This window comes from Acinetobacter sp. TY2 (assembly GCF_046269225.1).
Classification (GTDB): Bacteria; Pseudomonadota; Gammaproteobacteria; order Pseudomonadales; family Moraxellaceae; genus Acinetobacter.
The window spans coordinates 1-57,041 of the sequence record NZ_JBJZOR010000007.1 but is presented as its reverse complement, the minus strand read 5'-3'; the positions used below and the strand labels follow the sequence as shown (position 1 = coordinate 57,041).

Below are 57,041 nucleotides of genomic sequence, written 5' to 3'. Positions count from 1 at the left end.
GGCCCATGATATCTTCAATACGAGCACACATATCTGCACGCATATCATGTGAAGAATCTACAGGGGGTACTGGGAAGTAACCACCTTTAACACGTGGACGGTGACCTGAGTTTCCGCCTTCATAGTCTTTGTTTGTTGACCAAGCAGCTTCTTCAGCGATCAATGTATGGCGCGCGCCAGACATATCAATTTCCCATTTCACTTCGTCAAAAACGAAGAATTCTGGTTCTGGACCAAAGAATGCAGTATCACCAATACCTGTAGATTTTAAGTATTCTTCTGCACGGCGAGCAATAGAGCGTGGATCACGGTCATAGCCTTGGCCTGTAGATGGCTCAATCACATCACAAGTCACAACCACAGTTGCTTCAGCAAAGAACGGGTCAAGAAATGCAGTATTCGCATCTGGACGCAAAATCATGTCAGACGCTTCGATGCCTTTCCAACCAGTGATTGAAGAACCATCAAACATTTTACCATCTTCGAATGTATCTTCATCAATGGTATCTGCTGGGTAAGTCACATGTTGCTCTTTACCCTTAGTATCAGTAAAGCGAAAATCGACCCATTTTGCGCCACTTTCTTTGATGAGTTCTAGAACCTTGTTCGCCATGCTCATTTTGCTCCAATGAATTTTTGTTGCACTTCAGAAGTGCGTGTTAGTAGTTGGTTAGTATTAAGCAATTCCCGTACCAACTTTTGAGAGACATTCCAAAATATTGAATTCTTTATCAGAATATAAGCAATACAGGTTTATCTTCAGCGTTATTATACTGAGTGCAGTTATAATTGCACCATATCAAAACACACATATCATTCTAAATTAGGTAACGAGATTCTTATTGCACTATTTTTGTGCACATTATAAATAGTGCTTTAATCTGGTGCTGTATAAATATAATTTATCACTTTTTACATACATTTTTTTTGTAAAAAAATCCATTTTACAAAAAAATGGATTTCTCATTTTAATTTAATTATGCATATTCAATTTCAGCCCGAGCAATCAGCGCTTCAACGACCAATAACACATCGTCTTTTTCACGTGCATCAATGGCAAATACAGGCATGTTATAGCCATTTAAGTCCATCCAATCACGGTATTTTTTTAGTAATTGTTGTGAGTCTTCATCAACATGTGTAATTCCAACAATAATGTTGTTTACATATTCTTTAAATGAATTGTGATAGAATTTTAAATCATCAAGTGCCGTTTTTTTAGAATGGTCGATTAGAACAACAGCACCTATTGCCCCTTTACAGATCACAGACCATACAAAATCAAAACGATCTTGTCCTGGTGTACCATATAAACCAACGGTAATGCCATCATCAAGCTTAATTTCACCGTAATCGATTCCCACCGTAGTCAAAGCTTTGCTATGCGACTGCTCATCCGTGTTATACGCTTCTGTAGATAAGACATTAATTTCTGAAAGTGACCTAATGGCTTCTGTTTTACCTGCCCCCATTGTTCCACCAAATACAATTTTATACTTCTGTAAAATCACACTGAACCCCTATTTTATTTATATGAACGACCCTGTTTTTATCTCTTTTACAGAGTGTCACTCAAACCGTTTTATAATCTAATACACTAAAAAAATGATTTTTTGTTTAACTCGTACATTTAAATACGATTTAATCAATTATTTTTTAGGTTTATACTTTTATAAACCCAATTTACGACGTAGCTTACCAAAGAAACCTTTCAGCACACCTTCTGCAGGCTTTTCTTCTTCTATAATCAACGTTGCATCTTTTGCATCAATCTCAGTCAACAAATGATTCAATAATGCAATTGAAACAAAACGTTCAATCGTTTTTACTGAGACACCTGATTTCTTTGCAACTTGCTGAATACTTGCCCCACGCTCAAAACACGCTGCAATCGTAAAAACATCTTTACGGTCATCTTTTGAATCTGGATGTGGCCAATATTTTAATTTATAAAATTTTTTATCTGAGGTATTTTTAATCAACTCTGGTGAATACCATAAAATATTCCACAACCATCTTCGTAGATCTATACCCTGAATATTACTCACGCTCTGCGCCATTTGCATTGTTGCATAAGTAAAATTCAATGTCGTATCTGTTCCTGCAAAGCGTCGCCCTGTATCGAGCCAAACTTGTTCACTACGTGCATTCATCAAGCCAATATTACCGTGACCATCAAAAATTTGTAGATTTCCATTCCGCTCATTAAAAAATTCTGCCGTTACCTTATTGATATCTGTTGTTTTCGTAATTTGGGCAACTTGTTTTTCAACTTTTTGACTTAGTGGCACTTTCAAATAACGATCTTTAAACCACTTCCGTGTTGCATCACTTACAGAGAATGGTAAAAATAGTTTATCCCCATCAATTTGTCCTGCAACTTCAGACTTATTGATCAGGCGTAGATAAGGGACTTGTTGTGAACCAACCAAATGTTGAATTGTCGGTGAACCAAAAAACATATCATTTACAAGAAGAATATCTAGATGTGGATCGGCAATATTCGCCCAAGTAATATTAACGGTATCGTCATACATCAAGCGAATTTTTTGTTTTATGTTATCCAACACATTGAGACTCAAGCCAAAAATAGCTATTTTAATTTCTTCTTTCATTCAGCCCCTCGCCAGCCCATAAATTGTGTCCACTTTAACATTTTTTGTTTTTTATGCAAAATAATTCACATAACCATTTATGCTTTTCAATATACAAATCTAATCGTACAAACATCATACTCAGATATTGTTTAAATAAAAACCTATCAATTTAACAATTTAAACAAATATATGTATTTATTTATCTTTTTAAAAAAATTTTAGTAAATAAAACCAATTTGATTATTGTTATTTAATTAATCTAATACAACATTTAAACAAAACTAAATATTATGTTTTTTAATATCGACTCCTAATTTTTTTAAATACATAAGAATCTGTAATCAATACATCAAAAGTATGTAAAAAATAAATGATCTCACCGATCTAAAAAGCTAAAATCTACATTATCTTTCAAATTAGACCACTCCTCATTTAAATCAAACAATAGAATCATCTGTTCAAATGATATTGCTTTCTCATAGATTCAGTATTGATTATCTAGGCCACACGACAAACGCAATCGAGCTATCCTGAAAGTGATAAAATCTGCTAAAGTAAGTGACTGACATTTTTATCACCTTATAGATGAATGTCAGGTACTTTATGCAATGTGTGTAACAAGACGGGTATGAAACACTCGACTTTTATAGATACATTAAAATTCAAAGGGATACGTTCAATATGCTTCTCATGATCGAAAGATAATATTTGAAAAATCTAGCAAAACCTAACAAAATTCACAAGTATATAAAATTATAAAAATAAGTAAGTTAGCAAACCTAAGTAAATTAAAACAAACTGTGCAAAATCCTCAAAATTGAGTACTATCTTGAGTACCACTTAATTTTTTAAATCGGTACTCAATATCAATGCTAAGTGATTCAAAAATAAGAACTCTTAAGCCTACTGAAAAAATCACACGTTTTATTGATGCAGCAGGTCTATATATTGAAGTCCGACCAAATGGGAAAAAGTTTTGGCGGTATCGCTTTCAATGGTTAAAAAAAACACTAATGATGGGTTTGGGTGAGTACCCTATCGTCTCTTTAGCTGATGCACGAAAAAAGAGAGATGAAGCAAAAGTACTGCTAGATCAGAATCTAAATCCACTTGAAGAAAAGCGAAAGGAAAAACTCACGCTAGAACTCAACTTAAGTTCAAGTAACTTATTCAAAAATGTCGCTCAAGAATACAAACAAGAGAAGCTTGCGAACCGATCTGAACGACATCAGAATAGATTTCAAACTTCTTTAGAGAAAGACATCCTAAAAATTATCGGCAATAAAGATGTAAAAGACGTTACTTCCGCAGATGTACTTCAAATCATGAAGAACACTATCAAGCGTGTGAAAAAACAGAAGAACTTTGGAACCGGTGAAGTCACAGCCATCGATAATCGGAAGTTTATTGGTGCTGTTATGAGATATGCAATTGCTACACTTCGAGCTGATTACGACCCAACTTACGCTGTAAAAGATGCAATTGAACGCCCTGATGTTGAGCATGCCCGACCGCTTGAAAAAAATGAAGCAAGAATGCTCAGAAATAAATTAGAAAGCTACGGTGGTTCAAGTACAGTTAAAAATGCCGGTCTAGCAATGCTCTACTCAATGCTACGAACAATTGAAATTAGACGTATGCAATGGTCATTTGTTGACTTTGAAGACAAAATAATCACATTCCCTGTATCTTCAAAAAAGACCGGGCAAACTCGTACAACTAAGAAAAACCGTATTCACATTGTGCCAATGTCTACTCAGCTCTATGTGTTACTTCAGGAACAATTTCAATTTACAGCTAATCGTGAATATGTATTTCCTTCTGTATATAAAGGAGGAATGCTATCTGCGACGACTCTTAATAGGATGCTTGACTATATTGGGTTGGGGGATGTGACTGCCCATGATTTTAGAGCGACTGCTTCAACACTGCTTTATGAAAAGGGATATGAAGAAGATTGGATTGAAAAGCAATTAGCGCATGCTGATGACAATAAAACGCGTGCGTCCTACAACCACGCTAGATGGCTCGATGACCGAAGAAAGATGCTTCAAGATTGGGCTGATATTGTTGATAGTTGGAAGGATTAAATATGAAAACATGGCTCTACTTCTACATCGAACAGACTCTCAAATATGGTGAAATGTTTATGAAACAAACTAGATGATCATTATCATATTTATTTTGTATTTTAATATCATGCACTAAGTTTAAGAAACTAAAGGAACATGATGTTCCTTTAGTTTCCTGATTTAAAATCAACCATTAACCCTTTCCCATGCATCAAGCACGGCATACCTTGCTTGTTCCCAATTCAGGCGTGAAGTACCTTTCACTTTTTCCCATTTTAATTTCAAGTCATTTTCTGCATCTTCAAATCGTGTTCCATTTGGATATTCTGCACGACCTGTATAACCTAAATGGTAAGCTGGTCGGTAATCCCGATCATAAGTAAGATCATCGTAAGCATTTAATGTATCAAGATAATAAGGGGTACTGTGTGCTACGCTACGCCAATATGCTTCTTCCTCAGTAGGATTTACTGCTTCTGCAACTCCTTTACCAGCCAATCCACCAACAACCGCACCTATAGCGCCACCTACTAAAGTACCAATAGGACCAGCAACAGTACCTACAGCCGCACCCGTAGCTGCACCACCAACAGCACCTAAACCTGTACCAACAGGATGTGCACCAGGTTCACCTGTAATTGGATCAGCATTTAATTCATCACGTTGATCTTTTGGTAGCTCTTTCACTACATGGCGATCGATTTCATTATGATTAGTCATATTGTTATTCCCTCTTGATTCAAATTAATAAATGTTTGAGTACTACATATACATAATGCATATAGTTAAAACATACATGACCTATATCTATCTTATTGTATTTAAAATATAAAATTACAAAGAGCAAACATGTTTTTATACAAACTCACAAAAAGTATGTCGAGAAAGCTCGGAGATATCACAATTATTAACCTACATGTGACCGTATTCTAGATTTGATGAAAATAGCCTTTACACTACTTAAAAGATATAAAAGCTAGGTATTAAGTTTAAAAAATGCACTAAGTTGAAATATCGCCATGTGCTAAAATTATGGTTAAATATCAAGTATTTCGCATACGGTCTATTATGTTAATTTTAGCGATTCTTAAATCTTTCATCTTCTGATATTATTGATAATAATTCTTAATTACATCATTAAAAATGAAAACTTTATCAAAAGATCAAAACAATCCATTAATTAAATCTTGGTTTGGATTTTTTTTAGGATTAATAGCTGTTGGACTTAGCATTAATGAACTAGCTGAATCTTTTACATTATCTAGAGTTCTAAGCACTTTAGGTTTTTTATGTTTTTGGTATCCTTGGACTCAAATTAATTGGAACCTTTCAATCAAAGATTTGATTAAAATTAATAGTCAATCTATAAATAAGTCATCTATTTATTTGGGATTATTTGCCTTAGGATTGTTCTTAACCTCTGCATTTTTACGTTTACTATAAAGATTATTAGTATTTCATTTAACATAATGATCGTTATATGAAATTATCAAAAAAATTAGTAAAAATGGGAGCCTTAAGCTCCCATTTCTGACTTCGTATAAGGTGTATTATGCTAATTTTAGGATAACTTAAAGCTTATCTATAGATTTACAAATATTAGTAAGTATAACTCCAAGATTTCGTATCATTTTTCGCTAAACTAAGCCTTTTTCATGCATTTCAGCAAGATTATTTTGTGCATCTATATCTCCTAAAACTACTGCCTTACTAAACCATTCAAATGCTATTTCATAACTTTGGGCTATACCTTGACCATTCTGATATAGTACTCCAAGGTTATTTTGTGCACTTGCATACTCTTGGGTAGCTGCTTTGCTAAACCATTCAAATGCCTTTTCATAACTTTGGGCTACACCAAGACCTTTGTAATACATTGATCCGAGGTTATTTTGTGCTTCCGCAAGACCTTGGGTAGCCGCCTTGCTAAACCACTCGAAGGCTTTCATTTCATTCTGAACTATTCCCTGACCAATAATATACATCACGCCAAGATTATTTTGAGCACCCACAGATTCTTGAAGAGCTGCTTTGCTATACCATTTAAATGCCTTTTTATAGCTTTGAGCTATACCTTCACCATTCTGATACATGCATCCAAGGTGAGATTGTGCATCCATATGCCCTTGAGCAGCAGCCTTGCTATACCATTTAAATGCTTTTGCATAACTTTGTGTTACGCCTTGTCCTAGGAAATACAGCCTTCCAAGGTGATGTTGTGCATTCGCATTTCCCCTGGCAGCAGACTTGCTATATAGCTCAGCTCCCTTTTCATAACTTTGTCCGATACCAAGACCTTCGATATACATGCCTCCAAGGTTACCTTGGGCATTAGCATGGCCCTGAGCAGCAGATTTACGAAACCATTCAAATGCTTTTTCATAGCTTTGGGCTACACCAAGACCATCATGATACATACATCCAAGGGTATATTGTGCCTCCACATTCCCTTGGACAGCAGATTTACCAAACCATTCAAATGCTTTTTCATAGCTTTGGGCTACACCAAGACCTTCATGATACGTACATCCGAGGTTATATTGTGCATCCACATGCCCTTGGACAGCAGATTTACGAAACCATTCAAATGCTTTTTCATAGCTTTGAGTTACACCTTGACCCTTTTCATAGAGTGCTCCAAGGTTATTTTGTGCATCTATATCCCCTTTATTAACTAACATTAAGGTGTATTTAAATATTACATATTTTGCTAATTTTTCGCTGACAATCAATAATATAAAAACTAATATAGATAAAACAATTGATTTAAATGAACGGTTTTTTATATTCATAATTTAAATTTTTAAATAAAATCATTAATTTAAATTTAATTTAAATCAATTCAACTTAAATTGATATAAGTCTTATCCAATTTTTCATAAAATTGTCACTTAAATTAAACTCCATTTAAGATAATGGTGCTTATGCGAAATAGCCCTCTAGAGGGCCTTCTCGAACAACTTTCGCTCAACAGCACGACGATTCACAAGCCCCGGCATTACCTTGCCACCACCTTTATTCCAAACAGCAAACTGAGTAGCTGCAGCTTTATAATCGCCAATATTCAATTTTTTAAGCAATGTGGATTCTTTAAAAGCACCTGTACCAATGTTATAAGTCAGCGATACCAATGCATCAAACTGATTCTGATTAATAGGCACAGTTACAGCACTATTCACAGCAGATTCAAATTTCTTTAAATCATGTGCCATATAGGTTTTGGCTTGTGCTTCAGTGCAAGCATCCCCTTTTTTAACCTTGATACCATTTGGATAAATCGTGGTACCGAAACCGATGGTCCAGACTCCCACACCGTCATCATAAGCTTTGAGTTTTAAGCCCTCAAAACTACAAATTAAAGCAACACCTTCCGTACTTACTTGCATCACATTATCAATCGCAATACCGAGCATATCAGCCACCGTACCTGAAGCAGTGGCAATAAGTTGATCTGCAGCATCAACTTGCTTTTGCGTCAGTCGCCCACCACTAATTTTTCGTAAATAATCAAATATTGCTTTCATTTGAATATCGCTCCAAAGGCTTCTTTAATTTCAGTAATGATTTGCATAAAAGATTTTCCTTTGAGTAGTTGAACCGACTGGTAAGCAATACCAATGCACAGCATCCCAAAGATGGCAAAAATCAACATCACAAAACCCTGTGACATATGTGAGTAATGGCTTAGGTCATAATACTCAATGAATGCCGATCCACCATAAAGGCTAATGGCCACACTAAAAGTAAACTTCATAATCACGCCCATCGTGATTTTAATGCGTCCCTGAGTATCAATATCTCCCGATAAAGTGAGGGCAAATATAGCCCCAATCACCGCAGCCATAATTTTAAAAAGCCATGGCAAGCCTTTGATAGAAATTGGATCGTTCATATATTTTCCTTATGCAATATGCAATAAAAAACCGCCTTTCGGCGGTTTATAAAATTGATGAAGTAGTTATTCCTTATTGGAGGAATGTAGCCAAGGCGTTACTGTTAACGCAGTCAATATACCTTCAGGACTTAGAAATCGTGTAACTGATTGCCCCCAAGGTTCTAAACGATTATTTACAAGTAATTGATACCCTCTAGAAAGCAATTCAGCCGAAGCTTCAACAATATTTTCAACCTCAAACTCAATCCAACTCTGAGGAATACTAAACTCAGCAGGCCATTCATTTACACCAAAACAAGACTCAGCAGCTTGAGCTAAGGGCCAAAGTGCAAAATGCTTCACACCATCCAACTCACCATCCTCAGTGCTCATGTAAGATTCATTCCCTTGCATGGCTTTGATTGGAAGTTGTAATGTATCTAGATACAGAGACTTGCTTTCTTGATCTATTTTCGTAATTGGTCCAAATCCAGCAACAAAAAGAACTGTAATAAGGGGCATTTTAATGTCTCGTTTTTTTGAAGTAATATCCATTTATACTTCAAAATATTAATTTTTCACACATCAAATAATTTAAACATTTTTTAATAATTCATCTTGATACTCCCCTTAAGGTTTTTCAATACATCAGGAATGATCTATCATTCCTATTGATTAACAATAAAAAAAGCACCTTTCGGTGCTTATGCTGTTCTTTTCCAAATAGCGAATATCATGGATGGCTGTACATTGTTATGTGCCTGCCCTCCGCCAGCTTTATCTGTGTTGCCATCCGATGTAAAACGAGAACCATTACCTCCCGAATACGATTGATTTGATGCCTTTACAACGCCCTTATGATCATGTTCGGGAATCTCATCAAGCGTTAAGGTATGGTCATAAGCCCCGAAATTACTTCCCACAGTTTTTGTCCAATTCGGATCATTCGCAACATCTGAGTACCCTACTAGTGCTTTACCTTTTGAGGTTAATTGCCATGTTCCATATCCAAGCGTTGTTGCGGGATTCGTTGAATCAGTCGAGATATATACTCCACCGACTTTGATTTTGACATTCTCCAAGGCTTCGTTAAATTTAAGAATCACATCCGCCAATTGAGTTTCAAACTCTTCAGTTAATGCTGTTTTAAGCGTATCTACTGCCGTTTTAATTGCAGCATCACGATCTGTTTTAACCTCCATCGTGATTTGTTCTTGTAGATCCAAAACCGTGTCATTCAGTTCATTAATTTGATCAGTATGCTCATCTCGTGCCGTCTCAAGATCACTTACACGTTGAGCGAGATCAGATGCACCACCTGAGCTTCCATCGAGTAGTGCTTGAGCCACTGATTCAGCATCAGCAATCCCGTCAGCCTCTTCAATCAAGTTGCCATCTGCATCAAAAACCTGAATAAAATAATCACCTGAGATATAGATCGAAGCGCTACCCATATCATCAAGAGTTACAGGCCACGTATTAAAATTCTGCATCCCTTTATCAGAGTATGTATCTTTCTCATACGTTGTCCCGCCTGCTTCATACGCAAAAACCTGACCACCAATCAAAGGTTGTCCATTTTTATCGAAAGCCCGATAACGTATAGGCGTAAGTGGATATGCGGACATATAATCCCCTTAAAATAAAAAACCACCTTAGGGTGGTTATTGGTTTGATGTAGCTGTAGCGGAAGAAGTCACAGCAAGTTTTTGTGCCATCTTTAATAAATTTGCAAGCTTTTGGGAGTTTGGCGGTAAGTCTTTTGATGCAAGTAAAATTTGTCTGCCCGCCTTTGTTGTAAAAAGTACTTTAACTAAAGATGCTTGAAGGGCAATTTTAGCTGCAACAGGCAGGCTCGCCATACTTACCGCACCAAAAACTAATCTGTTACCTGTTGGTGGGTTCTCAGCATACTGACCCGCTCGCTCCACATGTCTCATGAGCTTCACAAAACCGTCCATCTCAGTCCGATCAGCACCCTTAAAGATATTTTGATAAGGCTCATAAAGTCTCTCAAACTCGCGCGCATACTTTGCCGGACTAAAAACGTCCGTACTTGTATTTGTTGCCTTGCCCAGTGCTTGACTTGCCATTTCAAAACGTAAAGCAGCTTGCCCTTTAGGATCTAAATTCTGATAAAAATTGGCAGCTTTATCTCCTTTACCTACCTTAACAAAATTATTAAAAATCTCATCAGGGGTATTGCTATTCATTGAGTTGGCTAAAGCTTTATCCCGACTCTTTTGCAAGTCTCGATAAAAAGCATCTGCTCTTTTATACTCATTAATCAGGCTAGGCTTTCCTGAATTAAGTGCAAAATCAGCAGTATCATCATCAATGGCTGTACGGATCTTGGTTAAGCCACTTGTGCTTTTACCTTGTCTTCCCCACTCATCCACTAACTCACCCAAGCGCGACCGAGCAGCTCGTAATTCTCCAAAATGCGTGTTAATCGCAGGGTTGGTTAAATTGTCCTTAATACCTGAGATTTCTTTTAATAGATCCTTGTTTGGAACAACTTTGGAGTCGCTAGCAATAACCTCATCAATGGCTTGAATCGTTTTTGTCGGTGAAACCGTTGTGTTTCCTGCTTGCTGACTTACTCGGTCATACATGCTTGATGCTACTTTTTGTCCACGCCAATTTTTTATTTCAGCAGCAGCTTGTAAAATTTTTCCTGAATCTTCACCTGCTTCGTTCACTACTCCCATGATACGAATTGCATTTTTATCCCCATTACTGGCAGCTTTTTGAATCTTATTTATGCTTTTATAATCAACTTCTGACATTTTCCCATGAAGTTTTTCAACCACCTTATTTGCAGCTACTTTAGCTTGTTGCTGTTGAGCCTCGCGAAAAGACGCTGTGCCAAAGAAAGGAACTTGTTCATTCAAAACTTCAGCTTTCTGAATGATTGGGTTTTTCCCGACATCACCAACAGACATGTTTACGCTATATTTTTTCCCTTCATCGATAATCTCTTTTGCACCAGGGCGCATATTGTTTTTTGTAGCATTCAGGCCTTTTACCGCAACATCACCTATCTTTTTACCAACGACACCACCAACAGCTCCACCTACACCACCAAAGGTTGTATGCGTAAGTCGAGCATCCGAATCTTTGGCAAAGCTCGCTCCACCAATTCCAGATCCAACCAATGCATTTTGCCCTGCAACTTTTGCACCTGCCTGACTTAAAATTTTAGCGCCCTGGTAACCACGGCTCAGTGCAGCCAAAGGTGCAGTTGCTGCAACCTGTCCACCTAAACGCCATCCATCAAAATCTTGCCCGTTTGCTTCACGACGTACATTATGGAAATCTTCAATATCTTTACGTTGTTTGGTAAAACGGTCGTAAGAATCGGTATCTAAATTTGTACCAAGCGCCTTATTTACGCCTTTATTAATGCCATCTGCAGCATAAGTAAATCCTTGAACAACACCCGCGCCCAGGTCAGAAGCACCAAGAAGTGCAGATTCCCAAACCTTCGTTTTACCTGCTTTTTTCGCTTCAGTAAGGGCTGTCCCCCCTTTTGTTTGATCAGCTTCTTGAGGGTTGGGAATATTTAAACCGATACCCTGTGCAATTTGCCGATTATTAAGTCCTTGGTCATTCCCTTTTTTAATTCCCATGGCAAATTTAGGGTGATCCTGTATTTTCAAAAATATTTTAATATCAGGAGTCCCTTTGCTTTTTTCATCTTTAATAAACGAACGTAATGCTTCACTAGACATTTTAACCCCCTAAAAGGTGTTGAGGTACTTGCTCAGGTTGAAAGGTTTGCTGTTGCAACATCTCTTTTGGAACAGCTTCGGGCTGAAATGATTGATGCTGTCCAAGCAGCTCGTTGGGCACCCGCTCAGGTTGAAATACCTGCGGTGCATCTTGATGACCAACATTTTGTCCCAATTGCTTATTCACAAAATCCCATGAGCGTTTACCTTGAGCGTAAGTGGAAGTTGGAAGAGAAGCCCACTCTTTGCCTAATTTTCCAATGGCAGATTTATAGTTGCCATTCGCGACATCGTTCAGTGCACCTCGCTGTGCAATCAAAGCAATCGCGCCGAGGTCCTGATTTTTTGCAGAGAAATCTTTAAAACCATATTGCTGTGCCAACTTGATCCATGTCGGATTTATAAATTGGTAACGCCCTGCAGCCGTGGTGTAGTTCGTCTCACCATCCGTTTGCTTAAATGCCTTTCGCATGTTTGGATGTGCATTTAGACTATTGATGCGCTGATTACCAAACAATGTGTTGTACCCATGCTTTACCCCTTCAGTGGCTGCAATCAGGTTCAACATTTTTTGTACATTTGGATTTTGACTATATTGCTCAAGCTGTTGTCTGTTCATGCTTTTCTCCAGGCATTAAAAAACCCACTCAGTTGAGTAGGTTTAGTTTTATAAAATCATCATCTATTCAGAATTCAATACTGCATGTTTCTTTCCACAATCTGAGCTAATACACTCTCCCTTGTGATTGACTTGGATCACACCACACCCCTCACAAATGGCGGTTGTAATAAAATTTGACTTACATTCATTGATAAAGCCATTTCTCATACCATATACTTTGGCGCATTGAGCGCAGTCAGACATTTTATTTGAAACTATTCCGCATCAAGATTCTTGCTCATCTCATTAATTTCTTCTTGAGTATGTTTTTTCAGAATATAATCTTTAGGAAGTACTTTTTCCATTTCCTCTTTTGTCAATCGCTCTCCGGCTTGATACTTAGGATATCTAAAGCCATTACCCTTTGAAATACAGGCCACTTTCCATAAACTTTCACCCACAGTATCTGGAATAACTATGTCATACTTTACTTCTTTACTATCTAATTGACTTGATGAGATAACGTTCCCTTTCTTATCATAATTCACATAAGCTAAAAGCTTCATTTTATTGTCGAGGCATGAAAATTGAAATAATTTTTTTGATCTTGTGTAGGTCTTCTTACTATTGTCATCCTCATAACTGTCTGTTTTAAACCATGCTTTTATAGAATTATTTTTCTTATCATAATTATATTGACTACTATCGACATAAATTGCTCTATCATCTTGCGCCCCTATAGCAGCATACTTCCAATCAGCCCCAAAACTTAAACCTGGGCTCAATAACCCACAAATAAACAATATCTTTTTCATAAATTCCCTCACCGTAATGAGGGAAATATAGCATAAAAATCAATCAAAAAGATTAAAGGTATCTTGTGGCTTTGCGGTATTGGATTGATTCATTGACTTGTATTTAGCATTCAAATCATGGATTGACTGCAGTGCGGCCATACGTGTTTTTACAGGCAAGGTGTCATCTGACAAATTACCCGCCATGTCTTTATACATTGCAACATCCTTATCAGATTGTGGACCTGACATTTTTGGCATCAAGGAAACTAACTGACCGGCTAATGTTTTTAATCTTGCTGTTGCTTCGGATCCATCGGAAGAATAACCCACCACACGCCCCGCCATATCCAATCCTGCGCCCAAATAGCTACTTGTTGCCTGAGGTAAAATCTTTTCAATCTCAGGTAAAATTGTATCCACTCTTTGAATACGCTGAGCTTCTTCTTTCTGAGATGTCAATGATGGATTACTTTTCACCTGCTCAACCACATAACCGCCATCTTGATCCTTAACATAAAATGCCTGACCATTCACAATGGCATACTTTCTGCCCTGCGTATCGACTCCATAAGCAGATGGTTTATTCTGCTCAAAATATTGCTTTTGCTCATTAAATGCAAAATTTTGCTGAAATTGCTGCCCTTGTTGTACCCGATTTTTATCAGCAGTTTGTGCACCAACATCAGTACCGTAGATAGAAGCTTGTGTTGTACGTTGATTATTCACATCTGATTGAGCATTGTTAGACAGCGTATTTGCGTCAGTAAGGCTGTATTTAGGATCTATCAGTGACATACGCATATTTTGTCCATATGCTGCCAATTTATCCGGATTATCTTTAAACGCATTTACATTCTGGACAAGACTTGCATATTCTTCATTAGACATTAATCTGCGTAAAACAAGAGATTGAGCTTGTTGAAGTGCTGCAGTTGGGGAACCTTTACTTAATAAATCAAATACAGGCGCTGTAGCAGAAACTTGCGATAAATTCATCTCGCTCGCATTTTTATTTGCAGTACTCAATGACTGCGCGGATTCTGCATTGGATTTGTTAATACTCGCATTATGTGTTTCTAAATCAAGTGCTGCTTTAGCACGTGCCACATTCTGCGCTTGAATCGCAGAACTCAAAACACCGGTCAGTTGAGGCGCATAAGGTTGATTCCGCGCTCCTGCCAAAGCATTACCCAAATTGACTTCACCTTGAGCATTGGTATTTTGAGCAAGCAATCGAGATAGAATACCTTGTTGGCCACGTTGTTTAATGTTGTCGTAAAGCCCTAAAGTATCTGCTGTGAGCTGATTAAAATTAATCTGAGGTGCTTCAGCAGACAATGGGACACGAGTATCAAGTTGTGTGAGTTGCATGGTTTACCCCGCATAATTATTGGTTCGTGTCACAGGACTGCTAAAGTCTTGCGCCATTAAATTCCCTGATCCTTTTTTGTTAAACAACCCTGAAAGTAATCCTGTTCCTGCAGGGCCACCCATAGCCATAGCACCTAAAGATGTTCCTAGGCTCAGTAAGCTACCCAATCCCTGACTACGAGCATTCGCTGATCCAACGATCCCACTAGCATTGGCATTCGCTGCACCCGTCAACGCATTGGCTTGAGCAGTTGCACCATTGATTCCGGCATTCGCTAATGCATCAGCAGAGCCGAGTACACCGCCTGCATTGGCTTGAGCAGATCCAAGTAAACCTTGTGAAATCAATTGCGATAGTGATGTTTGATTATTGGCAATATTCGACGCATTGTTATAGGACATGTTGCTCATATTATTAGCAGCGCTTTGCCCCATTTGCGTCGTTGACGATAATCGATTGAAAGCATTCGCTTGATCATTGCCGAAACGGTTATAGGCGTTTTGATACTCTTGCGATGCCAAATCACTGTTATAACCATTTAATGCTTTAAGTGTTGCACCACTGAGCAATCCACCACTTGCAGCCGCACTCGATTCAATTCCATCCATGCCTTGCTGCTTGCGAAATGCATACCCCGGATCAGCATTAAAATCAGATGCGCCAAAGCTACGTGTCAAACTTCCGTCCGCTAAGCCTTGGGATAATAATCCACCTGCTTGTGTACCCAAGTTCGCATACGACTGTTGATAACCCAGTGCTGAACTCAATCCACCATTTAAGGTGTTATTTGCATCGGTAAAGCCGGTATTTAAGTTTGCATTTGAATCAAGATAACCTTGACTCAATATGCCTGAACCTTTCAGCGCTGCATCAGATTGTGTTTGCCCTGCATTTGTATAGGCCGTATTTAAAATACCGCTTGCTTGTTGCGCAGCTTGTGCTTGTAGTGTCGCAGCTTTTTTTGCGGCCTTTGCTGCACTCGAACCAGTTAACGAACCTAATAAACCCATAATAAACTCCTATACCAATCCAACCGCAGGATTTAATAATGTACCAATATGAAAAGGTACAAAATTAAACACAGCACTTGAGGGCGTACTTTGAACACAATAAAAACGTGAAAAGTTGATTGCTGGTGCTTGTATAAAACCAAAGATATAAGCGGTCAACGTAGAACCATATGTGTTAAAGGTTTGAACTAAACCAACATTGGCGGCTTCCGCTGATGTGAAAACAAACCAATCTTTATTATTAATTGTGAAAATTGGATCAGTATTGGCTGAAATCTGCGCTGTAACTTGAAAAGAACCTTTCATCCAAAACTCACCATTAATGTTGGCAATTTTTAGAGTTACACCAGGTAAATAAACTTTATTATTAAATGTGGCAATGGTTCTGACATCAATCCAATTCACAGGCTTAATGCTATTCGCATTAATTTGTGCCTGTAACTTTGCAAGTGCCATCAATATTTCATCAGTTGCTAAGATTCCATGAGCAGGCACAATAGCCAAACCTGTGAGTGGCGTATCTAGGACACGCTGACTTTTAAAATATAGATTCTGACTTCCCTCAGGGACTTCATCCGTATTTGCACCAACATTCGCTTGCGCAATCGCCCATTTTGAATCTGATGAATCCCACACTGCAGCAAGACGATCAAACCCAGCACCACTATCAATATGTGCATAATCTCCGTCTAGAGCTGTTGGTAGTGCAGTCATCAACGCAGAATAGCTACTAAATACGCCTCGGAAATGCTGAACAAAATCAATTTTATCGAGCTTTCCCGAGATTCCTAATTGATCTTGTGCCTCTAAAAGCGTGGATGCTCCTGTCCCACCATGTTCGACAGGAATCACATCGTTGGGTTCAAACTCACCTAAGCCTTCAGTTCTTCTTTTAAGGGGTACGATCTGATTCATGTTGTCACCATCTGAATATTTTGCTGAGTACCGTCTGCCAAGAAAAAAGGCAGTTGATAATCAGAACTCAGCTCTACATCTTGTCGAATACCGTTCTTTAAAAAAAATGGCAGTGATAAATTCACTGCCACAACTTCTACCCATTCTGCATTTTTACGCCCATAGATCAGATCATCCTCAGGGGCATCACTCAAATTGTTCTCGCTACTTCGAAAGAGAATTGATATTTCATGTTCTAAGTCTTCAAGATGACTCCCTGTTTCTTTCTTCAATGTCTGCAAAGATTTACTCAATGCATCAATTGCGGATTGCTGTTGCTGATCGATATGTTGTAAATCCTCATCAGCATGCATGAGTTGATTGATCTGATCTTGTGAAACAGTTTGATCTTTCAATTCTGATATCGATTTTGCTAAAGATACGATCTGCTTTTGTTGTTGATCATTTCCATGCTTATTTTGCTGTGCAAGTTCTAAAGCTTGATCAGCGATCTTTTGTATTTGGTCAATCGATTCTGTATTGTTTTGACTCGTATTTGAGTACAAACCATATAACTGCTCAAAAAAAATAAGCCAGATTGTTGTAATCTGGCCATTTCGATCGACAATGATGTCCCGTGCAGGGATGCCCTGACTCATTCCAAGCGCCCCTCGATAATCACAATATTGATGGGTTCAGAACAGCGAATACGAAATACCCGATCACGCCCTGCGCCTAAACGTCTAGCAATAATCCGTTTACGATATTCCCCTTTTTTACCAAGTGGAATCAAACGAGTATCAGACCATGTATGACCGTTATCATCTGACCAATTCAGCATTAGCTTTGGTTCCATAATTAATCCTCAATCTGCAGGTGCCAAACAAAAGGTATAAGAAGAAGGCTCAAAGGTAGGATTGATGGGCTCATATACTTGATCAATATCATTTGCATCAAGTATTGTGATTTCAATTTTGACAAACTGTTTTGTCATATTTTTAAAGCGACTTATTTCAATTAAATTCAAGTTTGTGGTTGGATTCATATTAATATCAAAAGGAATTAGATCTACTTCAAAATCCTGTTTTAATATTGCTTGTAAATCTCTACCGTCTTGATTGTTATAAAAAGAAGTAGATTCAGTAATTTCTACACCATTAATGGCTAAGCCATAAAATCCATAAGCGGATATGTATCCGAGTGTGCAAGAATCAATAGCACCCTCACAGCCAATAGGCTCAGGAGGTTTAGGATCAGGAGTCTTTTTCTTTTCAATCCCAAACCCTGTTTCACACACAATTTCCAACTTATTGAACCGCGTTAATACACCTTCAGTATTGACTGCTTGAGCGGTACGTTCACGTAAAATCAGCTCACCATCGTCTGTGAAAGTATGATTGTCTAAATCGTATAATTTGCCATTTCGATAATCGCCAACAATATGCATATTCCTAAAAAATGCATGATGCTGTGAACGATGGCGCTCATGTAAACCTTGAGCATTGGCAAATGAGCGTTGATGCCACAGACCTGTAGATACATCAAAGCAAAATGTTGCATTCGCAGATGGGAACGAAATGACATAAAAAACATGTCCCTCTTGCTGATAGGCATAAGCCATTGCATCTGTTGTTTTACTATAAACAGAGATTGCCTCTTCAATCGCATGAGTCGAAATTCGCTCAGGAACACCACCCGCACTCATTACAATTTGATGGCCACCAAATTCGCTCACACCTAGCCAAATCACACCTGTAGATAAAGACACAATACTATCCGGAGCAACACAACCAAATGCCATCGCACCACCCGACAACCGAGCAAAAGGTGCATTGCTTGAACCTGTACCGTAGTATCGCTCTACGCTTTGCGCCCCGAATAACCAAAGCTCTCGGTTAAAGGTAATGCTTGCTGTGATGTTATCCGGTGTAGACTCAGCCGTTGCATAAGACAATGCATCTATTTTCGTACTGTACAAATTGGACCAATAGAACTGTCCTGTCCCAAACTTATTTAGAACAAAACGACCATCCAAGAACAATACATGTGTCGATCTAGGAATCGTTGAGCCTGACAATCGCTCAATCGTGAGCGTTAATATATCCAATGCATAGGTATATGTACCATTTACAATCAAAGCGACTTGACCATTATCGGCAATACGCACCGTACCAAGTGCACTAATCTGACTCAACTCAACAAGTTCAAATTTAGATGACTTGCTGTGATAGAGCCTTTTACCAATTACAGCGATCAGATCCCCATTAGACAAAACATGCAAGCACCGTACTGAAGCTTGATTTCCCTCAAAAATTCGTTTGAGACCAGGTGTAGGTATGAGTGCAGCAACGCGTGAACCGTTAGGATGTTCAATCGTTTGGGGATACCAATTAATGCAGTTTTGACAACTCATACTTTGAGCCCGCAATTTGTATGCAGGACCAACCAATGGAAGCTTAACCATAACGACCTCGATAACTAATACCCATCAATGTCTGATCAGGTTTTACTGGAATTGGCGTAGATTGTGCTCGATGCATAATGCGCATCGCTTGTTGATATTGCATCTGTACATCTGCAGTAATCGGCAATTGATATTCGGGTGCTAACTCAATCGCCAAGGCATATTTAATAGCTCGTACATACTCAACAGGCACATAAATATCATCTGTGGCTTTAAGTGGAAATTCAGGGCTGATTAACGAATGAATAAACAATTTTGCAGACTGAGGATTCGCCACAATTACCTCAATCCCCTCTACAAACCGTCTATAACGCAAAGCATCTGTAGGTACATTCAATGCGGTATCACGATACAAACGGATGTCTTGCCCATCAAGTACTGTATCTTCTGAGATAAGGCGCGCATCAACAAAATAATGCGTTTGCCCTGCCTTAAGTTGCACCTCAATGCCTTGTGATTGATAAACATAGTCTCGTGATGCTGACCATTGCCCCAATAACATATTCAAAGCAGATACAGCATCACTCATTTCGGCATCTGTCATGTTTTCACCTGAAGCAACAATACCGATAATACGTGCTGAGGCATGGATAAGATCACGGACTTTCATGTGCAATTCCTTAGGCATAAAAAAACCACTCATAAGAGTGGTTTTTTTAAATAAATATCTATCTAATTTAGGTACCACAAATATCTGTAGTACCTGTTGGATATGTAAATGAAAAATTAGATCTATTGGTTACAAGTTCAATTGATACTGGTTTATTCGCATCATTTATTTCAATGTCATGAAATACAACCGAATGCACATATGAAGTATTTTTAACTTTATCTGATAAAGTTAAAATATAACCATAATTTATATTATTAATTATGAGCCCGACTTGGTGACTATTCTGATTTATATATATCCCTACTTTTTGAAAACCATCAGCCGTATTTCCAACATTTATAGTTTTTATCGCAGAATTAGAACCATTCACTAAGGATACACTTAGCTCATTTTTACCTGACTGATTATGGTAGAAAATAGTAGCATCAAATGTTTCTCCATTTTTCAAATATGAAACTGAACCAGTAGGAAACAATGCCAACCAACCTTTAGATCCTAATGGGCTTGTAGGTACTTTTAATTTATATTCATAAGCAACCACTCCTGTCCCAAAAATATCTTTATCCCCATCCTTAATTCCCAATTTTTTATTATTTATAAATGCACTACTTTGTGCCATGTAGCCATACCCTGTTTTTGGGCTAGGAGCGGTCCCTGCAATTAGATTCATACTGTGCTTTTGCCCACTACTTATGGGAAAGAACTCTAAATTTGGATTGTTATTAATTTCGTTGAATTCTGCTTGAGTTGAATCAAAAGCATAAGTACATGCACTCCAACTGTTAACACTAATAGTAATGGCCAAAAGACCGAGTAATACTTTTTTCATTTTTTAAGTCCTTTTTTTATAGAAATTTCAATATATGTTTATATTTATATATTCACAAAAAAAACAGACAAGTGGTACATTATGTATTTATTTTTAAAGTATTTTTTAAAACAAATAAAAACCACTTATCATGTTTTTAAAATATAATTACCCCAATAATTTAATCAAACTCGCTTTATCATCACGGGCTAAATACTTAATGCCCTTTTTATCAAGCAAAGAACGAAGTTGATCTGCCGTTAGTGCGTTGTAATCCGTTTCAACTACAACATGCTCGGCAGGCTGAAAGGAATAAATCACTTGATTCAATTGCTCTATTTGAGCCTTTAAATCATCATTCTCAGCTTTGAATTGATCACGTTCAGTTTGAGCAACACTGAGCTGTAATTCTTTTTGAACTAAGTCTTCGCTTGATGCACCCCCAACAGCACTACCCATCATTTGATTGACTTCATCTTCCAAATCAACAAAGTCCACAAAGCCAAGCTCACGTAGCTCTTCTTCATGCTCTGCATTTTGAGCAATTTCATTTTTGTGTGAGGTGGTCGACCCCAAGTACAGCATTTTTGGATATTCCATTTTCATTACTCCAGAAATGACAACGCCCCAATTAAAGGGCATATGTTGTCATTCATTGTGATTAAAATTATTCAGTGATACGGCAAGCAAAATCACGAACACGAGTAAAGCCCCACATCAAATCGATACGGGTAGCTGTAGACAGGTCTTTAAAATCACCTGCACTTTGCACTGTAAAACGCACACCTTTCGAAGAATATGAATAGCCAAACTCTTTCGGCGTTACGATCTTTGCAGGTACAAATGCTGCAGTAAATGCAGATTCTTGGAACAATAGGTTTTGCACAAAGCCTTGCTCGGCTCCACCATAAAAATTAACCACCGCACCATTCGCAGGACTTGCATTCACTGTCTTGTTTGGCATTGCAGGCGTTAATGACGGATAGATTGATACTTGTGCTGTTGCAGCAGAAGCCATGACATCCGCAAGTACAACAAATTGTTGTAGGTCGCGCATCAATTCACCCGTCAATGGATGAGTTTTGAATACCCCTGCAATAGTAAAGACCTGACCTGCTTTGAACGTATCACCATTGGCAAGACCACCAAATACCAATGTCTCACCTGTTTGACTTGCCCCTGAGATAATGACCCCTGCCACTTTATTACCATTGTATAAAGTTGGCAGGTTAATCACTTCATCCCAATCGGCACCTGAGGCACGACCAAGATTCGTTTCACGATACTGTTCTGAAACTTGCTTGCCCGGATTGAACAACGCCTTACTGGTATCAACCAATTCAAGGTTCAAATCCGTACTGATCAAACCACTACGATTACCTTCAGGTGCAAGTGCTTTTTGTAGTTTTGCTCGCGCTTGATTCAGCGTACGAATTGAGTTTGGTACCGTACCTGGTGTACCGACCAAATAAGGCGTTTTCATCACCGCATTTTTAATCAAACGTGCTTCGATCGTTGAACATAAGGTTTGGATCTGAGGCTTAAAGATACGATCGACATAATCACGACGACGCGGATCACTGGCATCAAGCTTAAAGACATTTTCAACATGAGAGGATTGAAAGGCAGCATGCACATGATTGTCCACTTTTAAGCTGACTTTACGCTCTTTCCATGAATCAATTTGTCCACCTTCAGCCAGTACATTACCGTCATAAATACGGCTAATACCTGGAATCGTGATTGAGACATCATCCCCGACTTGATAGCCGTTCACGGTTTTATCAAACTCTTTTTCACGAGAGCGATTAATCCCCATCAGAAATGGACAACTTTCTTCAATAATGGCTGCAGCTTCCTGCGCAAAAACTTGAGCTGTATTAATAACATTTGGCATATTTTATTTACCTTTTATTTCGTAGACTTTTTAAATAGCTCACAGCATCCCCATCCTTCATATCAAGCGGGTTCTTCTTCACATTGGCTTTGCCTGAAGGCGGATTTACCGGTGGGGGTGCATTTGGAACTTTGGGAGCTTGCGGTTTATTTTTAAGTGAGGCACGGACTTCACCGAGTTTCATCAATTGCAAAGATGGAGGTAGACCTAACAGCTCAACATAATCCATCGGGTCTTTGCCAAGCTCATACAGAATCGCGGGCGCATCTGCCCCCAACTCAAGCACGGCTTCACTGAGCTGTTCAGGCAATTGCCCGCCACTGAGACTGATCAATTTACTCACCGTTTGCAGATAATCAGGATGAGTCTTTCCAAACTCAGTTTCTGCAGACTCAATCTGCATAGACTGCGCTTGTCGTGCTTGATCAGTACGCTGTTGCTCAAAACGAGAATTAACCTCTTGCTCAGATTTCTTATGCTGATACTCCGACATCGCTTTAGCGTAGTCATCGACAGATTCGAAATCATACAAATCAGGTTCTTTTAAATTCTGCTCCTGAGATGTATATTTTTCACGTAAGGTTTGAGCCGTTCGTAAAGCTTCGTTTTTCTCCCATGTCAATTTCGCAATACGTTGATCAATCGCAGTTTGACGTTTGGATTCACGTTCAGCTTCAGCTTGTTTATCAGCTACTGCTTTCTGCTCATCCGTCGGTTCTGACGCAACTTGCTGACCCTGTTCCTGATCAATCTCTTGATCCTGTTCAGCACCGCCTGTTGTATCAACATCATCTACAATGGGATTCTCTGTGTTTTCCATAGTCCTACTCACTTAAGCCTTGATTACCGTCAAGTGCGGGGTCTTGTTGCGGTGCAGCCATATTGTGCGTATCAATCCCGATCTGGCCGTCATCAGGTACGAATGGTTGTTGCTGTTGCATTTGTTCAGGCATTAAAAAACCGCCCTCAAGTGGCGGTTCTTCATTCGGTGGTTGTTGTGGTGGTGGTTGATCTTGCATACCCGTATCCACCCATGCTTCAGGCGGTTGCATATGTTGCAGGATCATGCTGATCGCCCCTTTTAATTCCTCAATCTCAGCTTTGGCGGCATTATTGAGTTGAGCAACTTCAATCGTCGTTTGCGCCTGAAGCTCAGCAATTTGATAACGTGCATCACGTTCAGCATTCTTATCGTCAACCTGTGCCATTGCTTGCTGTAACTGCATTTGTAGCTGTTGCATCTGTTGTTGATACTGTTGCAATACGGCTTGTACTTGTGGATCACCTTCACCCTCTTGCGTTAATGCGGGATTCAATGATTTCTTAATACGCTCCACAATATCCTCAAGCATATTGCCATCATCAAAGGCTTTGAGCAGTAGATCAGGTGCAGCTTGACCAATTTGCGGTACAAACTGTAATAGCTGTACCAGGGCTTCTTTATTCTCTTGCCGTTGGCTGATATAGCTTGCACCGGTCGTCATACGGATGTCATAGCGTCCGATGGTGAGATTATTCAAGATTCCATCAATAATGCCCTCACCTTGCTGATCAGTGGGTTCATTCAGCTTTACACGCTCAGTTTTAGCATCTTCACCCGTAATCCGTTTAATCAAAGGGACTGAATACACCTTTTGATAAATCGCAATCAAAATCCGTCCAATTTGAGCCAGGGATTTATTCAGGTTATCTGTAATATGAAAATGGCTGACATCCGCTCGTTGTTGCAGAAGACTGATTGCCTTACCTGACTGTTGATTGACGTTCTGCCCCATTGCTGCAGGTTGCATATTGAGAATTTCCTCAATACTTTCCTTGGCACCATTGGCAGCATTCAAAATCCCTGATAATGCAGTTAATGCCGGTAACTGTTGAGGGGGTGCAATCGGTTGACCTTGATCATCTACATCATTCCAACGTAAGGCTTGATATGCATTTGGATTCGCCCATTCTGTTAAATCTCGTGATGCACGTTCAGGCACTAAAAACTGCTTACGCAAACCTTCTGCAATCTGTTGTGCTTCTGACGATTTCCAATAGTTGTACAATTTCTGCGGATCACGGGCAAAATGGATCAGTGAAAAGATATAGCGATCTTCTCCATCCCAAGTCACATCACCATATACAGGTACAATCGGCAACATCGGAACGACAAATTCACGATCCTCAAGTACCTTTGAGCCTGTTAGTTTGTACCACCAACACTTCTCAATATAGCTTTTACGTTGATCGTGAATCGAGTTTTTATCAATTGGCTCCTCGAATGTTGTTGTGCCATCGACCAATAGATATAAGGTCTTTGGTTCTCGTTGCATCTCAAACAACTCAGCAACACAGACCGTTTTATCATCATGGTTCGACCAAGTGCTTTGAGCATCACTTTCAAAGTCTGTCGTCGCATCATCGCCATACTGATCTGCAATGTCTTCTTTCGGCACCCACGTTTTAAGCACAACATAACGTGCATCTGAGCCATCAAGCTCCTTTGAGTTCGGATCGAAGTACACAGAATCCGCATTATGAATCGACATAATTTTCGGCTCTTGCTGAAAACTATCAGGAGAAACATAGTCAACATGAATGCGAATCGCTCCAAAGCCACTGTAAACGACGTTTTCCATGGCAGCATCATAAGCATTATCAGCACTGCTTGAAATTTCAGTATCACGCAATAAGCCGTTAAAAATACGTGCCACCGCAGGATCAGCAACATCATCTACAGGCTCAGCTTTAATTTGCTGTTTATTCATTTTGGCACTGTTAATTTGCTGTTTGCAGTATGTGCGTAGCTTATTGATGGTTAATGTCGGTATACCTGCAGTTTTACGCGCTTCACGATCTTTATCACTCCACTGGGCATCATCCAACGTGACAAAGCGACGATCTTCCTCACCACGTTTATAATTCTCTTGCCAGTAATCTTGTGCATCATCACAAAGCTGACGAACGCGAGTCAGAATATCCTCGTCTTTTTCTTTGTTGTCGGTCATGACAATGTTGTCCTCATGGCAAGTGGTGGCGGTGGTGATTTAGGTTTTGATTTACCGATTAAACCTCTACGTACAGCAAAACGACGCATCATGTATGCATAACGTACTGCATCCAAAACATCATCGTGAGTTTTAACAATTTTGCCCTTATCATCTCGGTGATACTGCAAAAACTCGTCCAAAAATACCCGCAGACCACGAAACACCTTAAATTGTCCTTTGCGCATCAAGTCTAGAATCTCAAATAGACCTGCCTCAACTCCATTCGACCCATCAGGCCATGTCGCATGTTCTGCTAACATTTTAAAACCTGCATCTTTGTAATATGACTTTTGCTGCTTACCTGAACCTTTTTCAGTTTGTAAACCATCTAAAGGCCATGCAGTTGGAACATCAGTCGCCCAATGCTTCACAGCTCCCCAGGCATCATTTGGAGAAACTTGACGCTGTTTCCATGCGTGTGTGACATAGATCGTATGATTATCCATATCTATCGCAAGTCGTACTTGGGCTTGAGGGTGATCCCAACCAAAGTCCATTCCATTGATGATCATCCAATGATCAGGAATCTCAAACGGATCACAGGTGATAAACTCTTCACTCAAGTCATAGATACGACCATGACCGAGCATTGGAATACCCTTGGTTCGCATTTCACGTTGATGCGGTGGGAATGAGGCTAAAAGAGTTTCTTTGGTCTGTTCCGTCAAGTGCGTTACATCATCCCAACCTGCACGAATCAAGTATTGTCCTTTGGATGGTGTATCCATGAATTGGACAACCAACTCAGTCCGACCATTTTCAGGAGTGAACGTCAAAATGCCTCGACCACCTTGCCCTTGATCACCTGTTGCTGTTCGTGTTAAGACCTGTGGGAAAATAGTCTGATCTCTTGGTTCTTCATCAATGTGATACCAATCAACAGAGTCACCCATTAAAGCGTGTTGTCCTTGCGAGTATGACCAAAATTGCACTTTTGAGGTTTGATACTGGACATCACCGCCGCCACCATGACGCACATATACAGAGCGCATCGCATTGGTTGTCCCTGTCATTGACTCATGCTCAAGAATAAATTCAGGTGGTATTAATCCTCCAACCCATTTATTTTCAACACGACGACCAAATATAGGCGTTTGTAATAAGTCTCGGCACTTTTCACCTGAGTAGCCTAATAACCAAATTAAAGGTCCATGATTAAATACATGCCCATCCCACCAATCAGGGTAATGACCAAGCGCATGGATCGTATCGACATAGGTTCCCGTCATGGTTTTGCCGACACGGTTAGCTGCCATCAGCATCACTTGAGAATATGATTTTGAAGCTGAAATCATCTCACGCTGAAATGGATAGAGCTTGTCACCAAAACTACGATACTGATAAGTATCACTTCGACGGTTACGCTCCTCAAGTAAAGCGAGATATGCAATCTTTTCTTCTCTAGTCATGATTCTCTCGCTTTAGCCTCAGCCTCTTTAATGCGCTTGTCTAATTCAGTATCAGACACACCCATTAATGGCTCACCATTCTTACCTGTAATCTCTTGGCGATTTGTAAACTGACCACCTAAATCTTGTGCAGCTTGTTTCATAATGTTGAGCGACATCACGGTATTTTTTGCATTTTTCTCAAGATGCTTTTGATACTGACGCATGCGATAAAACTTTTGAGTCACAGGAATATCAATCAAGCCTTCATCAAATTTCTTTCGAGTTTCCTCAAAAAGATCTTTGAATTTCTTACTCAAATTTCTTCCTGCAACTTTTGTTGGGTCGTATGAAGAACACTGCATTCGATCAACTTTTATCTTAAATTCTTGTAATACAAGCTCTGCAACTTCTTGAGGGGTATCACGGCATGCAAGAGACTGAACTATAAAGATTTTTACAGGCTCTTTTAGGGCTGCCATAACCACCTCTTTGTATGACTACGTATGACAAAATAGGCAAAAAAATTTAAGCCAACTTCAATAAACACGTACCACATGCATGTGCAATATTTGCCTTTCTGATTGTTGGACCATCATTTGCAAGATCTACCATTTTTTGAACTGACTCGGATGCACCGTATCGCTGAACTACGCCATAGAATTCTTCGACATCGTGTGGGCGCAAGTAATACTTATATTCACCTGTTGATGGACTTACTAAGTAATTCCCATCTTCATCCCGCTTTGCGCCTAGGTGATACAACTCATGTTCTATCAATGCACAAAAGTCAGTATCACTTGCCTGTGAAGCATATTGGGCATCAATTGTGATAACAAAGTCAGGAATACATCCAAACCAATCAAGCATTTGTTTTTCTTGTCTGAGCTTGCGCCAACCACCTGCCATCGGTGCAAACTTCTCTGTCTGTCCTAATACAACTTTGTCAGCTTTAATAAATGCCGATGAAGCCCATAGCACTTTAAATAAATCATCATCCCAAGGCGATATATGTGCGTGATCAGGATTATGAAGTGTGCCTTCGTCATTAATGAATGTATTTAATATCCATTCTTTTAAATCGGATGCAGGCTCAAACCCCATATCATCAATAGGATCTATATCGAGTAAAGTTTTAGGTGGCATTGGTCTTTTCATAAATTTCGCCCATAAAAAGACCACCCGAAGGTGGTCGTCACAAGTTATTTCAAATTTCATAGATACTCCGCAAATTTAAATAAACATTGAATTTACGAAATTTTAAAATTTAATCTATCAAGATTCATCACTCTTAGATTTACTAAGTAAATCTGCAAAGAAGTTTTCTGTTAATCGATCTTTATATTCGATCTGAACACGTCCACCAGAGCCGATTCTCTCTGCTAACTCACCAAGTTCTTTTGCGTTTTTTTCAGACCAACCATTTTCTTTAGCCCATGTATTGATTTCAGAACTTGATAATTCTTCGCCCTGCTCATACAACCATTTCAAAATTAATTTTTTAACCGACACATCAAGCGGATGACCACCACCTGTAGATACATTTACACGTTGATTTAATTGCTCTAAAGCATTTTCTAACAATGGAGTCATTGTAATTCTCATAAAGTAATAATGTAATTAATACTTTGGGATTAATTCATTCTATTCAAGAGTTAGCTGAAATAAATCAACCATAGAAAGCCACCCGCAAATTCTTAATCCGCTCTTTCAATCGAATCATCACATTATCGATTGCAATTAATTCACTGTTTCTTAAACTAGTTCTGCATAGGTCCTGATATTTTGATAGCTCAGCACTACAAAATTAATTTTAGTATAAACCAAAATAACAGATCAATAATCCTAAGCCTATAGGCATAGTTTATAAAAACTTTTTTAAATCATTGAAATTTCTTAATTACCATTTACGATTGATGAAATTAGAAGCTACTTAACTATTGAATATGAACTACAGTCAAAGAATTCACGGCAATAAAATTAGAATTAATGAAAATATTAATTTTACCTTTTGGAAAAAGCTCACTCAAATTTTTGAGGAAATGTATAAAAATGATTATTTTTCAAAAAAATACCCGATAATACTTCCATGGTTTGAGGAAGATTCTTATTATGGAAGTACAATAGAGATGTTTTATGCAGGCTCTACCTATAAATGCAACTCAAAAGAATTAAGTGACGATTTGGCATTTCATATTGGAGATGAATTTGGTTGGCCACTTAAAACTCAAAAAATGTTGTCACCAAAAGTACTAAACGGATATCAATTATCAACTAAATTTGAAAATTGGATGCCATCTATAGATCAGGTATTTGACCTGATAGAATTTTTTTACTCAAGAACACACTCAGTAAAAGTTGAATCTATAAATTATGAGGGAGACTTAGGAGAGTTCGAAAAATTTAATATTCTAAGTTTTCCAGAGGGTGATAATTCAGCAAAGGAAGATTTTTCGGAAAAAGTCAACACCTTACTTCGCGACGCAAGAATTATTTACGAGTTCGATTCACATGCAGGACAAATTAAAACAATTATTAGTGCTGAAACCAAACAACTGATAAACAACGCTCTAAATAATAAACTATTTTACCACGATGCTATATACCAAGAAATGCTTCAAAATGCCTGTAATGAAATATCCAGCTGCAGAAGAAAGGAAAGTTATGAAGCTCTTAAAAAATTATGGGATGCCTATGAACGTTTGAAGTGTTACTTCGACCCAAAAACTCAAATAGAGAAGAAGGACTCAAGTCAAAAGATTGTGGACTTATTTTCAGAAACGCCTATATTCCAAATTGAAGTTTCCGAAGAAATGTTCAAGTTATCTAAGCTTGGTAATAAGTTGACTATTCGTCACTCTGAGACATATCAAGAAGACTTAAGGGACAGTAGGCAAATTAACTATTTGTTTAACCGATGTTTAGCTATGATTGTGTTAATTCAAGATCAGATTGTTGCAACCAATAAAACAAAAAAGTTCATTTGACCGTGTTCATATCCACCCATAAAAAACCACCTACCGGTGGTTTTTTATTAATCTATTTTAACTTGAGGCTAGATTAAAAACTAGTTGCTTTATCATATGCTTCAAATGCATCCGCATATTCAGTATCATATTTTTTCTGCATTTCAGCACGCTCAGAAGAACCTTTGGGTAATTGCTCTACTGCCATTCTCAGGTTATTCAATCTATCAAAAGTTGGATTAAATTGCTCTTTACCATGGGTTTCCCATGATTCTTTTCTTCTTTGTTCTTGAGCCTGACTCATTGCGTATCTCCATTAGTTAAAAACTTAGGTATTACACTAATAGAGAAAAAGCCCACATTTCTGTGAGCTTTTTAAGAATGTGGTGTGGCAGGCGGATTCGAACCGCCGCTGACGATCTTAGATTTACCCCACAGTTTTATTTTCACAATCTTAGAGCCCTACTGCCACATCAACCAGCCATTATCCCGGGGTAAAATTTTATTCATACTTATATCACCTATTTTTTCGTCAAAACAATGCAATTTGCTAGAAAAATACTCTACTGTTGAAAGTAGAGAGACATATTGCAATAGGGCTCTAAGAACGTTGTTTATTGTTAAAACTGTAGGCATGTCTATGAGACCGACTGTCAAGCCAATGAAACCAACACAGACACACACTAAACTTGTTTGATCTCGGATAAACCGTAATACGACCAATATGTGAAACTATAGACCATTCTTCGCCAAAACGAAATACCTAAGCTCCCATATCTTTGTAAGTATTTTTTCGATATTTCTCTACAGCTTCCGCAGCACATCTAATTGATGTTTCAATTGCGATCACCATCAAATTTTCATACTTCTTCCATGACACTCGGTATGCATCCTCTGTCATGTGATTTTGCAACTGCCCCGCAAAGCACAAACGACCATAAGCTGTATGTTGGCGTTCCATTTCAGGAGATAAGGCATACATTAAAACCATCCATGCGATTTTCTTACCCAACTCATCCATTTGAATAGTTTTTGGATCTCGCTTTCCATCTTCTTTGGCATTAACCACAAGGATTCGAGCAAGATGATCTTGAATATAATCAAAATCAGCCTTGGATTTTTGACCAAAAACAATAACCGATGTAATCGACTTCTCCAACTGAGTTTCCATGCTTGCAATAGCACCCAAGCGATCTTGATAGTCCAAAGGTTTCTCTCCTGTACCATGTGCCTCATCACTGAATTGTGGTGACTTTGCTGTAATGCCATAAGTCAACCATTCAAATTGTTCAAATTTGTCTGCTACTGCATTCATTTAATCACCCTAACCGTCTAATTTCTTTAATCGCCAAACCGCTTTTTACCTGCTCAGTGCTATACCTGTACACTGAATAACCCAACGCTTGAGCCGAGTTATATTTCGCCATATCCCCTAAATATCCCTTTGCCCTTGTATGCCTCCCATTACTCCAAATCCCGCCCTCAACCTCAATCAAAATCATTTTGCCTACCAGATGGAAATCAGCTCTCCATTTCCTTTTCGGATCGAATCTAAACTCCTGCTCAAATTCAATCTTGTACGCTTTCAATTGCTGAGATAGCTTTGCCTCTCCCTCACTGACAGTCCGCTCAGTTTTAACCGTGTTGCGACGTTTAACTTGCTTCTTCGGTGCGTAGAGCTTTTTGTATTCAGCAAGTGAAATACTGCTCAAAGAACTCTCTCCAACATTGCTAAACAAGAACGATATGCAAATGTATATTCCTGATTTTGTTTTTGAGCAGCATCGCTTATTGATAGCTTCAGACTTGAAAGCAAATGCAGATGTAAGCTGTTCAGCTTTGACCATTTGCACTTATATTCCTCAAGTTCTTTCTCTACGATCTCCAACCGCTCAACCGCTTCAACGTGTGAGCGTTGGTTAAAACATTCACTCTCATACTTGCAATGACCTGCTTCGGGACAATCCTGTGCAGCGTTTTGACAACGTGCCATTGCATCTGCATAGGTATTAGGATCAGGGCTAAGTAAATCCTGCTCACAAGGAATTGTTTTCAAGCTGTCGCTCCTTTACCCTTCGCCTTAAATCCAACCTCAGCAAGATACGCCTTCCAATTTTGACGTTCTTGAGGATCAGAAAGCTTTGCCGAAATGCGACTCGCTAATTGCTCATAAGACTCACCTGCTGTGCTGTACTTGCTCATAACTTCAGGATGACGAGCAAGTTTGTTTGCGAACATGTACATCTGACTTACCGAAGCAAAAACAAGGAAATCAGAAGTATCTTTTCCATTCGACTCACCTGCAGATCGTTTTGAAACGTGTTCAGGTGTTTTCAATGCATTTTGCTTCTCGTATTTCATATGAGCTGTAATCAACCAATCAGCAAAGAAATAATTCATCATTTCATCTGAATGATTTTTTTCAGCGTTGAAGTGTTCAAAAGTTTCTAACTCACGTTTAAACCATGACGCATTAAAAATCTCGTTGGGATCAACCGATGGGTTGGCAGAAACAATTTGAGATTTCAAGTTTTCAAAAGAAAGCCATGTTTTTTTATTTTGATAGTGTTTTTTGATAGTGTTACTTTGTAGGTTAAAATTCTTTACCACTTGAGGTAAAAATTCTTTACCACCTGTGGTTAAAATATTTGACCACTTGCCGTTAAAGGTGGTTAAAAATATTGACCATCTCGGGAACTTATCCACAGAATCTAGGTGGTTAAATTTTTTAACCAGTAAAGATTTTTGACCACCTGTAATTAAGTAAAATTCGACTGAGTTCTGATCTATTTTTTCTCCATATCCGAAGTGGTAAAAATTTTTAACCACCCCTTTTTTGAACAAAACTAAAGTCTTGACCAACACTTTCTTTGATGGGAATTTGATTAAATTTCCAATATCGTAATTGTCTACAGGTGAAAATACGTTTCCATATTTGGATTGGTGATGTTTTTTAATAAGACCTACTTCCTCAAGCTCTGTTAAGCACTTAATCACTGTAGGGCGACTTTTCTTTGATAGGCTTTCTAATTGACGTAAAGAAAGTGCATCACTCTCTTTCGTCCAACCACGAGTTTTACGGATAATCAAAAGATAGATCTTCACAGATGCATCGCTAATCTTGTTCATCGCATCATCTACAAAAGCGTTAGCAACCATGAATGAATTTGGGATAAATTTACTCACGCCTCACCCACCTTTTCATTCACTTGAATGAATCGTCCAAACATTAATATTTTCTCAGCACGTAAAAGACTCGAAATGAGTTCTCCTGCCTGGTACACCGTCATTCGGTGCTCATTGATCAGAATCTCAATCAACTCATCGCGTGTGACTGCAGCATTAGATTCATCACGTTTGATCTTGCGTAAATTCTCACGACGAACCTTCAATATTCCATCCAGTGATTTCAATGCAGGTTCATACCAAGATTGAGTCCATTGGATCTGTTTATGTCCAGGTGCTTTTTGGAAATGGTGGTTTGTAGTCATGAAACCTCCGCTAAAGCTTGTTCAGCTTCGGTTAGACGGCGGTTGGCATTGAGCTCAGTAATCGATGCACCACGTACAAACTTTTTATTTAAAGTCAAAATACCAATACCGATATAAACATTGACCGTGTTTTCATAAACTTCTGTGATTTGATAAATTTCGTTGAAGTTCATCATTGCTTGATCAATTACAACTGCATCACCAATTAGAAAATCACTATCGTTGTAAGGTGTTGCTTCTTGTGCTAAATTTGATTTCATTCATGGGTTCCTAAATTTGTGAATAACGACCACTTACTGTTCGCGCAGAAAGTGGTTTTTTAATATCCAAGTTTTTCTTTTTGTCCACTGATCTCGTCATGAAATAGATCATCAACGGTATCAATACGACTCATCCAGCTTTTTGACATAACCAATAAAGCTTCAACTCTTGATTTATCAATGCTTTGATATTCCTTTGGAACAATCTTTAATCCAAGACAACTCAACAGCTCACAAAAAGTTTCAATTTCTGTCAACTCATTGTTTTTTCTATCTGTTTTCATTCTTGTAACTGTGCTTGGATCTACACCCAAGTGTTCAGCAATCTCTTTTTGATTCCCCGAATCAAGTCCGTGCAATATTCTTGATGTGCCATTTCTAGCACTTGCAGATAATTCTATTAATACTTTGCTCATATGGTGGCTCCTAAGCAGAAAGTGCTTGCAGATTGGCTTTTAATTTACCGTTGGTGAGAATTTGTAATCTGGCTTGTGTATCAAGTGGAATACCTTTCTTCTCCCAGTCCCATACGGTAGTACGACCCACTCTCATTTTTTTTGCTAACTGTGGGTTTGATTCCACCTTGTAATGATTTCTTAAGTCTTGAACATTCACGTGCTAATACCCGAACCAATTTGTTCGGTTTATTGAATCATATGTTCGGGTAATCGTCAATTAATACGTTCATAATTCCGAACATATATTCATGGAGTTCTGTTTATGCAGATTACTGATCGCATTAATCAAAAAATGACAGAGCACAGCCTTTCGCAAGCTGATCTTATTCGTGGAACAGGCGCTGGGCGCGCAACTGTGTCCGGATGGGTTAATGGCACAAATAACCCTAGCGCAAAACATCTTGATAACTTAGCTAAAACACTTAAAACAACCACTAGTTGGCTACTAACCGGTGAAGGTTCTTCTGCTACAGAACGAAATGATTCCAACTTCTCCAACGTAGTCATAAATGAAAGTCCTCTGCGTAGAATCCCGATTCTAGATTTTGTTCAAGCAGGAAGCTTTTATGAATCTGGTTATGATGGTATTCACCCGAAAGGCGAAACGTATACAACCTATATAGGTTGTAAACCTGAAAGTGTATTTTCACTTGAAGTATCAGGTTTAAGTATGATTCCCGAGTTTGCTCCAGGTGACAAACTTGTGGTTGATGCAGCAAAAGAACCGTATCCGGGCTGTTATGTTATTGCACAGAATGGTAGCCATGAAGCAACCTTTAAAAAGTACAGAGCGATTGGTTACGATGAGCACGGACGTGAAACTTTTGAATTGGTTCCTTTGAATCCAGACTTCCCGATCATGAATTCAACACAACAAGAAATTAGAATTATTGGAGTTGTTGTGGAGCATTTACGATCTTTTGGGAAGTAATAAAGATTTTAAAACTGTAAGCACATCGGCTCGTCAAAATTGATGAGCTAGGTAATTAAAACTTCTAAAAGAAAAGAGAAAATAATGATTGCAACGCTTAATAAGTCTAAAACTGCGCTAACAATTAACCGTCAAGAATTTAAATTGGCATTAGATAAAATTGGTGCAGGAATTGATAAACAAATAGCCTCGCTTATAAAAGCCAAGCAAAGCTATAACACTGAAGAAATGGTACGCGAAGTCATCAGTGAAGCGAATATTTTTGAGGCCATTATTGAGGGCTTTAACGAAGCAGAAGAAACCAATCTAAAACTGACTGATATAACTAATCTTGATACAGCACAAGGATGGGTAGATGAGTTTTTAGAGAAGTATTCAGATATATAAGTGCTGTATTTGGGATAAACATCAAAACACTTATTTTATTTAAATTTTGAAAAATTTATTACATGTTTAATTTGCATATATAACTTAAAGCAACTCAGATATTCTTTTGCTATTAGCAAGGTTGCCATTAAATTGCCTTATGAAAAGCATTACACTATAAATAATTTTTAATCTACACAGTAAAATAGGCCCAATGAATGGAAGATATAATTTTTAAAAACTTTGAAGAAGCTGGACAAACTGTTTTAAAATTTTTATCTCAGAAATTTGGATTTAATTTATGGATGATTACTCGGACCGAGGGTGATAATTGGATCGTCCTTCAAAGCGAAGATAAAGGCTATAATGTTACGCCCGGGCAAGTTTTCTCATGGGCGGATTCATTTTGCTCTCATATGGTTTTAGGAAAAGCTCCTAAAATAGCTCCTCATTCAGAAGAAATACCTTTGTACTTGAATGCACCTATAGCAAAAAAAATAAATATTAAAGCTTATATAGGTCAACCACTTATGAAAGAAGATGGAACTCTCTTTGGTACTCTTTGCGCTATTGATCCCAATCCACAATCTGAAGCACTACTACTAGAAGAGGAATTAATTAATCTTTTAGGTCAGATTCTAAGCTATATCTTGCAAGTCGAATTAAGGGAAAATGAACAGAAACGTCAAAAAGAGCTTTTTGAAGCTGAGGCCTTAAGCGACTCCTTAACGGGATTGTTTAATCGCAGAGGTTGGGATCAACTTCTCACACTAGAAGAAGCCCGATGTAAACGTTATGGCCATCCTGCTGCAATTTTCATTTTTGATCTTAATGATTTAAAAACTGTAAATGATCAACTTGGACATTTTAATGGAGATGAATTGATAAAAAACACAGCCAGTCTACTAAAAAAATGTGTTCGTAATAATGATATTGTCGCTCGTTTAGGTGGAGATGAGTTTGCAATTCTTAGCATTGAAAATACAAAAGAGGGGGCAGAGCTTTTATTAGATAGAATTCAGGAAATTTTTAAAAATGCTAATATCAGTGTAGCTATTGGTTTCGCAATTCGTAATCCCTCTTACAGTTTATTAGAAGCAGTCCAAGAAGCAGATGAAAAAATGTTTGCGAATAAGCGTAAGATCAAAAATTAAATTTTAATCGTTTTAACACTGTAATTAACCCACCCAGCGTGGGTTTTCTTTTATCTATTAAAATATATTGTTCCATTAACAGAATTAAAACCAAAATAAACCGAACAAATGTGTTGACTAATTTGTTCGGTTATCCGAATATATATTTCATCAAAAAATAAAAAAGCACACCGACCTGAGAAACCTGTGTGCTTTTGCTAACTAGCGAGATAATTATGAATCTAAAACCAACATCAATCAACCCTGCCGTTACACATCGTGTACAGCGCTTCGGGTTTATTAAAGCCGTAGCAATCAGCGGTTTATTCACTACAGGTGCACTCGCACTTGCTTATAACCCCCAATTAACCGAATACAAGTTATCAGTTCCTGTACACGCCCCTGCTCAAAATGCAGTAGCGGCTATGACTCTTCAAAATAATACAGGTACTGCAGTCGTTCGCTTAGATGGCTTCACACTCGATGTGAATTTCAAATACAACACTGTTGAAGATGACTACGGTGTACCAAGTAGTTATTTCATGAATGCTGAAATCCTAGACCTTGCGGTAGATCAGGCTTACGACAACTCAGGTAATAAGATTTCAGACTTCACCGACTTCAATGACCATTTGACTATCAATGCGATGTTGGTGGCTTACATGCTTCAAAACCGTATGTTGGAGGGCGTTTAAATGACTACTCAAACTATCAAACAAAGCATTTCCCCTGCTCAAGTTTTTGAGTCGCTTGGGAAAGGTTTAAAAATGGACTTCGCTGAAGCTGGCACCAATGATTGGTCTCATATAGACAATGCTGCTCAAATTAGTATTTCGGATATATACAGCGGTTTTCTTGAATTTCGTTTTACACCGGGTTTTGAAAACAATTGGGAGCGTAAGCAAAAAGAGCGTTCAACAAATTTCACTGCTGAGTTTCTTGGCTACGATGGAAATAATAATGAACGCTATCGTGTTGGCACTAAGAGTAATTTTTATTACACCCTCATCAGAATCAAAGATGATGCACATGCCAAATATGGTCTAAAAGGCTTTGAAGTTTACATGGAAAATAACGGTACGCTCCGCTTTGTAGACAAGGCAACGCTGAAAGATTGGGTTATCAAGGCAATAGAAAAAGCGCGTAATTTTAAAAACAACAAAGAACACAACAAGGTTCTCGAAGAAGTTGGCCACTATTCCTCTCCTGAATACAGAGATTGGAAAAAAACCGCACCTCGTGGCCGTGGAGTATAAGTCATGACAAATAATCAACATCCTATTGAGCCGGTTAATAATTTTGTCGCTTTATCTAAGATCAATGTGAATGGTCATACTGAAAAGAAAGGTAAATTTACTTATTTATCTTGGGCCTTTGCAGTAGCTGAAGCAATGAAAGCTGATCCACAAGCATCATGGAATTTCCGAGATCCAATGATCTTTAGTGATGGAACAATGATGGTTCAATGTGACGTAATCATGTTTGGTAAAAGTATTTATATGTTTTTACCAGTGATGAACAACATGAACAAAGCAATCCAAAACCCCAATGCTTTTGATGTTAATAGTGCAATGATGCGTTGCTTGGTGAAAGGAATAGCTGCTCATGGTTTAGGTCTTTACATCTATGCAGGTGAAGACCTACCTGAAGAAGAAAAACAGGCTCAGCAAAATCAGAACCATCAACAATCAGGACAACAGCAAAAATCTTTAGATCAGCGTTATCAAGATGCATTGAAATCAATAGCAAATGCAAAAAATCCATCAACTTTGGATAAGGCTATAGATACATTTGGTCCAACAAAATTCAATGATGCTATTCAAAAATCTTGTCAGGCACGTGCTGATCAAATGGGGTGGTCGCCAACTCCACCACCACAAAATCACTCACAACAAAATAATCAAAGACATCATTAATTGGGAGAATAAGCATGAATATTCTAAATGGTAACGAAGCTTTTTCAGCATTAATGGCCGGCAAAAAGATCATGTGTCGTGCTGTAGATCAATTGGCTGATTTTAATGACTTGGATCAATTCCCTGCCACTATTTTTGCAATGCCAGGTTATGAGTTCTCTATCAAAATTGATTCTATTGAATTAGCAGGCATTACATTCCTGAAGCCCTTTTCTCTCGATGAATTGGTAGATGGCCAAGAGGTTTGTATTGTAGAGAATTTCAACCGTGTTACTTTAACTCAGTTCTGTAGTAGCAATACTCAACTCGTAGAAAATGTTAAAGCAGGATTTGCACAACGAGATCGTGAGAATGCAAGCAAACAGCTCGAGGCGATCCAAAAGGTTTTAGGTTTTGAAAATACGATCTATCTTCAAAAAGGTTATGTGGTAGAAAAAGACAGTGATCAATCTGTTGAAACAAAAAAACGCCAATCACGGAAAAAGACTGCTGATACGTCTGTGGCCATTGCTGACGTTGAGCCTTCAGGTGTAGAAAGTGTAGATACGCCTTGTGAGAACAAGGTTGAAGAATTGGCTGAATCTACCCAAGCCCTCACAATCATAGCTCAAGAGAATGTGACCACTTCTAAAGACAACTTGATAAATGAACCTGTTGAGCAAGGCGAGCCTGACCCTGAACATCAAAAGCATTTAGACGCAATTCTTGACGCAGTAAATAATGCTCAAACACCAATCGAAGTTAATGCACATATTCGCTATACAAAATCTTGGACTGAGGAACAGCGAAAACCAGTTATTCAGGCTATGAATAAACGGTTGATCGAGCTGAATGATCAAAAAGAAAAAGTAGCTACAGAACCACCTTCATTAATGGTAAAGATTCAAAATACTCAAAATGAGCATGAGTTAAATGAACTCTTGCCTGAAATTCGTTCTCGTCATGCTGATATTCAACCAAAGCTGATGGACCTTGTGAAAAAGCGTCGTTTTGAATTGGTAAATCAAGGTTCGCAGGTGGCTTCATGAAATTTAACTATTCCTCTATCACCCGAACACTGACAGTGTTCGGGGTGAAAATGGATCATATTTTTCAGAACGTCAGTGTTTGTGAAATTGAAGAGTTGATCATTGATGCGAAATTCAAAGAAGCGAATTGGAGAGTGTGATGAATATGCTTAAAGAAAAAGATCGTGATCTACTTCAATCTATTTTTAATGAAATGCAAATTTTAAAAAAAACTTTTACTCAACAAAATGAGAGACGTATAGGTCGTGCTGAGTTTGCAAAATTATTAAATATTGAACCTGAAACCTTGGATGCACGTATTCGTGAAGGTCGATATAAGAAACCATTTAAGGATGGAAGAAAAAGCTACTGGCTACTCTCGTATGTTCAGTCGGTTGTTACAAACACTTCAGAATCTGATACAGTAGCCGCTTAGATAGCGGCTTCTTTTTGCCAAACAATTAAGGGTACTTTTTAAATATTGAGTACCAAATTGAGTACCAAAACAAGCACCTCTAAAATTAATATTGTATTTCAAATGGATACGTTCAATATGCTTCTCATGATCGACAATTATGACTCTTTTACCTATAACATCGTACAATATTTTGGCGAGTTAAATCAGGAAGTAAAAGTCGTCCGTAACGATGCCGTGACTTTGGATGATATTGAACGATGGCAACCAAAGTATTTAGTGATTGGTCCTGGTCCTTGTTCGCCAAGTGAAGCAGGTATTTCCATTCCTGCCATTCAGTATTTTGCTGGGAAAATTCCACTACTCGGTGTGTGTTTAGGACATCAAGCGATTGGGCAAGCTTTTGGTGGCGATATTATTCGTGCTAAAAAAGTTATGCACGGTCGTTTATCTGATATGTACCATAGCGACACAGGGATTTTTAGCAATCTTCCCTCTCCATTTGCAGCAACACGCTATCATTCATTAGTGATTGATCAAGCTACTGTGCCTGACTGCTTGGAAGTAACTTGCTGGACCAATGAGGCTGATGGCTCTATGGAAGAAATTATGGGTGTGAAACATAAGACACTGCCAATCGAAGGCGTGCAATTTCATCCTGAATCAATTCTAAGTGCACATGGTCATCAAATCTTTAAAAACTTCCTCGATATTTACGCATAAGTGCCCAAAAAGTTAAGATTAAGATAATGAATATTCAACAAGCTCTAAATAACATCACTAAAAATATTGAACTGACTCAACCGCAAATGGAAGACGTCATGCGTACCATCATGAGCGGTGAAGCCACCAATGCCCAAATTGGCGCACTCATGATGGGACTTCGTCTAAAAGGTGAAAGCATTGACGAAATTACCGCTGCTGCTCGCGTTATGCGTGAATTTGCCATTAAAATTGATGTCAGTGATATCCCGCATTTGATTGACATTGTTGGCACAGGCGGTGATGGTCAAAATCTATTTAATGTTTCAACTGCTGCAAGTTTCGTGATTGCAGCATCCGGTGCAACTATTGCCAAACACGGTAACCGTGGTGTTTCATCTAAATCAGGTTCTTCTGATTTGTTAGAACAAGCAGGCATCAACCTTGATCTAAACATGCAACAAACTGAACGTTGCATCCGTGAAATGGGCGTAGGTTTTCTTTTTGCACCAAATCATCATAAAGCAATGAAATATGCTGCTGCCCCTCGTAAAGAGCTGGGTTTCCGTAGCATTTTCAACTTACTCGGCCCGCTTACGAATCCGGCTGGTGTACGTCGCTTTGTCATTGGTGTATTTTCCGCAGAACTTTGCCGTCCGATAGCAGAAGTACTCAAGCAATTGGGCGCTGAGCATGTCATGGTGGTGCATTCTCGTGATGGACTCGATGAAATTAGCTTAGCTTCAGCAACTTATGTTGCTGAGTTAAAAAATGGTGAAATCACGGAATGGACGATTCAACCTGAAGATGTTGATATTGAGTCGCAAACGTTGACTGGTTTATCTGTCGATAGTGCAGCTGAAAGCCTTGCACTCATTAAAGATGCATTAGGTAAAAAGAAATCAGTCAAAGGTGAAAAAGCAGCCAGCATGATTGCACTCAATGCAGGTGCAGGCATTTATGTTTCAGGTCTATCGAGTAGTTATAAACAAGGTGTGGCGTGGGCGCACGACATTATTTGGGGCGGTCAAGCACTCGAAAAAATGGGGGTACTCGCTGAGTTCACTAAAACGCTGAAAGAATACGAAGCCTAAGCCCATTATTTTAAAGCAATAGAATTTAAAGAATAGGAACACATCATGGTTGATATAGCCAATACTATTTTAGGTAAAATCGTTGATCGAAAATACGAAGAATTTGCTGCTCGCCTGAAGCAACGTAGCTTGAAAGATGTCGAAGAACTTGCCAAAGCAGCAAGTCCTGTACGTGGGTTTGCTCAGGCTTTAAATAGCAAACGCCCTGGGGTGATTGCTGAAATTAAGAAAGCATCTCCATCGAAAGGCATTATTCGTGAAAACTTTAATCCTGCGGAAATTGCAGCACAGTATGAAGATGCAGGCGCAGCATGCTTGTCTGTACTGACCGATGCTGATTTTTTCCAAGGTGCAGATGAAAATATTTTGATCGCGCGCAATCATTGTTCACTACCTGCTTTGCGTAAAGACTTTTTAATTGATCCCTATGGTGTAATTGAAGCACGTGCTTTGCATGCAGACTGTGTTTTACTAATTGTGGCAAGTTTGTCAGATCAACAGTTAGAAGAAATGTCGAAGACTGCTTTTGAGCAAAATTTAGATGTTTTGGTTGAAGTACATGACGAAGAAGAACTTGAACGTGCAATGCGTCTTTCTGAGCACTGTATTTTAGGTGTAAATAACCGTAATTTAAAAACTTTCGAGGTTGATTTAGATATATCAGTTCGTTTGAAAAAGTTACTTGATCCTTCTCGTTTGCTAGTGACTGAAAGTGGTATTGCTACTGTTGATGATGTTGCAAAAATGAAAGCAAATGATATTCATGCTTTCTTGGTCGGTGAGAGTTTTATGAAACAACCTCGTCCAGATCATGCTTTTAGTGCGTTGTTTGGAAAGCCTGAAAGCGTTTGACCACTCTTTTAGGATTAAATAAAAGCCTGATCAATTGATTGGGCTTTTTATAATAATACTAATCTTGTTAGACATAAAAGATTCAAAAAAACCATCAATGCTTTTCAGTTCAATTTTAATAGGATTATGGCTATAATAGTCAGCAAATTCTGTTCATTGACTGTTTTAAAAACTATGAGTAATGCTGATTCTTCTTTTTCCAAATCTCAATTGGATTTATTAAAACAATTCAAAAAACAAATTTCCAATCCCCAAGCGACTGAAATAGTCAAAGCCGAAAGTAAAGCTCAAATCAAGGCTACAGCACAAGATATTCAGACATCGATACAAAATGAATTAGATGATGCTGATTTATTTAAGAAAGCATTATTGGGCGTAAAAAAAATCGACAATAGTAATATCGCTAAAATTGAACGTCCAAATGCCCGTAAAAAACCTGATGCAAAAACATTAGCAAAACGTGCCGCTGCTGAAGGTGCATTTGAAAGCAATGAGGCAGAACTTTCTGATACTCAAGCAATGCTCAATCCTGTTGCAAGCCAAGCAACGCTCAGCTATCGCATTGCCACACTACAGCATAAAGTTTTTGAAGATTTAAAAGCAGGAAATCTACGTTGGTATGAAGCGGTCGACTTGCATGGTTGTACCGTCGAAGAAGCCCGTGTTGCAGTTTTACAAATCATCCAAATTGCCAAAGATGAAAATCAAACTGTGATTAAAATTGTCCATGGTAAAGGACCTGAAGCTGTACTTAAAACCTATGTCAATGGATGGTTACGCCAACACCGTGATGTTCTTGCATTTGTTAGTGCCCCTGAAAATCAAGGTGGTACAGGCGCAGTTTTGGTGTTATTAAAACGTGCCGAAAAAAATCCTAAATTTACTCAAGGTTAATGACCTTAAATAAATGATCATTATGATCTAACGCTTTATTTTTTTACTTTCCCAAAGTGCGGTTTATCAAGTAGTAGTCAGATTTGTTGAGTTTTTCTGCTACAATGCCGTCCTTGTTCAATCCGTATAAGTGAACACGTTTTATGTCTATGCAGCAATCCTACGCAAACATTTTAACTGCCGTTGGTGAAGACCTCGATCGTCCTGGTCTTAAAGATACGCCTATGCGTGCGGCTAAAGCTTTTTCGTACTTGACGTCTGGCTACAGTAAAACATTAGAAGAAGTGACCAACAATGCGGTCTTCCCTTCTGACAATGAAGAAATGGTGTTGGTCAAAAACATCGAATTTTATTCATTGTGTGAACATCATTTATTGCCATTCCATGGTCGTGTGCATATTGCCTACTTACCTTCGGGCAACGTTTTAGGCTTGTCTAAATTTGCACGTATTACAGAAATGTTTGCACGTCGCCTACAAATTCAAGAGCAACTGACCAAACAAATTGCCGATGCTGTGGCAGAAGTCACTCAAGCACGTGGGGTTGCTGTGGTCATTGATTCTGCACATATGTGTATGATGATGCGTGGTGTGAGCAAGCAAGAATCCACCACACGTACTGTGTCTTTTGTCGGTGACTTCAAAACCGATAAAGAAGCACGTCGTGAGTTTTTAATGGCTGTTCCTGAAGCACATTAATTTTTGCATGATGCTAATGAAGCCTCAATTTTATTGAGGCTTTGTTTTATATGGAACAAATACATAATGAATAAGGATTTTACAATGTCTCCAATTTTCTTGGCAGGACAAGGCTTAACACAGAGTGAAACTACAGTAGATTATCCACGTGCTGATCGTTTGGTCGATGGTAATCCAAAACGATTAACGCAAAGTATGTATGAACATATCAATATGAACTGTGGTATTTGGCAATGTGAAGTCGGTGCTTGGAATATTGTTTTTGTAGATAATAAGCAGGAGTTTTTTCAGATTATTGAAGGTATTGTAAGGATTCACGATGCACAAAATCAGTCATTTATTGAAGTCAAAGCTGGTGAAGCAGGCATCATTCCTCCATCATTTAAAGGTACTTTTGAAGTTGTTGAAGCTGTTAAAAAATACTTTGTGGTTGTGGAAGCTTAAAATTGACTAAAACTGTTATAAATATAAAAAACTCAAGTTTCACCATTTAAAAAAGAGCAAAACTTGAGTTTATAAATCACTGATCAGTTAACTTAAGATTTAAGTTGTTTTGCAGCCTGCGTTTCATCTACTAACTGATAAATTAAATCTTGCATAGCCAACATCGATTGACGGTTGTCATGATCCCATGGATGGAAGCTCGGACGGAAATAGTCAAAATAATTACCTAACTGTTTTCGCAATGCTCCAACTTCTCCAAAGCTATATTTATAAGCAGCTTTCCATGCTTTTCGATTCGTTAATTTACCTTCACCTTTTACAATATTTAAAAATACGGGAATAATCAAAGACCAAAATAAAATTGTCGCCCCAATTTGTCCAACACTACGAACCGTATATGCATAAGGGCCATGCCCCATCACAGCATTCCATACATCATATGCTACCGCTTTATGTTCAGTTTCCTCAAAAGCATGCCAACGCCAAATATTTGCATAGTGATCTTCTGCGCCATCAAAAAGTTCAGGCGTTGTTAAAACAGAATCTGCGAGTAATGCCGTAAAGTGTTCTAGCGCAATAGTCGCACTTAACCAAAAATATGGTGGCGTATGTTTTTTAATTAAACCAAAAATATCTAAAACAAATGCTTCAAACTTAGGCGCAATTGGAGACTGTGCAAATAATGCATCATTATAATCTTCATGTTCACGCCCATGCATCGCTTCTTGACCAATAAAAGCCGTCATGGCTTTTTGTAATTCTGGGTCTTGGATAAGATCACGATGTGCTCGAACAGCATCAATAAAAAAGCGCTCACCAATTGGCAATACAATTGAAAAAGTATTTAATAATGCCGTAAAAATTGGACCTGCAGGTGTATGCCAATCTGCAATACGATCTGCAGGTAAATTGAATCGGACATCACGGCGAATAGGTACAGGCTCATGATAAATTGTCGATTTAATCATTTTTTTTAAAATGCCCATATGTAAATTCCTCTTACTTCATCATTCTTTTTCTATGTTTTGCATACATGAGAAACTCAAAAAATATCGAGCTTCTCATTGCAATAACGTCTTATTAAAATTTTAATATATAAGCTAGATTCTACTATATCATTTCGACTCATTTTTATATCATTGCATCTCTATTTGGTCTTATTGTTGCAATATTGCCTACAAAAATGTATTTAAAATCTGCTAAAGATACCGCAATAAATTAAAAGTCATGAATTAAAAATAATGATTAAACCCAATACTCCATTTTGTCCAATCAAGATGATTCTGTTGTTGGTACTCTAAACCCACTTTCAATGCATTTTGTTGATTCAAAGCGTACTGCACTGAACCATTTAAACGTAAATTCCATTGACTTGAATCTTGCCAATAAGGAAGTTCGAGCTGTACCACACTATTGATCTGATCTGTCCAAATATTTTGACAACCCACAGTTGGACCTAGTCCTATACGCCATCCATCATCAAGTGACTTTCCTGCCTGCAACTGCGTTTGTAAACCTCCATAGCAGAGTTGTGTACGTGCATCATTCGCAAGCGTATAACCTGACTGAGCTTTCAGCGAGAAAACGCCATGTTGCTGATCTTCGCTAAAATATCCACGATCAATTGCTTCTTGCTGCCAACCCAAATTAAAGCCCCAACTGATCGGTGTTTTAAATGGTGTAATCGGGTTATAAGAATTAACCGTCAATAGGTCAAGATGCTCAATTTTCAGATCATCATCACGCCATTGCACCGCACCCTCTAAGAATAAAAGCTGCGTGCCTGTACGGAAACCATTCTGAGAGTCTTCTAAAGTGTGATATGCCTGACGATGTCCAATTTGTATAAATTTCTTTCCTTGAACTTCACCAACATCGACAGAAAAATTTCGTGAATCATGCCCTTGTGTCGGATTAAATTTAGGTTCAAGTGGCTCTCTACGCTGTTTTTCAACCACCAATTGACTGCGCAAACCTAGTAATTGTCTAAAGCGAGGTTGTGTAAAATCCGCTGCAACTTTACGTGCAACAAATTGTAGATATAAATCGTCATATGCCATTTCAAGTATTTTGGCTTGATCGACAGGGTCACAGTGTTTTAAATACGTTGGCATTTCTTTAGGCTCAAGCATCGCCAAGGCATGTGCCTGTTTTGCTAAGGCATGACCGTGCTGCGTGGCTTGTGCATTGAGTTGAGTTTCCAAAGCAGGACGATAAACCGTTTCACGAATATAACCAGCTTGATCAATAGCTTTAATGGTTTCAACAGGAATAGTGGCATAGCTAAATTGCTGACGTAAATTTGATGTTGGACGCACTAAGTCAATCAAACCCAATAAGCGATAAGCACAGTTATCATCAACAAAATAATACGGGAAACTGACTTTCTGCATTTCCCACATATGCTTAACTAAAAATGCTGTTTCATCAGGACTTAAATTGAGTTCATACTCCCATAAATCACGACTTTCAAAGTCACCATATTCTTTAACTTTTCGGTAATACGGCATTAAGGCATATTCACCTGGATATTTGCCCACTAAACCTTTGAAAGCATATGACCAATTATCTTCATTATTAACAGTTGCCGCATAATTCACAGCATAAGAAACCAAATTGAGCTGTTTCTGATTTTCAGGATCAAGGCGTAATAAAGTGTGCCCAAACATCGAGCTTGGGTTACCCATAAAATCGGTGGCATAAATAAGCGTTGTCTTGTGGGGTTTGATTTGTACATACCATGCATCAAACTCTGGACAATCGACTTTAGGTAGTTGTTGCTCTGAAAGATTCAGTTGTTGTATGAGCCATTCGCTACGCGCAGGAAATTTACAACGAAATGCCTGATTTGGATCTGCAGTTTGAAATAAAGCTCGAATATCTGCCTGTAGCTCTTGATCTATATGATCTCTACCCTGTTCTGCTAAAAAATATCCAGCATAACTCACTTCACTTTGTGATGAATCTTCGGCATAAAGTAATCGTTTCCATGTCACATGCTGTGCGAGTTTTTTTTGTTCAGCAAGATTTAAATAATCCGTAACATCAACACTCGATGCAAATCCATGACAACTCAAAATCGTGCCAATTATGCCTACATATAATTTAATTTTTTTCATTCAGATCACAAATTTTAGGTACAAAAAACCCTGCCAAAAGACAGGGTTCGTTTAAATCATTAAACGTATGCTTTTAATACAGCATCATTTGCCATCACTTGTTGTAGCGATGCCAAAACTTGTGCTGAATTATGATCTGCTGCATAAATTTGAGAGAAGTTGGCTTTCGTTACTTCAAAGAAACGTGCTTTATCTGTAGATTGAATGTTCATCAACTCTGCAAGTACATTTAAGCTTTCGCCTTGACCAACCGCCATATCACGTGCAAGAACTTCAGCATTTTCATTGGTAAATGTTACAACTTGCGCAGTCACTTTACCATTACCACCACAACCTAAAGTACCAAAAGTAATACCTAAAAATTGGTTTGTGAAAATGCCATTGGTTGTTCCTGCTAAAATTTTAGCAATTTTACCTGACTGACCTTCCCAAATGGTTGAACCTACGCCACAACCTACATCAGGATCAGCCATCGCAACAGATGAACCCATGACTAATACTGCCGCTACTGCGATTTTTTTCAACATAAAATTCTCCAGAATGTTTTTATCATTTCATTTTGATTCAATTGTTATATTCCTTTTTGTACAACTTACGCTGTACTACACCAAGATTTATCACAAAATTGATCAAGAAGAAATCACATTTTCATACAATTGTACTTAATTCACTTATTTACTTAAAAGGAGTGAATTATTTTAATACCCAATACCCAGTTATATCACGATGTCCCAATATTTTAAGGACTAAAACCAAACTCAGTAATAATAATAAATACCACGATCCAAGCTTACCCCAACCGACCATATGCCACGCATCAACCTGACTTGGATAGAGCCAAATTTTATAAAAAGTACTGATATTTTCAGCAACCCAAATAATAAATGCCAATATGACTAAAATAGGGAGCATTGGCAATTTTAGCTTGTATTGCTGAACCTCAAAGTGAATTTTTGTTTTCCAAAAAATTATCATACTCCATATAAACAGTAGATTACGGTAATCAGGAATAAAAAATTTACTCATAAAATTGATATACGATAAGACCGCTAAACTGAGCATATTCGCAAAATTTGGTAAATTTTCAAACGACACACGGTATAAACGTAGTGAACGAGCAAAAAAACTCCCGACAGCGGAGTACATAAAACCCGCAAACAAAGGAACAGTTAAAATTTTAAACACTGCGGGTTGTGGATATTGCCAAGATGCGATTTGAGGATGGGTCAAAAAGATTTCCATCACCATTGCCATCAGGTGAAAAAGCGCAATAACTTTGGCTTCTGCCCATGACTCAAGTTTCAAATACAATAAACATGCTTGAATGATTAATGCATAAAAAAGCAGATAGTCGTATCGGAAAAAACCGTAATACTCATGACTGCCCATCGGGGCGGTCAGCGCAAAGGCAATGAGTAGTAAAATACCAAATAAGGCAGCAAATGCTGCCTTAAAAGAAAAATCAAAGAGTGATTTGATCAATAACATCTAAATGCATCAACCCAAATATTTCTGACTATATTCATGTACGGTATCAATAAATACTTTTGGATGTGCAGGATCAACCCATTGGGTAATGCCATGTCCAAGATTTGCAATATAACCTGTTTTTTCACCATTGGCATATGCATCATCAAGCATCGCTTTGGTAGCTTTTTCGATGTTGGTAAATGAACCATACAATGTTGCAGGATCTAAATTACCTTGCAATGCAGCACGACCATTGATCGTTTGACGAGCAACCTTTAAATCTGTCGTCCAATCAAGACCAAAAGCATCAGCGCCTGTCGCAACCATTGGCTCTAACCACTGACCGCCACCTTTAGTAAAGAGAATAACAGGTACTTTCCGTCCTTCATTTTCACGAGTTAAACCTGCAACAATTTTTTGCATGTATTTAAGAGAAAATTCTAAATATTCACGATGTGCTAATGTTCCACCCCAACTGTCAAAAATCTGTACCGCTTGTGCACCTGCTTCAATTTGAGCATTTAGATAATCAATTACTGCATCAGCTAAGCGATCTAGCAAGGCATGCAACACTTCAGGTTGTGCATACATCATTTGTTTGGTAAAACGGAAATCTTTGCTTGAACCACCTTCAATCATATAGGTTGCAAGTGTCCAGGGACTACCTGAGAAACCAATGAGGGGGACTTGACCACCCAATGCTGAACGAATGGTTGAAACAGCATTCATCACATAACCCAAATCAGATTTGGCATTAAATGACGGTAGGTTTGCGACATCTTGTTCTGTACGAATCGTTTTATGGAATTTTGGACCTTCGCCTGTTTCAAAATATAAACCTAAGCCTAATGCATCAGGTACAGTCAAAATATCTGAAAATAAAATAGCAGCGTCTAAATCATAGCGGCGTAACGGTTGTAATGTTACTTCACAGGCAAAATCTGCATTTTTACAAAGAGAAAGAAAATCACCTGCGGTTGCACGTGTTGCTCTGTATTCTGGTAAATAACGCCCTGCTTGGCGCATCATCCATACTGGCGTTGTATCTACAGGCTCACGCAACAAGGCACGCAGAAAACGATCGTTTTTTAAGGTCGTCATTACTTTCCCTATCCAAATTTCAAATTTGCACCATCATAACAAAAAAGGCTTGTAAGTTAACCTGTTCTTCGCTTGATTATGTAGCCAATATTGCAGTAAAAATCGGGTTTTACACAAAACTGATACTGCATAGATGTGTATTTTCTGCAATACTTGGGCGTTTTTAAAAATCAATATGAATAATTCTTAAGGTTGAATTACATGTTCGTACGCTCAATACTTGCCTTGAGTTTAAGCTGCATTTTGACAGGTACTGCATTTGCAGCAGCAACAACGACTGATCGCCCACTCACTCCTCAAAAAACAGTGACTGTAGCTCAAGATCCAATTGACCCATTAGCTGTTGATACAAACTCAACTGCGGCTTCTGCGGTAGAAATTAGCCCACAGGAACAGCAAGATTTAAATCAAGCCGCTGATACACTTCAAAAGCTTGAAAGCACTGAAGTGAAAACGGCTGATATCGCTTCTGCACCAACGACATCAACAACACCTGTAGGTCAAGCACCTTCTAAAGTGTCATGGTCATTAGATAGTCTGAACAACGCCGAATGGTATGAAAACATTGGGAAGGGACAATTCCCTGTCTATGCTCGTGCGCATGTGATGCTAAATAATGCCCATGCATCACCAGGTGCAATTGATGGTTCTAGTGGTATGAATACCCTAAAAGCCATTGCATCATTCCAACAAATGAATGGTTTAAAAGCGACAGGTGAACTCAACAAAGAAACTTGGGATACTTTAGTTGCTAAACAAGGCAATAAACCTGCCTATGTTGAATACACCATTACGGATGCCGACCTAAAAGGTCCTTATGCTGCGTCTATTCCGCGCGATTATGCATTACAAGCAAAAATGAAAGGCTTGTATTACACTCGCGTCACTGAAATGTTGGGTGAAAAATTCCATATGGATGAAGAGTTTTTGAAAAAACTTAATCCAAAGGCAACATTCAAAAAAGCAGGTGAAAGAATCATTGTGACCAATATTCGCAATGAGTTGCCTGAAAACATTCACCTGATTGTGGCGCACAAAGGCGCAAAACAGTTGTATTTGTTCAATGCACAAAACCAAATGGTCGGTTCATTCCCTGCAACCATTGGTAGCTCAGATACACCATCTCCAACAGGTACTTATAAAGTTACAGGTGTTGCACCAAACCCTTGGTACAGCTATTCGCCAAGTAACTTTGTACAAGGTAAAAACTTAAAACCTCTATCTTTACCACCAGGCCCAAATGCTCCTGTGGGGAATATTTGGATTGGTTTGAGTAAAAAATCATTTGGTATTCACGGTACGCCAAACCCATCAGCAATCTCTAAAACAGCGTCACACGGTTGTATTCGTTTGACCAACTGGGATGCCAATGATTTAGGTAAAAAAGTGAAATCTGGTGTTACAGTTAAATTCTTAGAATAATTATCTTTGTATTATTAAGCACAGAGGTGTTTGACTGAAAAGTTGAACACCTTTTTATTGCAAGTATTATAAGAACAATAAAAAAGGATGTCATATGTCAAACAAACAGTATTATTTAAGCGTTTTATTCTGTGCTTTTTTTCCATTCACAGCACAAGCTGATGGATCTGACGAAAATTCTGAAGAAGAATATACTGTACTTGAAGCAGTTGAAATCTATCAACGCTCAGACGAAGAAAGAATACAAGACCCAACATATCAACCTGAAAAAGACGAAGAAAAACAAGATATCAATCTGATGCGACGTTTTGTGATCAATGGTGATACTGAAGTTCGGTATTATACTTTGGGTCAGATGAAGCAACCGACTTTATTATTTCTCAATGGGCCTGATTCTAATCGCTTTCACTTAAGTCAGTCTTATCAAAACAATAAACAAGAAATCATCATTGAACCTCAACTTAATCATCATGTGGCTCAACATGAGCTTTTTAGTCTGATGCCAATCGGCAAAAATTTTATATTATTTTTTCAAACACGATATTATTATACCCATGAAGAACGACAACATAATTATGCTTTTACGCCACTCTTTGAGCCCTATGACACACGTTCTAGCTATGAACTGATTGAAGTTGATACTAAAGGAAAACTTGTACATCAAACTCAGTTTATTGCGCCTAGTCCAGAAGATGGTATGTCTTTTGGCAGTGACTATATAAACAACGAAAATCAAAAAGATCATTCAAAATTAGCAATGATTTATCAAACCAAAACACCTGGGGATTATAATGTAATTAAGCCCTATGACATTGAGGTTACTTATCTTTATCAAAATGGAAAACTACATAAATCAGAAGAAAAACAATATCTCAGCCCAAAAGAATACTTGGAACTAAAGCGAACTAAAAAAATTAAAAAATTCACTAATGATGACTTAGAATCTTATGGACATGAAGAGGATTTACAACCCACAAATTGCTTAGATGACTATTTTGTTTATCAGGATAAAGCTGCACCACAAGATATTACTTGGGGTAATGCTTGGTTACAGCAATCTTCAAATTATCAGAAATTTATGAATGATTATCAAAAAGGTAAAAGCTATACATGGACTACCTTTAGGAAAAATTTCTGTCCACTGACCACATCTTAATATTGTTGCAAAAATAGAATGATCTATCTTGTTTTATATATTTCATCTCACCTGCAAAAATACTATTCTTAACCCAAGTTAAAAATATAAAGATTTGGAGATTTCAAATGACAACTTATTTACACCGTAGCGAAGATCGTGGTCATGTAGAAGCAGGTTGGTTAAACACTCATCATAGCTTTTCTTTCGGTAGTTGGTACAACCCAGAATTTATGGGAATTGGCTCACTTCGTGTACTCAATGATGACCATATTGCAGCACAAAATGGTTTTGGTACGCATCCACATGACAACATGGAAATTTTGACCTGTGTATTAAAAGGCGCAATCACCCATAAAGACAGCATGGGCAATGAAGGTGAAATCCGTGCTGGCGAGTGGCAATTGATGAGTGCAGGTACAGGTATCAAACACAGCGAAATCAACAAAGGTGATGAAGACGTACATTTGTTGCAAATTTGGGTAATTCCAAATTTGCGTGATGCTGAACCAACTTATCAACAAATTGAACGTGATCCTAAAAAATTACCAAACGAATGGCATTTAATTGTTGGACCAAATGACAATGCACCGATGCACATTCGCCAAAATACTGAAATTAAAGCAGCATATTTGGAACAAGGTAAAAGTTTAGATGTAAAAGCAACTCAACAATTCAACTACATCCATGTAATTGAAGGTGAAGTTGAAATTGCAGGTCAAACAGTGAAAGCGGGTGATGCATTATTTTTTGATGAGACTTCAACTGTAATTGCAAAAGAAAACAGTCAAATGATTTGGTTTGACCTCACTCAAATCTAAATTTAAAGATGAATATATCAATAAAAAAAAGCCCTGACACATGTCGGGGCTTTTTTGTATTGACTTGATTTTCTATAAAATTTGAATTGATTCAACTAAAAATAATTCACATGCGCCATTACCGGTATCTTCTCGTGATAATGAACTGCGCCAAACCCAACCATCATTAGCACTGACTTCAACCAACTGCCCTTTCAAATGAATTAGATCATTATCATCCACTTTAGATAATTTTTGTGCAACTGCTTTATTTGCAGGAATAATGTGCATATTGGCACTATGTGTTTCAATTTCACGGCGTGGAATTGGCGGTTCATTTTCATAATGCCAATAATACCAACGATTACTTTGCCGAATGCTCAGTTGTTTATAGACCTGCGGATCTGCCATTGCACCCCAGCCGAGTGCCAAATCCGTGGGGCTAATTTCTGCTTCACGACCTGTATGATAATCTTCTCGTGAAAGTACGCGAAACTCTCCTTCAAATGTAGATAACTTCGTCATTTTATAAGATTTAAAGGTCGACACATCTGAATTGATCACCTGATAATTTTCAGTATCAGTTACACCCTGATCATTTTTGAAAGCCAACGTCCATATGCCATAACATAGAGCAATCATCATCAAAAGATAAAAATAACGTATCCTCATTGCATTACAACCATTAACTTTTCAATCAACATGTTTAGACCTCATTTCCCCATTTACGATTGTACAGATCATTTGTATAAAGAAATTTATTTTATCTAAAGTGAATTGACATCTTGTGCCATTGGACGAAAAAATCAAAATGCTAAACTGCGCAACGTTACACATCCCCTGCAAAACACTGTAATTGGCGTAAAATAATTCAACAATTGTAAAGTTGAATATCGAGCTTAAAATCCTGTAAATTGATGTTAAAAATGGAAAATGGTCATGGCGAATAAATTTGAATTTCAAATCCGAGTATATATTGAAGATACGGATGCCGGCGGGATCGTTTACCATGCAAATCATATCCGTTTCATGGAACGCGCGCGCACTGAATGGCTACGTGCTTCTGGCATCAGTCACTATTGGCATCAAAAAGACTATAACTTCGTTGTTCATAAAATTGGTCTCAAATATTCACGCCCAATTTTAATGGATGACCTCATTACTGTTACAGCAAGTGTAGTTTCGTGTAAAGCCACGTCTTTTGTATTGCAACAAAATATATATCGTGGTGAAATCATGCTTGCTTCCGGTGAGGTCGAATTGGCATGTATTAGTGCTGCCATGAAACCACAGCGGATTCCCAATGAAATCCGTGATCTGATTCAACGCGAATTGGCTCACCAATAAAAATATGAATGGCACATGCAACTATGGCAACACAATTGGAAAACTCGCTACACATCTCTGATTTAATTTTACAGGCGAGTCCTGTGGTTCAATTGGTGATGCTCGTTTTAGTCTTAGCATCATTATTTAGTTGGTATTTGATTGCTACGTTGCATATGCGCTATAAAAAAGCTCGTCAAGGTGACGAGCATTTTCAAAAAATATTTTGGTCTGGCGCAGAACTCAATACACTCTATAACAATGCACAGCTCAACTCTAAACGCGACGGTTTAGAAGATATTTTTTATCAAGGTTTGAGTGAATTTTTCAAACTCAAAAAACGCCATACCGATAGACTTCCGATGATTGAAGGAACTGAGCGTATTTTAGGCGTAGGTTTAAGCCGTGATCAAAGTCGCATTGAAAATGGCGTGAGTGCATTGGCAAGTATTGGTTCTGTTGCACCTTATATTGGTCTATTTGGTACAGTTTGGGGCATCATGAATGCCTTTATTGGTTTGGCTCAAGTTGAACAAGTAACGCTTGCAACCGTTGCACCTGGTATTGCCGAAGCACTCATTGCAACAGCCATTGGTTTATTCGCTGCAATTCCGGCTGTACTGGCATTTAACCATTACACGGCGAAAGGTGAAGAAATTTACACAGACCGTGCATTATTTTCTGAAGAAATGGTGGCGCTTTTACAACGTCAATCTGTGGGTTCAACACAGGACAATGACTAATGTCGATTCAGCGTTCTGGACGCTTTAAACGCGTCAAAAAACCATTAAAAAGTGATATGAATGTCGTACCATATATTGACGTGATGTTGGTACTTTTGGTGATTTTTATGGTTACTGCGCCTATGATTACTACTGGCGTTAAAGTTGATTTACCACAAGCCAATAACAACCCAATTCAGTCAGAAGAAAGACCGGCAATTGTCACTTTAGAAGCTGATGGTAAAATTAAACTTGAAGATAAAACTCATCAAAATGAAGTGATCAGTTTGGAAGAATTACAGACTGTTTTAACTGAAAATCAACAACAAGCCGAAGCCGATAAAAAACAGTACAGCGTTCTGATTAACGGTAGTCAGTCTCGTCCATATGGTGAAGTCATTCAACTCATGGCAACACTCCAAGATGCCGGTTTAAATCAAGTTGGATTACTGACAGAGTCCGTAAAGTAAGTTATGAAAAAAATTGAACAGCCACAATCCAAACAAAAAGCGATTGCACTAGGTTTCACCGTTGGTGTCCATGTAGTGGCGATTGTTGGCTTACTTTTTCTCGGATTGAGTAAACCACCTGAACCACCTAAACAAATTAAAACCATCTTAATTAAGCCTGAAGACTTACCACCACCTGAGCCTAAACCCCTCATCAAATCAGATTCAACAGAGACTGCAGATAATCATGTTGCCGAAACGATTCAGCAAACTGCTGAACCTACACCTGATGCACCTGATATTCCAACTACTCAACCTGATCAGGCTCAAGCCGATCTACAAAAAGCTACGAATGATGCTCAAGCTGCGGCAGCAGCACAATTGGCTGCTCTTGCTGCAACCAAAGCAAAAAATGAAGCTGCTGAAGCTGCACGTCAAAAAGCCGCTGCGGCTGAAAAGGCTCGTTTAGACGCTGCTGATAAATTAAAGCAAGCAAAAAATGCTGCTGAAAAATCAAAAGCTGAAGCTGAGATGAAAGTGGCAACTGAAAAAGCTGCGAAAGAAAAAGCGAATCAAGTAACTAAAGATGCTCAAGCAAAAGCTGCTCGTGATGCACAAGCCGCTAAAGATGCTCAAGCGAAAGCAACTCGTGATGCACAAGCTGCTAAAGACAAAGCCGCTAAAGATGCTCAAGCGAAAGCAACTCGTGATGCACAA

67 protein-coding genes and 1 pseudogene (1 of these 68 running past the window's edge) are annotated in these 57,041 nt (G+C 38.3%); 25 read left to right on the top strand and 43 right to left on the bottom strand.

The window, feature by feature from the left end; translation table 11 throughout:
- From glnA to ACK1JC_RS06190, 3 genes are all read right to left on the bottom strand, one after another.
- Positions 1-619: the beginning of a type I glutamate--ammonia ligase gene (gene glnA, locus ACK1JC_RS06200; protein ID WP_409510994.1), read on the bottom strand. 797 nt of this gene lie to the left of the window's left edge; the window shows 619 of its 1,416 coding nt (coding positions 1-619); it begins with the start codon at positions 617-619; its stop codon lies off the left edge, out of view.
- A 358-nt stretch (positions 620-977) separates the two neighbouring features.
- Positions 978-1,511, bottom strand: coding sequence for a GTP-binding protein (locus ACK1JC_RS06195; RefSeq protein ID WP_409510993.1), 534 nt, complete (start codon positions 1,509-1,511; stop codon positions 978-980).
- Between the two features lie 159 nt (positions 1,512-1,670).
- A complete protein-coding gene (locus ACK1JC_RS06190; RefSeq protein WP_409510992.1) occupies positions 1,671-2,615 on the bottom strand; it encodes a hypothetical protein in 945 nt (314 codons plus the stop codon).
- An 851-nt stretch (positions 2,616-3,466) separates the two neighbouring features.
- On the opposite strand from ACK1JC_RS06190, the gene ACK1JC_RS06185 reads away from it, so the two are divergent.
- Positions 3,467-4,687, top strand: a complete 1,221-nt coding sequence (locus ACK1JC_RS06185; protein WP_409510991.1) for a tyrosine-type recombinase/integrase — start codon at positions 3,467-3,469, stop codon at positions 4,685-4,687.
- Positions 4,688-4,855: 168 nt separating this feature from the next.
- On the opposite strand, the gene ACK1JC_RS06180 is transcribed toward ACK1JC_RS06185, so the two are convergent.
- Positions 4,856-5,389: a hypothetical protein gene (locus tag ACK1JC_RS06180; RefSeq protein WP_409510990.1), complete on the bottom strand. Its 534-nt coding sequence runs from the start codon at positions 5,387-5,389 to the stop codon at positions 4,856-4,858.
- A gap of 423 nt (positions 5,390-5,812) precedes the next feature.
- Here ACK1JC_RS06180 and ACK1JC_RS06175 point away from each other — a divergent pair, with 423 nt between their 5' ends.
- Entirely contained in the window at positions 5,813-6,112 is a 300-nt protein-coding gene (locus tag ACK1JC_RS06175; protein ID WP_409510989.1) for a hypothetical protein, read from the top strand.
- 194 nt (positions 6,113-6,306) lie between these two features.
- Here ACK1JC_RS06175 and ACK1JC_RS06170 read toward each other — a convergent pair whose 3' ends face one another.
- The 24 genes from ACK1JC_RS06170 to ACK1JC_RS06055 form a co-directional block, all read right to left on the bottom strand.
- Positions 6,307-7,461 carry a tetratricopeptide repeat protein gene (locus ACK1JC_RS06170; RefSeq protein ID WP_409510988.1) on the bottom strand — a complete coding sequence of 385 codons (1,155 nt, stop codon included), beginning with the start codon at positions 7,459-7,461 and terminating at the stop codon, positions 6,307-6,309.
- A 147-nt stretch (positions 7,462-7,608) separates the two neighbouring features.
- Positions 7,609-8,193 carry a lysozyme gene (locus ACK1JC_RS06165; protein ID WP_409510987.1) on the bottom strand — a complete coding sequence of 195 codons (585 nt, stop codon included), beginning with the start codon at positions 8,191-8,193 and terminating at the stop codon, positions 7,609-7,611.
- Positions 8,190-8,561: a hypothetical protein gene (locus tag ACK1JC_RS06160; protein ID WP_409510986.1), complete on the bottom strand. Its 372-nt coding sequence runs from the start codon at positions 8,559-8,561 to the stop codon at positions 8,190-8,192. Before ACK1JC_RS06160 ends, ACK1JC_RS06165 begins: the two co-directional genes overlap by 4 nt.
- Positions 8,562-8,627: 66 nt before the next feature.
- Positions 8,628-9,065, bottom strand: a complete 438-nt coding sequence (locus ACK1JC_RS06155) for a glyoxalase (RefSeq protein ID WP_409510985.1) — start codon at positions 9,063-9,065, stop codon at positions 8,628-8,630.
- A 182-nt stretch (positions 9,066-9,247) separates the two neighbouring features.
- Complete coding sequence (locus ACK1JC_RS06150) at positions 9,248-10,171, bottom strand: phage baseplate protein (protein ID WP_409510984.1); 924 nt, start codon at positions 10,169-10,171, stop codon at positions 9,248-9,250.
- 36 nt (positions 10,172-10,207) lie between these two features.
- Positions 10,208-12,277 carry a hypothetical protein gene (locus ACK1JC_RS06145; RefSeq protein ID WP_409510983.1) on the bottom strand — a complete coding sequence of 690 codons (2,070 nt, stop codon included), beginning with the start codon at positions 12,275-12,277 and terminating at the stop codon, positions 10,208-10,210.
- Position 12,278: 1 nt separating this feature from the next.
- On the bottom strand, positions 12,279-12,896 hold the full coding sequence (locus ACK1JC_RS06140; RefSeq protein ID WP_409510982.1) for a glycoside hydrolase family 104 protein: 618 nt from the start codon (positions 12,894-12,896) through the stop codon (positions 12,279-12,281).
- 257 nt (positions 12,897-13,153) lie between these two features.
- A complete protein-coding gene (locus ACK1JC_RS06135) occupies positions 13,154-13,693 on the bottom strand; it encodes a surface-adhesin E family protein (protein WP_409510981.1) in 540 nt (179 codons plus the stop codon).
- A gap of 39 nt (positions 13,694-13,732) precedes the next feature.
- Positions 13,733-15,046 carry a hypothetical protein gene (locus tag ACK1JC_RS06130; protein WP_409510980.1) on the bottom strand — a complete coding sequence of 438 codons (1,314 nt, stop codon included), beginning with the start codon at positions 15,044-15,046 and terminating at the stop codon, positions 13,733-13,735.
- Between the two features lie 3 nt (positions 15,047-15,049).
- Complete coding sequence (locus ACK1JC_RS06125) at positions 15,050-16,057, bottom strand: hypothetical protein (RefSeq protein ID WP_409510979.1); 1,008 nt, start codon at positions 16,055-16,057, stop codon at positions 15,050-15,052.
- A 9-nt stretch (positions 16,058-16,066) separates the two neighbouring features.
- Positions 16,067-16,972, bottom strand: coding sequence for a hypothetical protein (locus tag ACK1JC_RS06120; RefSeq protein WP_409510978.1), 906 nt, complete (start codon positions 16,970-16,972; stop codon positions 16,067-16,069).
- Entirely contained in the window at positions 16,969-17,610 is a 642-nt protein-coding gene (locus ACK1JC_RS06115; RefSeq protein ID WP_409510977.1) for a hypothetical protein, read from the bottom strand. The genes ACK1JC_RS06120 and ACK1JC_RS06115 overlap by 4 nt, the downstream gene beginning before the upstream one ends.
- Positions 17,607-17,807: a hypothetical protein gene (locus tag ACK1JC_RS06110; RefSeq protein WP_409510976.1), complete on the bottom strand. Its 201-nt coding sequence runs from the start codon at positions 17,805-17,807 to the stop codon at positions 17,607-17,609. Before ACK1JC_RS06110 ends, ACK1JC_RS06115 begins: the two co-directional genes overlap by 4 nt.
- Before the next feature lie 9 nt (positions 17,808-17,816).
- Positions 17,817-19,415, bottom strand: a complete 1,599-nt coding sequence (locus tag ACK1JC_RS06105; protein WP_409510975.1) for a hypothetical protein — start codon at positions 19,413-19,415, stop codon at positions 17,817-17,819.
- Positions 19,408-20,025 carry a hypothetical protein gene (locus ACK1JC_RS06100; RefSeq protein ID WP_409510974.1) on the bottom strand — a complete coding sequence of 206 codons (618 nt, stop codon included), beginning with the start codon at positions 20,023-20,025 and terminating at the stop codon, positions 19,408-19,410. Before ACK1JC_RS06100 ends, ACK1JC_RS06105 begins: the two co-directional genes overlap by 8 nt.
- Positions 20,026-20,092: 67 nt before the next feature.
- Positions 20,093-20,857: a DUF4882 family protein gene (locus ACK1JC_RS06095; RefSeq protein ID WP_409510973.1), complete on the bottom strand. Its 765-nt coding sequence runs from the start codon at positions 20,855-20,857 to the stop codon at positions 20,093-20,095.
- Between the two features lie 147 nt (positions 20,858-21,004).
- Complete coding sequence (locus ACK1JC_RS06090) at positions 21,005-21,436, bottom strand: hypothetical protein (RefSeq protein ID WP_409510972.1); 432 nt, start codon at positions 21,434-21,436, stop codon at positions 21,005-21,007.
- A 67-nt stretch (positions 21,437-21,503) separates the two neighbouring features.
- A complete protein-coding gene (locus ACK1JC_RS06085; protein ID WP_409510971.1) occupies positions 21,504-22,733 on the bottom strand; it encodes a P22 phage major capsid protein family protein in 1,230 nt (409 codons plus the stop codon).
- Between the two features lie 7 nt (positions 22,734-22,740).
- Complete coding sequence (locus ACK1JC_RS06080) at positions 22,741-23,553, bottom strand: hypothetical protein (protein ID WP_409510970.1); 813 nt, start codon at positions 23,551-23,553, stop codon at positions 22,741-22,743.
- A gap of 4 nt (positions 23,554-23,557) precedes the next feature.
- Positions 23,558-25,723, bottom strand: coding sequence for a portal protein (locus ACK1JC_RS06075; RefSeq protein WP_409510969.1), 2,166 nt, complete (start codon positions 25,721-25,723; stop codon positions 23,558-23,560).
- On the bottom strand, positions 25,720-27,174 hold the full coding sequence (locus ACK1JC_RS06070) for a terminase large subunit domain-containing protein (RefSeq protein ID WP_409510968.1): 1,455 nt from the start codon (positions 27,172-27,174) through the stop codon (positions 25,720-25,722). Before ACK1JC_RS06070 ends, ACK1JC_RS06075 begins: the two co-directional genes overlap by 4 nt.
- Positions 27,171-27,635 (bottom strand): DUF2280 domain-containing protein, encoded by a 465-nt coding sequence (locus ACK1JC_RS06065; RefSeq protein ID WP_409510967.1) that lies wholly within the window; start codon positions 27,633-27,635, stop codon positions 27,171-27,173. Before ACK1JC_RS06065 ends, ACK1JC_RS06070 begins: the two co-directional genes overlap by 4 nt.
- 46 nt (positions 27,636-27,681) lie before the next feature.
- The gene (locus ACK1JC_RS06060; protein ID WP_409510966.1) at positions 27,682-28,311 is read right to left on the bottom strand and encodes a putative metallopeptidase; all 630 of its coding nucleotides are present in this window, start codon (positions 28,309-28,311) and stop codon (positions 27,682-27,684) included.
- Between the two features lie 117 nt (positions 28,312-28,428).
- Positions 28,429-28,746: a DUF1889 family protein gene (locus ACK1JC_RS06055; protein ID WP_409510965.1), complete on the bottom strand. Its 318-nt coding sequence runs from the start codon at positions 28,744-28,746 to the stop codon at positions 28,429-28,431.
- A gap of 353 nt (positions 28,747-29,099) precedes the next feature.
- Between ACK1JC_RS06055 and ACK1JC_RS06050 the strand changes: the two genes are divergently transcribed.
- A complete protein-coding gene (locus ACK1JC_RS06050) occupies positions 29,100-30,140 on the top strand; it encodes an AbiJ-NTD4 domain-containing protein (protein ID WP_409510964.1) in 1,041 nt (346 codons plus the stop codon).
- A 73-nt stretch (positions 30,141-30,213) separates the two neighbouring features.
- Here ACK1JC_RS06050 and ACK1JC_RS06045 read toward each other — a convergent pair whose 3' ends face one another.
- The 9 genes from ACK1JC_RS06045 to ACK1JC_RS06005 all read right to left on the bottom strand — a co-directional run bounded on the left by ACK1JC_RS06045 (position 30,214) and on the right by ACK1JC_RS06005 (position 34,422).
- Positions 30,214-30,423, bottom strand: a complete 210-nt coding sequence (locus ACK1JC_RS06045) for a hypothetical protein (RefSeq protein WP_409510963.1) — start codon at positions 30,421-30,423, stop codon at positions 30,214-30,216.
- A 459-nt stretch (positions 30,424-30,882) separates the two neighbouring features.
- A complete protein-coding gene (locus tag ACK1JC_RS06040; protein WP_409510962.1) occupies positions 30,883-31,434 on the bottom strand; it encodes a hypothetical protein in 552 nt (183 codons plus the stop codon).
- Between the two features lie 4 nt (positions 31,435-31,438).
- Entirely contained in the window at positions 31,439-31,831 is a 393-nt protein-coding gene (locus ACK1JC_RS06035; RefSeq protein ID WP_409510961.1) for a hypothetical protein, read from the bottom strand.
- Complete coding sequence (locus ACK1JC_RS06030) at positions 31,828-32,175, bottom strand: hypothetical protein (RefSeq protein ID WP_409510960.1); 348 nt, start codon at positions 32,173-32,175, stop codon at positions 31,828-31,830. Before ACK1JC_RS06030 ends, ACK1JC_RS06035 begins: the two co-directional genes overlap by 4 nt.
- Complete coding sequence (locus tag ACK1JC_RS06025) at positions 32,172-33,305, bottom strand: hypothetical protein (RefSeq protein WP_409510959.1); 1,134 nt, start codon at positions 33,303-33,305, stop codon at positions 32,172-32,174. The genes ACK1JC_RS06030 and ACK1JC_RS06025 overlap by 4 nt, the downstream gene beginning before the upstream one ends.
- Positions 33,302-33,610 carry a hypothetical protein gene (locus ACK1JC_RS06020; RefSeq protein ID WP_409510958.1) on the bottom strand — a complete coding sequence of 103 codons (309 nt, stop codon included), beginning with the start codon at positions 33,608-33,610 and terminating at the stop codon, positions 33,302-33,304. Before ACK1JC_RS06020 ends, ACK1JC_RS06025 begins: the two co-directional genes overlap by 4 nt.
- Positions 33,607-33,870, bottom strand: coding sequence for a hypothetical protein (locus tag ACK1JC_RS06015; protein WP_409510957.1), 264 nt, complete (start codon positions 33,868-33,870; stop codon positions 33,607-33,609). The genes ACK1JC_RS06020 and ACK1JC_RS06015 overlap by 4 nt, the downstream gene beginning before the upstream one ends.
- A gap of 59 nt (positions 33,871-33,929) precedes the next feature.
- Positions 33,930-34,286: a transcriptional regulator gene (locus ACK1JC_RS06010; RefSeq protein WP_409510956.1), complete on the bottom strand. Its 357-nt coding sequence runs from the start codon at positions 34,284-34,286 to the stop codon at positions 33,930-33,932.
- 10 nt (positions 34,287-34,296) lie between these two features.
- Positions 34,297-34,422: a hypothetical protein gene (locus ACK1JC_RS06005; RefSeq protein ID WP_409510955.1), complete on the bottom strand. Its 126-nt coding sequence runs from the start codon at positions 34,420-34,422 to the stop codon at positions 34,297-34,299.
- Positions 34,423-34,590: 168 nt separating this feature from the next.
- Between ACK1JC_RS06005 and ACK1JC_RS06000 the strand changes: the two genes are divergently transcribed.
- The 15 genes from ACK1JC_RS06000 to ACK1JC_RS05930 all read left to right on the top strand — a co-directional run bounded on the left by ACK1JC_RS06000 (position 34,591) and on the right by ACK1JC_RS05930 (position 44,780).
- A complete protein-coding gene (locus tag ACK1JC_RS06000) occupies positions 34,591-35,259 on the top strand; it encodes a LexA family protein (protein ID WP_409510954.1) in 669 nt (222 codons plus the stop codon).
- 84 nt (positions 35,260-35,343) lie between these two features.
- Positions 35,344-35,646 carry a hypothetical protein gene (locus ACK1JC_RS05995; protein ID WP_409510953.1) on the top strand — a complete coding sequence of 101 codons (303 nt, stop codon included), beginning with the start codon at positions 35,344-35,346 and terminating at the stop codon, positions 35,644-35,646.
- Between the two features lie 197 nt (positions 35,647-35,843).
- Positions 35,844-36,779 carry a diguanylate cyclase gene (locus ACK1JC_RS05990; protein WP_409510952.1) on the top strand — a complete coding sequence of 312 codons (936 nt, stop codon included), beginning with the start codon at positions 35,844-35,846 and terminating at the stop codon, positions 36,777-36,779.
- A gap of 215 nt (positions 36,780-36,994) precedes the next feature.
- A complete protein-coding gene (locus ACK1JC_RS05985) occupies positions 36,995-37,453 on the top strand; it encodes a hypothetical protein (protein ID WP_409510951.1) in 459 nt (152 codons plus the stop codon).
- Positions 37,454-38,014 (top strand): hypothetical protein, encoded by a 561-nt coding sequence (locus ACK1JC_RS05980; RefSeq protein ID WP_409510950.1) that lies wholly within the window; start codon positions 37,454-37,456, stop codon positions 38,012-38,014.
- A 3-nt stretch (positions 38,015-38,017) separates the two neighbouring features.
- Entirely contained in the window at positions 38,018-38,674 is a 657-nt protein-coding gene (locus ACK1JC_RS05975) for a DUF1071 domain-containing protein (RefSeq protein ID WP_409510949.1), read from the top strand.
- 14 nt (positions 38,675-38,688) lie between these two features.
- Complete coding sequence (locus tag ACK1JC_RS05970) at positions 38,689-39,702, top strand: hypothetical protein (protein WP_409510948.1); 1,014 nt, start codon at positions 38,689-38,691, stop codon at positions 39,700-39,702.
- Positions 39,699-39,842, top strand: coding sequence for a hypothetical protein (locus ACK1JC_RS05965; RefSeq protein ID WP_409510947.1), 144 nt, complete (start codon positions 39,699-39,701; stop codon positions 39,840-39,842). Before ACK1JC_RS05970 ends, ACK1JC_RS05965 begins: the two co-directional genes overlap by 4 nt.
- A 53-nt stretch (positions 39,843-39,895) precedes the next feature.
- On the top strand, positions 39,896-40,117 hold the full coding sequence (locus ACK1JC_RS05960; protein WP_409511080.1) for a hypothetical protein: 222 nt from the start codon (positions 39,896-39,898) through the stop codon (positions 40,115-40,117).
- A gap of 117 nt (positions 40,118-40,234) precedes the next feature.
- A complete protein-coding gene (locus tag ACK1JC_RS05955; RefSeq protein ID WP_409511079.1) occupies positions 40,235-40,819 on the top strand; it encodes an anthranilate synthase component II in 585 nt (194 codons plus the stop codon).
- A 26-nt stretch (positions 40,820-40,845) separates the two neighbouring features.
- Positions 40,846-41,892 carry an anthranilate phosphoribosyltransferase gene (gene trpD, locus ACK1JC_RS05950; protein ID WP_409510946.1) on the top strand — a complete coding sequence of 349 codons (1,047 nt, stop codon included), beginning with the start codon at positions 40,846-40,848 and terminating at the stop codon, positions 41,890-41,892.
- Positions 41,893-41,937: 45 nt separating this feature from the next.
- Positions 41,938-42,744 carry an indole-3-glycerol phosphate synthase TrpC gene (gene trpC / locus ACK1JC_RS05945; protein ID WP_409510945.1) on the top strand — a complete coding sequence of 269 codons (807 nt, stop codon included), beginning with the start codon at positions 41,938-41,940 and terminating at the stop codon, positions 42,742-42,744.
- 174 nt (positions 42,745-42,918) lie between these two features.
- Complete coding sequence (locus ACK1JC_RS05940) at positions 42,919-43,638, top strand: Smr/MutS family protein (protein ID WP_409511078.1); 720 nt, start codon at positions 42,919-42,921, stop codon at positions 43,636-43,638.
- 149 nt (positions 43,639-43,787) lie between these two features.
- Positions 43,788-44,336: a GTP cyclohydrolase I FolE gene (gene folE / locus ACK1JC_RS05935; protein ID WP_409511077.1), complete on the top strand. Its 549-nt coding sequence runs from the start codon at positions 43,788-43,790 to the stop codon at positions 44,334-44,336.
- 84 nt (positions 44,337-44,420) lie between these two features.
- Positions 44,421-44,780, top strand: a complete 360-nt coding sequence (locus tag ACK1JC_RS05930) for a cupin domain-containing protein (protein ID WP_409510944.1) — start codon at positions 44,421-44,423, stop codon at positions 44,778-44,780.
- Positions 44,781-44,872: 92 nt separating this feature from the next.
- Here ACK1JC_RS05930 and ACK1JC_RS05925 read toward each other — a convergent pair whose 3' ends face one another.
- The 5 genes from ACK1JC_RS05925 to hemE all read right to left on the bottom strand — a co-directional run bounded on the left by ACK1JC_RS05925 (position 44,873) and on the right by hemE (position 50,470).
- A complete protein-coding gene (locus ACK1JC_RS05925; RefSeq protein ID WP_409510943.1) occupies positions 44,873-45,766 on the bottom strand; it encodes a metal-dependent hydrolase in 894 nt (297 codons plus the stop codon).
- 246 nt (positions 45,767-46,012) lie between these two features.
- Positions 46,013-47,899 (bottom strand): DUF4105 domain-containing protein, encoded by a 1,887-nt coding sequence (locus ACK1JC_RS05920; protein WP_409510942.1) that lies wholly within the window; start codon positions 47,897-47,899, stop codon positions 46,013-46,015.
- A 59-nt stretch (positions 47,900-47,958) separates the two neighbouring features.
- Positions 47,959-48,426 (bottom strand): DUF3015 family protein, encoded by a 468-nt coding sequence (locus ACK1JC_RS05915; protein ID WP_409510941.1) that lies wholly within the window; start codon positions 48,424-48,426, stop codon positions 47,959-47,961.
- A gap of 166 nt (positions 48,427-48,592) precedes the next feature.
- Positions 48,593-49,387 (bottom strand): DUF817 family protein, encoded by a 795-nt coding sequence (locus tag ACK1JC_RS05910; RefSeq protein ID WP_409510940.1) that lies wholly within the window; start codon positions 49,385-49,387, stop codon positions 48,593-48,595.
- 9 nt (positions 49,388-49,396) lie between these two features.
- The gene (gene hemE / locus ACK1JC_RS05905) at positions 49,397-50,470 is read right to left on the bottom strand and encodes a uroporphyrinogen decarboxylase (RefSeq protein WP_409510939.1); all 1,074 of its coding nucleotides are present in this window, start codon (positions 50,468-50,470) and stop codon (positions 49,397-49,399) included.
- A gap of 201 nt (positions 50,471-50,671) precedes the next feature.
- Here hemE and ACK1JC_RS05900 point away from each other — a divergent pair, with 201 nt between their 5' ends.
- The 3 genes from ACK1JC_RS05900 (at position 50,672) to ACK1JC_RS05890 (ending at position 53,848) form a co-directional block, all read left to right on the top strand.
- Entirely contained in the window at positions 50,672-51,892 is a 1,221-nt protein-coding gene (locus ACK1JC_RS05900; protein ID WP_409510938.1) for a L,D-transpeptidase family protein, read from the top strand.
- Positions 51,893-51,986: 94 nt separating this feature from the next.
- The gene (locus ACK1JC_RS05895) at positions 51,987-53,048 is read left to right on the top strand and encodes a hypothetical protein (protein WP_409510937.1); all 1,062 of its coding nucleotides are present in this window, start codon (positions 51,987-51,989) and stop codon (positions 53,046-53,048) included.
- Positions 53,049-53,155: 107 nt separating this feature from the next.
- On the top strand, positions 53,156-53,848 hold the full coding sequence (locus ACK1JC_RS05890) for a pirin family protein (RefSeq protein ID WP_409510936.1): 693 nt from the start codon (positions 53,156-53,158) through the stop codon (positions 53,846-53,848).
- Positions 53,849-53,920: 72 nt separating this feature from the next.
- Here the strand turns inward: ACK1JC_RS05890 and ACK1JC_RS05885 are convergent, their stop codons facing one another.
- Positions 53,921-54,499, bottom strand: coding sequence for a hypothetical protein (locus ACK1JC_RS05885; RefSeq protein ID WP_409510935.1), 579 nt, complete (start codon positions 54,497-54,499; stop codon positions 53,921-53,923).
- A 267-nt stretch (positions 54,500-54,766) separates the two neighbouring features.
- Between ACK1JC_RS05885 and ybgC the strand changes: the two genes are divergently transcribed.
- The 4 genes and pseudogenes from ybgC to ACK1JC_RS05865 all read left to right on the top strand — a co-directional run.
- Positions 54,767-55,174, top strand: coding sequence for a tol-pal system-associated acyl-CoA thioesterase (gene ybgC, locus ACK1JC_RS05880; protein ID WP_409510934.1), 408 nt, complete (start codon positions 54,767-54,769; stop codon positions 55,172-55,174).
- Positions 55,175-55,197: 23 nt separating this feature from the next.
- Positions 55,198-55,896, top strand: coding sequence for a protein TolQ (gene tolQ, locus ACK1JC_RS05875; protein ID WP_409511076.1), 699 nt, complete (start codon positions 55,198-55,200; stop codon positions 55,894-55,896).
- Positions 55,896-56,345, top strand: a complete 450-nt coding sequence (tolR, locus tag ACK1JC_RS05870) for a protein TolR (RefSeq protein WP_409510933.1) — start codon at positions 55,896-55,898, stop codon at positions 56,343-56,345. Before tolQ ends, tolR begins: the two co-directional genes overlap by 1 nt.
- A gap of 3 nt (positions 56,346-56,348) precedes the next feature.
- Positions 56,349-57,041 (top strand): annotated as a pseudogene (locus tag ACK1JC_RS05865) (protein TolA); the annotation flags it as partial.

Bases quoted from the DNA above. Each gene is read 5' to 3' on its own strand.
- ACK1JC_RS06190 (WP_409510992.1), bottom strand. From the start codon at position 2,615: ATGAAAGAAGAAATTAAAATAGCTATTTTTGGCTTGAGTCTCAATGTG.
- ACK1JC_RS06185 (WP_409510991.1), top strand. From the start codon at position 3,467: ATGCTAAGTGATTCAAAAATAAGAACTCTTAAGCCTACTGAAAAAATC.
- ACK1JC_RS06180 (WP_409510990.1), bottom strand. From the start codon at position 5,389: ATGACTAATCATAATGAAATCGATCGCCATGTAGTGAAAGAGCTACCA.
- ACK1JC_RS06175 (WP_409510989.1), top strand. From the start codon at position 5,813: ATGAAAACTTTATCAAAAGATCAAAACAATCCATTAATTAAATCTTGG.
- ACK1JC_RS06170 (WP_409510988.1), bottom strand. From the start codon at position 7,461: ATGAATATAAAAAACCGTTCATTTAAATCAATTGTTTTATCTATATTA.
- ACK1JC_RS06165 (WP_409510987.1), bottom strand. From the start codon at position 8,193: ATGAAAGCAATATTTGATTATTTACGAAAAATTAGTGGTGGGCGACTG.
- ACK1JC_RS06160 (WP_409510986.1), bottom strand. From the start codon at position 8,561: ATGAACGATCCAATTTCTATCAAAGGCTTGCCATGGCTTTTTAAAATT.
- ACK1JC_RS06155 (WP_409510985.1), bottom strand. From the start codon at position 9,065: ATGCCCCTTATTACAGTTCTTTTTGTTGCTGGATTTGGACCAATTACG.
- ACK1JC_RS06150 (WP_409510984.1), bottom strand. From the start codon at position 10,171: ATGTCCGCATATCCACTTACGCCTATACGTTATCGGGCTTTCGATAAA.
- ACK1JC_RS06145 (WP_409510983.1), bottom strand. From the start codon at position 12,277: ATGTCTAGTGAAGCATTACGTTCGTTTATTAAAGATGAAAAAAGCAAA.
- ACK1JC_RS06140 (WP_409510982.1), bottom strand. From the start codon at position 12,896: ATGAACAGACAACAGCTTGAGCAATATAGTCAAAATCCAAATGTACAA.
- ACK1JC_RS06135 (WP_409510981.1), bottom strand. From the start codon at position 13,693: ATGAAAAAGATATTGTTTATTTGTGGGTTATTGAGCCCAGGTTTAAGT.
- ACK1JC_RS06130 (WP_409510980.1), bottom strand. From the start codon at position 15,046: ATGCAACTCACACAACTTGATACTCGTGTCCCATTGTCTGCTGAAGCA.
- ACK1JC_RS06125 (WP_409510979.1), bottom strand. From the start codon at position 16,057: ATGGGTTTATTAGGTTCGTTAACTGGTTCGAGTGCAGCAAAGGCCGCA.
- ACK1JC_RS06120 (WP_409510978.1), bottom strand. From the start codon at position 16,972: ATGAATCAGATCGTACCCCTTAAAAGAAGAACTGAAGGCTTAGGTGAG.
- ACK1JC_RS06115 (WP_409510977.1), bottom strand. From the start codon at position 17,610: ATGAGTCAGGGCATCCCTGCACGGGACATCATTGTCGATCGAAATGGC.
- ACK1JC_RS06110 (WP_409510976.1), bottom strand. From the start codon at position 17,807: ATGGAACCAAAGCTAATGCTGAATTGGTCAGATGATAACGGTCATACA.
- ACK1JC_RS06105 (WP_409510975.1), bottom strand. From the start codon at position 19,415: ATGGTTAAGCTTCCATTGGTTGGTCCTGCATACAAATTGCGGGCTCAA.
- ACK1JC_RS06100 (WP_409510974.1), bottom strand. From the start codon at position 20,025: ATGAAAGTCCGTGATCTTATCCATGCCTCAGCACGTATTATCGGTATT.
- ACK1JC_RS06095 (WP_409510973.1), bottom strand. From the start codon at position 20,857: ATGAAAAAAGTATTACTCGGTCTTTTGGCCATTACTATTAGTGTTAAC.
- ACK1JC_RS06090 (WP_409510972.1), bottom strand. From the start codon at position 21,436: ATGGAATATCCAAAAATGCTGTACTTGGGGTCGACCACCTCACACAAA.
- ACK1JC_RS06085 (WP_409510971.1), bottom strand. From the start codon at position 22,733: ATGCCAAATGTTATTAATACAGCTCAAGTTTTTGCGCAGGAAGCTGCA.
- ACK1JC_RS06080 (WP_409510970.1), bottom strand. From the start codon at position 23,553: ATGGAAAACACAGAGAATCCCATTGTAGATGATGTTGATACAACAGGC.
- ACK1JC_RS06075 (WP_409510969.1), bottom strand. From the start codon at position 25,723: ATGACCGACAACAAAGAAAAAGACGAGGATATTCTGACTCGCGTTCGT.
- ACK1JC_RS06070 (WP_409510968.1), bottom strand. From the start codon at position 27,174: ATGACTAGAGAAGAAAAGATTGCATATCTCGCTTTACTTGAGGAGCGT.
- ACK1JC_RS06065 (WP_409510967.1), bottom strand. From the start codon at position 27,635: ATGGCAGCCCTAAAAGAGCCTGTAAAAATCTTTATAGTTCAGTCTCTT.
- ACK1JC_RS06060 (WP_409510966.1), bottom strand. From the start codon at position 28,311: ATGAAAAGACCAATGCCACCTAAAACTTTACTCGATATAGATCCTATT.
- ACK1JC_RS06055 (WP_409510965.1), bottom strand. From the start codon at position 28,746: ATGACTCCATTGTTAGAAAATGCTTTAGAGCAATTAAATCAACGTGTA.
- ACK1JC_RS06050 (WP_409510964.1), top strand. From the start codon at position 29,100: ATGAACTACAGTCAAAGAATTCACGGCAATAAAATTAGAATTAATGAA.
- ACK1JC_RS06045 (WP_409510963.1), bottom strand. From the start codon at position 30,423: ATGAGTCAGGCTCAAGAACAAAGAAGAAAAGAATCATGGGAAACCCAT.
- ACK1JC_RS06040 (WP_409510962.1), bottom strand. From the start codon at position 31,434: ATGAATGCAGTAGCAGACAAATTTGAACAATTTGAATGGTTGACTTAT.
- ACK1JC_RS06020 (WP_409510958.1), bottom strand. From the start codon at position 33,610: ATGACTACAAACCACCATTTCCAAAAAGCACCTGGACATAAACAGATC.
- ACK1JC_RS06015 (WP_409510957.1), bottom strand. From the start codon at position 33,870: ATGAAATCAAATTTAGCACAAGAAGCAACACCTTACAACGATAGTGAT.
- ACK1JC_RS06010 (WP_409510956.1), bottom strand. From the start codon at position 34,286: ATGAGCAAAGTATTAATAGAATTATCTGCAAGTGCTAGAAATGGCACA.
- ACK1JC_RS06005 (WP_409510955.1), bottom strand. From the start codon at position 34,422: ATGAGAGTGGGTCGTACTACCGTATGGGACTGGGAGAAGAAAGGTATT.
- ACK1JC_RS06000 (WP_409510954.1), top strand. From the start codon at position 34,591: ATGCAGATTACTGATCGCATTAATCAAAAAATGACAGAGCACAGCCTT.
- ACK1JC_RS05995 (WP_409510953.1), top strand. From the start codon at position 35,344: ATGATTGCAACGCTTAATAAGTCTAAAACTGCGCTAACAATTAACCGT.
- ACK1JC_RS05990 (WP_409510952.1), top strand. From the start codon at position 35,844: ATGGAAGATATAATTTTTAAAAACTTTGAAGAAGCTGGACAAACTGTT.
- ACK1JC_RS05985 (WP_409510951.1), top strand. From the start codon at position 36,995: ATGAATCTAAAACCAACATCAATCAACCCTGCCGTTACACATCGTGTA.
- ACK1JC_RS05980 (WP_409510950.1), top strand. From the start codon at position 37,454: ATGACTACTCAAACTATCAAACAAAGCATTTCCCCTGCTCAAGTTTTT.
- ACK1JC_RS05975 (WP_409510949.1), top strand. From the start codon at position 38,018: ATGACAAATAATCAACATCCTATTGAGCCGGTTAATAATTTTGTCGCT.
- ACK1JC_RS05970 (WP_409510948.1), top strand. From the start codon at position 38,689: ATGAATATTCTAAATGGTAACGAAGCTTTTTCAGCATTAATGGCCGGC.
- ACK1JC_RS05965 (WP_409510947.1), top strand. From the start codon at position 39,699: ATGAAATTTAACTATTCCTCTATCACCCGAACACTGACAGTGTTCGGG.
- ACK1JC_RS05960 (WP_409511080.1), top strand. From the start codon at position 39,896: ATGCAAATTTTAAAAAAAACTTTTACTCAACAAAATGAGAGACGTATA.
- ACK1JC_RS05955 (WP_409511079.1), top strand. From the start codon at position 40,235: ATGCTTCTCATGATCGACAATTATGACTCTTTTACCTATAACATCGTA.
- trpD (WP_409510946.1), top strand. From the start codon at position 40,846: ATGAATATTCAACAAGCTCTAAATAACATCACTAAAAATATTGAACTG.
- trpC (WP_409510945.1), top strand. From the start codon at position 41,938: ATGGTTGATATAGCCAATACTATTTTAGGTAAAATCGTTGATCGAAAA.
- ACK1JC_RS05940 (WP_409511078.1), top strand. From the start codon at position 42,919: ATGAGTAATGCTGATTCTTCTTTTTCCAAATCTCAATTGGATTTATTA.
- folE (WP_409511077.1), top strand. From the start codon at position 43,788: ATGCAGCAATCCTACGCAAACATTTTAACTGCCGTTGGTGAAGACCTC.
- ACK1JC_RS05930 (WP_409510944.1), top strand. From the start codon at position 44,421: ATGTCTCCAATTTTCTTGGCAGGACAAGGCTTAACACAGAGTGAAACT.
- ACK1JC_RS05925 (WP_409510943.1), bottom strand. From the start codon at position 45,766: ATGGGCATTTTAAAAAAAATGATTAAATCGACAATTTATCATGAGCCT.
- ACK1JC_RS05920 (WP_409510942.1), bottom strand. From the start codon at position 47,899: ATGAAAAAAATTAAATTATATGTAGGCATAATTGGCACGATTTTGAGT.
- ACK1JC_RS05915 (WP_409510941.1), bottom strand. From the start codon at position 48,426: ATGTTGAAAAAAATCGCAGTAGCGGCAGTATTAGTCATGGGTTCATCT.
- ACK1JC_RS05910 (WP_409510940.1), bottom strand. From the start codon at position 49,387: ATGTTATTGATCAAATCACTCTTTGATTTTTCTTTTAAGGCAGCATTT.
- hemE (WP_409510939.1), bottom strand. From the start codon at position 50,470: ATGACGACCTTAAAAAACGATCGTTTTCTGCGTGCCTTGTTGCGTGAG.
- ACK1JC_RS05900 (WP_409510938.1), top strand. From the start codon at position 50,672: ATGTTCGTACGCTCAATACTTGCCTTGAGTTTAAGCTGCATTTTGACA.
- ACK1JC_RS05895 (WP_409510937.1), top strand. From the start codon at position 51,987: ATGTCAAACAAACAGTATTATTTAAGCGTTTTATTCTGTGCTTTTTTT.
- ACK1JC_RS05890 (WP_409510936.1), top strand. From the start codon at position 53,156: ATGACAACTTATTTACACCGTAGCGAAGATCGTGGTCATGTAGAAGCA.
- ACK1JC_RS05885 (WP_409510935.1), bottom strand. From the start codon at position 54,499: ATGAGGATACGTTATTTTTATCTTTTGATGATGATTGCTCTATGTTAT.
- ybgC (WP_409510934.1), top strand. From the start codon at position 54,767: ATGGCGAATAAATTTGAATTTCAAATCCGAGTATATATTGAAGATACG.
- tolQ (WP_409511076.1), top strand. From the start codon at position 55,198: ATGGCAACACAATTGGAAAACTCGCTACACATCTCTGATTTAATTTTA.
- tolR (WP_409510933.1), top strand. From the start codon at position 55,896: ATGTCGATTCAGCGTTCTGGACGCTTTAAACGCGTCAAAAAACCATTA.